Annotated in this window: 55 protein-coding genes (2 of these 55 only partly in view); 26 read left to right on the plus strand and 29 right to left on the minus strand. The window is 63.3% G+C overall.

What is annotated here, in order from left to right; all coding sequences use genetic code 11:
• A protein-coding gene (locus ACK4FH_RS03870) for a ferritin-like domain-containing protein (RefSeq protein WP_409811287.1) crosses the window boundary here: on the plus strand, positions 1-782 show its 3' portion. Its footprint begins 352 nt before the window's first position; 782 of the gene's 1,134 nt are visible here — the last part of the coding sequence; its start codon lies beyond the left edge, outside the window; the stop codon is at positions 780-782.
• A 158-nt stretch (positions 783-940) separates the two neighbouring features.
• Here ACK4FH_RS03870 and ACK4FH_RS03875 read toward each other — a convergent pair whose 3' ends face one another.
• Entirely contained in the window at positions 941-2,212 is a 1,272-nt protein-coding gene (locus ACK4FH_RS03875) for a cytochrome P450 (RefSeq protein ID WP_409811288.1), read from the minus strand.
• 342 nt (positions 2,213-2,554) lie between these two features.
• Between ACK4FH_RS03875 and ACK4FH_RS03880 the strand changes: the two genes are divergently transcribed.
• The 5 genes from ACK4FH_RS03880 (at position 2,555) to ACK4FH_RS03900 (ending at position 5,810) form a co-directional block, all read left to right on the plus strand.
• Positions 2,555-3,679 carry a ferritin-like domain-containing protein gene (locus ACK4FH_RS03880; RefSeq protein WP_409811289.1) on the plus strand — a complete coding sequence of 375 codons (1,125 nt, stop codon included), beginning with the start codon at positions 2,555-2,557 and terminating at the stop codon, positions 3,677-3,679.
• Between the two features lie 108 nt (positions 3,680-3,787).
• The gene (locus tag ACK4FH_RS03885; protein WP_409811290.1) at positions 3,788-4,678 is read left to right on the plus strand and encodes a phosphotransferase family protein; all 891 of its coding nucleotides are present in this window, start codon (positions 3,788-3,790) and stop codon (positions 4,676-4,678) included.
• 8 nt (positions 4,679-4,686) lie between these two features.
• The gene (locus ACK4FH_RS03890; protein ID WP_409811291.1) at positions 4,687-5,175 is read left to right on the plus strand and encodes an MmcB family DNA repair protein; all 489 of its coding nucleotides are present in this window, start codon (positions 4,687-4,689) and stop codon (positions 5,173-5,175) included.
• A gap of 40 nt (positions 5,176-5,215) precedes the next feature.
• Positions 5,216-5,494 carry a type II toxin-antitoxin system RelE/ParE family toxin gene (locus tag ACK4FH_RS03895; RefSeq protein ID WP_409811292.1) on the plus strand — a complete coding sequence of 93 codons (279 nt, stop codon included), beginning with the start codon at positions 5,216-5,218 and terminating at the stop codon, positions 5,492-5,494.
• Between the two features lie 19 nt (positions 5,495-5,513).
• Positions 5,514-5,810, plus strand: coding sequence for a HigA family addiction module antitoxin (locus ACK4FH_RS03900; RefSeq protein WP_409811293.1), 297 nt, complete (start codon positions 5,514-5,516; stop codon positions 5,808-5,810).
• 6 nt (positions 5,811-5,816) lie between these two features.
• Here the strand turns inward: ACK4FH_RS03900 and ACK4FH_RS03905 are convergent, their stop codons facing one another.
• The 4 genes from ACK4FH_RS03905 to ACK4FH_RS03920 all read right to left on the minus strand — a co-directional run bounded on the left by ACK4FH_RS03905 (position 5,817) and on the right by ACK4FH_RS03920 (position 9,664).
• Complete coding sequence (locus ACK4FH_RS03905) at positions 5,817-6,389, minus strand: ActR/PrrA/RegA family redox response regulator transcription factor (RefSeq protein WP_409811294.1); 573 nt, start codon at positions 6,387-6,389, stop codon at positions 5,817-5,819.
• Positions 6,390-6,456: 67 nt separating this feature from the next.
• A complete protein-coding gene (locus ACK4FH_RS03910) occupies positions 6,457-7,851 on the minus strand; it encodes an ActS/PrrB/RegB family redox-sensitive histidine kinase (protein ID WP_409811295.1) in 1,395 nt (464 codons plus the stop codon).
• Positions 7,852-7,941: 90 nt separating this feature from the next.
• Positions 7,942-9,018 (minus strand): MBL fold metallo-hydrolase, encoded by a 1,077-nt coding sequence (locus tag ACK4FH_RS03915; RefSeq protein ID WP_409811296.1) that lies wholly within the window; start codon positions 9,016-9,018, stop codon positions 7,942-7,944.
• Positions 9,019-9,088: 70 nt separating this feature from the next.
• A complete protein-coding gene (locus ACK4FH_RS03920; RefSeq protein WP_409811297.1) occupies positions 9,089-9,664 on the minus strand; it encodes an ankyrin repeat domain-containing protein in 576 nt (191 codons plus the stop codon).
• A 165-nt stretch (positions 9,665-9,829) separates the two neighbouring features.
• On the opposite strand from ACK4FH_RS03920, the gene ACK4FH_RS03925 reads away from it, so the two are divergent.
• The 3 genes from ACK4FH_RS03925 (at position 9,830) to ACK4FH_RS03935 (ending at position 13,876) form a co-directional block, all read left to right on the plus strand.
• Positions 9,830-10,444, plus strand: a complete 615-nt coding sequence (locus ACK4FH_RS03925; protein WP_409811298.1) for an SCO family protein — start codon at positions 9,830-9,832, stop codon at positions 10,442-10,444.
• Positions 10,445-10,700: 256 nt separating this feature from the next.
• The gene (leuA, locus tag ACK4FH_RS03930) at positions 10,701-12,392 is read left to right on the plus strand and encodes a 2-isopropylmalate synthase (protein WP_409811299.1); all 1,692 of its coding nucleotides are present in this window, start codon (positions 10,701-10,703) and stop codon (positions 12,390-12,392) included.
• Between the two features lie 245 nt (positions 12,393-12,637).
• Positions 12,638-13,876, plus strand: a complete 1,239-nt coding sequence (locus ACK4FH_RS03935) for a polyhydroxyalkanoate depolymerase (protein WP_409811300.1) — start codon at positions 12,638-12,640, stop codon at positions 13,874-13,876.
• 6 nt (positions 13,877-13,882) lie between these two features.
• Here ACK4FH_RS03935 and ACK4FH_RS03940 read toward each other — a convergent pair whose 3' ends face one another.
• Complete coding sequence (locus ACK4FH_RS03940) at positions 13,883-14,341, minus strand: VOC family protein (RefSeq protein WP_409811301.1); 459 nt, start codon at positions 14,339-14,341, stop codon at positions 13,883-13,885.
• A gap of 90 nt (positions 14,342-14,431) precedes the next feature.
• On the opposite strand from ACK4FH_RS03940, the gene ACK4FH_RS03945 reads away from it, so the two are divergent.
• Together ACK4FH_RS03945 and ACK4FH_RS03950 are read left to right on the plus strand one after the other, a co-directional pair.
• Positions 14,432-15,247, plus strand: coding sequence for a M48 family metallopeptidase (locus ACK4FH_RS03945; protein WP_409811302.1), 816 nt, complete (start codon positions 14,432-14,434; stop codon positions 15,245-15,247).
• Positions 15,244-16,425 (plus strand): multidrug effflux MFS transporter, encoded by a 1,182-nt coding sequence (locus ACK4FH_RS03950; protein WP_409811303.1) that lies wholly within the window; start codon positions 15,244-15,246, stop codon positions 16,423-16,425. The genes ACK4FH_RS03945 and ACK4FH_RS03950 overlap by 4 nt, the downstream gene beginning before the upstream one ends.
• 4 nt (positions 16,426-16,429) lie before the next feature.
• On the opposite strand, the gene ACK4FH_RS03955 is transcribed toward ACK4FH_RS03950, so the two are convergent.
• From ACK4FH_RS03955 to mutM, 11 genes are all read right to left on the minus strand, one after another.
• Entirely contained in the window at positions 16,430-18,742 is a 2,313-nt protein-coding gene (locus tag ACK4FH_RS03955; RefSeq protein ID WP_409811304.1) for a PBP1A family penicillin-binding protein, read from the minus strand.
• A gap of 132 nt (positions 18,743-18,874) precedes the next feature.
• A complete protein-coding gene (gene gyrB, locus ACK4FH_RS03960) occupies positions 18,875-21,316 on the minus strand; it encodes a DNA topoisomerase (ATP-hydrolyzing) subunit B (RefSeq protein ID WP_409811305.1) in 2,442 nt (813 codons plus the stop codon).
• 41 nt (positions 21,317-21,357) lie between these two features.
• The gene (locus ACK4FH_RS03965; protein WP_409811306.1) at positions 21,358-21,951 is read right to left on the minus strand and encodes an ATP-dependent Clp protease proteolytic subunit; all 594 of its coding nucleotides are present in this window, start codon (positions 21,949-21,951) and stop codon (positions 21,358-21,360) included.
• Positions 21,948-23,174: a DNA replication/repair protein RecF gene (gene recF / locus ACK4FH_RS03970; protein ID WP_409815137.1), complete on the minus strand. Its 1,227-nt coding sequence runs from the start codon at positions 23,172-23,174 to the stop codon at positions 21,948-21,950. Before recF ends, ACK4FH_RS03965 begins: the two co-directional genes overlap by 4 nt.
• A gap of 33 nt (positions 23,175-23,207) precedes the next feature.
• On the minus strand, positions 23,208-24,326 hold the full coding sequence (gene dnaN / locus ACK4FH_RS03975) for a DNA polymerase III subunit beta (protein ID WP_409811307.1): 1,119 nt from the start codon (positions 24,324-24,326) through the stop codon (positions 23,208-23,210).
• A 401-nt stretch (positions 24,327-24,727) separates the two neighbouring features.
• Entirely contained in the window at positions 24,728-26,152 is a 1,425-nt protein-coding gene (gene dnaA, locus ACK4FH_RS03980) for a chromosomal replication initiator protein DnaA (protein WP_409815140.1), read from the minus strand.
• A 214-nt stretch (positions 26,153-26,366) separates the two neighbouring features.
• Complete coding sequence (locus tag ACK4FH_RS03985; protein ID WP_409811308.1) at positions 26,367-26,843, minus strand: rhodanese-like domain-containing protein; 477 nt, start codon at positions 26,841-26,843, stop codon at positions 26,367-26,369.
• A gap of 540 nt (positions 26,844-27,383) precedes the next feature.
• A complete protein-coding gene (gene rpsT / locus ACK4FH_RS03990) occupies positions 27,384-27,647 on the minus strand; it encodes a 30S ribosomal protein S20 (protein ID WP_409811309.1) in 264 nt (87 codons plus the stop codon).
• A 214-nt stretch (positions 27,648-27,861) separates the two neighbouring features.
• Positions 27,862-28,638, minus strand: a complete 777-nt coding sequence (locus tag ACK4FH_RS03995) for an enoyl-CoA hydratase (protein WP_409811310.1) — start codon at positions 28,636-28,638, stop codon at positions 27,862-27,864.
• Between the two features lie 27 nt (positions 28,639-28,665).
• On the minus strand, positions 28,666-29,058 hold the full coding sequence (locus ACK4FH_RS04000) for a hypothetical protein (protein ID WP_409811311.1): 393 nt from the start codon (positions 29,056-29,058) through the stop codon (positions 28,666-28,668).
• A 25-nt stretch (positions 29,059-29,083) separates the two neighbouring features.
• Positions 29,084-29,965: a bifunctional DNA-formamidopyrimidine glycosylase/DNA-(apurinic or apyrimidinic site) lyase gene (gene mutM, locus ACK4FH_RS04005; RefSeq protein ID WP_409811312.1), complete on the minus strand. Its 882-nt coding sequence runs from the start codon at positions 29,963-29,965 to the stop codon at positions 29,084-29,086.
• Between the two features lie 117 nt (positions 29,966-30,082).
• Between mutM and ubiE the strand changes: the two genes are divergently transcribed.
• From ubiE to cysK, 6 genes are all read left to right on the plus strand, one after another.
• Positions 30,083-30,883, plus strand: a complete 801-nt coding sequence (gene ubiE, locus ACK4FH_RS04010; protein WP_409811313.1) for a bifunctional demethylmenaquinone methyltransferase/2-methoxy-6-polyprenyl-1,4-benzoquinol methylase UbiE — start codon at positions 30,083-30,085, stop codon at positions 30,881-30,883.
• Position 30,884: 1 nt separating this feature from the next.
• The gene (gene ubiB, locus ACK4FH_RS04015) at positions 30,885-32,489 is read left to right on the plus strand and encodes a 2-polyprenylphenol 6-hydroxylase (RefSeq protein ID WP_409811314.1); all 1,605 of its coding nucleotides are present in this window, start codon (positions 30,885-30,887) and stop codon (positions 32,487-32,489) included.
• A gap of 129 nt (positions 32,490-32,618) precedes the next feature.
• Positions 32,619-33,863 (plus strand): bifunctional phosphopantothenoylcysteine decarboxylase/phosphopantothenate--cysteine ligase CoaBC, encoded by a 1,245-nt coding sequence (gene coaBC / locus ACK4FH_RS04020; RefSeq protein WP_409811315.1) that lies wholly within the window; start codon positions 32,619-32,621, stop codon positions 33,861-33,863.
• Positions 33,860-34,324: a dUTP diphosphatase gene (dut, locus tag ACK4FH_RS04025; RefSeq protein WP_409811316.1), complete on the plus strand. Its 465-nt coding sequence runs from the start codon at positions 33,860-33,862 to the stop codon at positions 34,322-34,324. Before coaBC ends, dut begins: the two co-directional genes overlap by 4 nt.
• A 4-nt stretch (positions 34,325-34,328) precedes the next feature.
• On the plus strand, positions 34,329-34,778 hold the full coding sequence (locus ACK4FH_RS04030) for an RrF2 family transcriptional regulator (protein ID WP_409811317.1): 450 nt from the start codon (positions 34,329-34,331) through the stop codon (positions 34,776-34,778).
• A 60-nt stretch (positions 34,779-34,838) separates the two neighbouring features.
• Positions 34,839-35,798 carry a cysteine synthase A gene (gene cysK, locus ACK4FH_RS04035; protein ID WP_409811318.1) on the plus strand — a complete coding sequence of 320 codons (960 nt, stop codon included), beginning with the start codon at positions 34,839-34,841 and terminating at the stop codon, positions 35,796-35,798.
• 1 nt (position 35,799) lies between these two features.
• On the opposite strand, the gene ACK4FH_RS04040 is transcribed toward cysK, so the two are convergent.
• Positions 35,800-36,291: a winged helix-turn-helix transcriptional regulator gene (locus ACK4FH_RS04040; RefSeq protein ID WP_409811319.1), complete on the minus strand. Its 492-nt coding sequence runs from the start codon at positions 36,289-36,291 to the stop codon at positions 35,800-35,802.
• Between the two features lie 113 nt (positions 36,292-36,404).
• Between ACK4FH_RS04040 and ACK4FH_RS04045 the strand changes: the two genes are divergently transcribed.
• Genes ACK4FH_RS04045 through ACK4FH_RS04060 form a run of 4 tightly spaced genes read left to right on the plus strand, consistent with a single transcriptional unit; the run spans position 36,405 to position 39,415 of the window.
• Positions 36,405-37,133 (plus strand): SDR family oxidoreductase, encoded by a 729-nt coding sequence (locus ACK4FH_RS04045; RefSeq protein ID WP_409811320.1) that lies wholly within the window; start codon positions 36,405-36,407, stop codon positions 37,131-37,133.
• A 23-nt stretch (positions 37,134-37,156) separates the two neighbouring features.
• Positions 37,157-37,759, plus strand: coding sequence for a 2-hydroxychromene-2-carboxylate isomerase (locus tag ACK4FH_RS04050; RefSeq protein WP_409811321.1), 603 nt, complete (start codon positions 37,157-37,159; stop codon positions 37,757-37,759).
• A 20-nt stretch (positions 37,760-37,779) separates the two neighbouring features.
• The gene (locus ACK4FH_RS04055) at positions 37,780-38,583 is read left to right on the plus strand and encodes a thioesterase family protein (protein WP_409811322.1); all 804 of its coding nucleotides are present in this window, start codon (positions 37,780-37,782) and stop codon (positions 38,581-38,583) included.
• Between the two features lie 28 nt (positions 38,584-38,611).
• On the plus strand, positions 38,612-39,415 hold the full coding sequence (locus tag ACK4FH_RS04060; RefSeq protein WP_409815143.1) for a HesA/MoeB/ThiF family protein: 804 nt from the start codon (positions 38,612-38,614) through the stop codon (positions 39,413-39,415).
• A 104-nt stretch (positions 39,416-39,519) separates the two neighbouring features.
• On the opposite strand, the gene ACK4FH_RS04065 is transcribed toward ACK4FH_RS04060, so the two are convergent.
• On the minus strand, positions 39,520-40,512 hold the full coding sequence (locus ACK4FH_RS04065) for a 2-hydroxyacid dehydrogenase (protein ID WP_409811323.1): 993 nt from the start codon (positions 40,510-40,512) through the stop codon (positions 39,520-39,522).
• Between the two features lie 165 nt (positions 40,513-40,677).
• Between ACK4FH_RS04065 and ACK4FH_RS04070 the strand changes: the two genes are divergently transcribed.
• On the plus strand, positions 40,678-41,274 hold the full coding sequence (locus ACK4FH_RS04070; protein ID WP_409811324.1) for an SH3 domain-containing protein: 597 nt from the start codon (positions 40,678-40,680) through the stop codon (positions 41,272-41,274).
• Between the two features lies 1 nt (position 41,275).
• Here ACK4FH_RS04070 and irrA read toward each other — a convergent pair whose 3' ends face one another.
• On the minus strand, positions 41,276-41,695 hold the full coding sequence (gene irrA, locus ACK4FH_RS04075; RefSeq protein WP_409811325.1) for an iron response transcriptional regulator IrrA: 420 nt from the start codon (positions 41,693-41,695) through the stop codon (positions 41,276-41,278).
• Positions 41,696-42,016: 321 nt separating this feature from the next.
• Between irrA and fabA the strand changes: the two genes are divergently transcribed.
• The 3 genes from fabA to fabI all read left to right on the plus strand — a co-directional run bounded on the left by fabA (position 42,017) and on the right by fabI (position 44,821).
• The gene (gene fabA, locus ACK4FH_RS04080; protein WP_409811326.1) at positions 42,017-42,538 is read left to right on the plus strand and encodes a 3-hydroxyacyl-[acyl-carrier-protein] dehydratase FabA; all 522 of its coding nucleotides are present in this window, start codon (positions 42,017-42,019) and stop codon (positions 42,536-42,538) included.
• Between the two features lie 110 nt (positions 42,539-42,648).
• Positions 42,649-43,875 carry a beta-ketoacyl-ACP synthase I gene (gene fabB / locus ACK4FH_RS04085; RefSeq protein ID WP_409811327.1) on the plus strand — a complete coding sequence of 409 codons (1,227 nt, stop codon included), beginning with the start codon at positions 42,649-42,651 and terminating at the stop codon, positions 43,873-43,875.
• Between the two features lie 76 nt (positions 43,876-43,951).
• Positions 43,952-44,821: an enoyl-ACP reductase FabI gene (gene fabI, locus ACK4FH_RS04090; protein WP_409811328.1), complete on the plus strand. Its 870-nt coding sequence runs from the start codon at positions 43,952-43,954 to the stop codon at positions 44,819-44,821.
• A gap of 6 nt (positions 44,822-44,827) precedes the next feature.
• Here fabI and ACK4FH_RS04095 read toward each other — a convergent pair whose 3' ends face one another.
• Positions 44,828-45,409, minus strand: coding sequence for a TetR/AcrR family transcriptional regulator (locus tag ACK4FH_RS04095; RefSeq protein ID WP_409811329.1), 582 nt, complete (start codon positions 45,407-45,409; stop codon positions 44,828-44,830).
• 114 nt (positions 45,410-45,523) lie between these two features.
• Between ACK4FH_RS04095 and ACK4FH_RS04100 the strand changes: the two genes are divergently transcribed.
• Positions 45,524-45,937 (plus strand): VOC family protein, encoded by a 414-nt coding sequence (locus ACK4FH_RS04100; RefSeq protein ID WP_409811330.1) that lies wholly within the window; start codon positions 45,524-45,526, stop codon positions 45,935-45,937.
• On the opposite strand, the gene ACK4FH_RS04105 is transcribed toward ACK4FH_RS04100, so the two are convergent.
• From ACK4FH_RS04105 to nusA, 8 genes are all read right to left on the minus strand, one after another.
• Positions 45,934-46,563 (minus strand): DUF4893 domain-containing protein, encoded by a 630-nt coding sequence (locus ACK4FH_RS04105; protein ID WP_409811331.1) that lies wholly within the window; start codon positions 46,561-46,563, stop codon positions 45,934-45,936. The genes ACK4FH_RS04100 and ACK4FH_RS04105 overlap by 4 nt on opposite strands.
• Positions 46,564-46,646: 83 nt before the next feature.
• Entirely contained in the window at positions 46,647-48,836 is a 2,190-nt protein-coding gene (gene pnp, locus ACK4FH_RS04110) for a polyribonucleotide nucleotidyltransferase (RefSeq protein ID WP_409811332.1), read from the minus strand.
• Between the two features lie 317 nt (positions 48,837-49,153).
• Positions 49,154-49,423: a 30S ribosomal protein S15 gene (gene rpsO / locus ACK4FH_RS04115; RefSeq protein ID WP_409811333.1), complete on the minus strand. Its 270-nt coding sequence runs from the start codon at positions 49,421-49,423 to the stop codon at positions 49,154-49,156.
• Between the two features lie 9 nt (positions 49,424-49,432).
• On the minus strand, positions 49,433-50,356 hold the full coding sequence (gene truB / locus ACK4FH_RS04120) for a tRNA pseudouridine(55) synthase TruB (protein WP_409811334.1): 924 nt from the start codon (positions 50,354-50,356) through the stop codon (positions 49,433-49,435).
• A gap of 5 nt (positions 50,357-50,361) precedes the next feature.
• The gene (rbfA, locus tag ACK4FH_RS04125; protein WP_409811335.1) at positions 50,362-50,787 is read right to left on the minus strand and encodes a 30S ribosome-binding factor RbfA; all 426 of its coding nucleotides are present in this window, start codon (positions 50,785-50,787) and stop codon (positions 50,362-50,364) included.
• Positions 50,788-50,882: 95 nt separating this feature from the next.
• A complete protein-coding gene (gene infB, locus ACK4FH_RS04130) occupies positions 50,883-53,480 on the minus strand; it encodes a translation initiation factor IF-2 (RefSeq protein WP_409811336.1) in 2,598 nt (865 codons plus the stop codon).
• Positions 53,477-54,145 carry an RNA-binding protein gene (locus ACK4FH_RS04135; RefSeq protein WP_409811337.1) on the minus strand — a complete coding sequence of 223 codons (669 nt, stop codon included), beginning with the start codon at positions 54,143-54,145 and terminating at the stop codon, positions 53,477-53,479. The genes infB and ACK4FH_RS04135 overlap by 4 nt, the downstream gene beginning before the upstream one ends.
• Positions 54,132-55,505, minus strand: partial view of a transcription termination factor NusA gene (gene nusA / locus ACK4FH_RS04140; protein ID WP_409811338.1) — the 3' portion only. Its footprint extends 246 nt past the window's final position; 1,374 of the gene's 1,620 nt are visible here — the last part of the coding sequence; the start codon falls outside the window, past its right edge — the gene reads right to left on this strand; its stop codon occupies positions 54,132-54,134. The genes ACK4FH_RS04135 and nusA overlap by 14 nt, the downstream gene beginning before the upstream one ends.

The following is a 55,505-nucleotide window of genomic DNA, read 5'->3' on the forward strand; positions in this document are numbered from 1 at the left end:
CGGCCTCGCTCTGCCACATTCTCCGCGACCCGGGCGCCCAGGAATATGCGGCGAACCAGACCCGCGAAGAGGCCCGCCATGTGACGGCCTTTGCGAAGTACGTGCAGGCGCGCTGGGGCAAACCGCTCCCGGTCGGCACGACGCTGGGCGGCCTGCTGACCAACATCGTCGGCGCGCCGGAAGTCTACAAGAAGATCGTGGGCATGCAGATGCTGGTCGAAGGCCTCGCCATGGGCGCCTTCGCGACGCTTTATGCGAAGTCGAACGACCCGCTCCTCGTCAAGCTGACGCAGCTCGTGATGACGGACGAAGCCTTCCACCACAAGTTCGGCAAGATCTGGGCCGACCGCACGATCCCGAACCTCTCGGAAGAAGAGCAGAACATCATCGAAGACTGGGCGGCCGAGTGCTTCCAGACGCTGCTGTTCAACCTCGTGAACCCCGAGCAGAAGCAGGTAATCTACGGCGAGTTCGGCCTCGACTGGCAGCAGGTCCAGCTCGAGATGCTGGAAGCCTTCGGCGACGACGACCGCCGCGAAGCGATGAAGGAAGGCACGAACATCTTCCGCGTGCTCATCAAGACGCTGCTCAAGGCCGGCATCATCACCGACCGCACCAAGGCCTTCTATGCGACCTATGTCGACATGGAAGAGCTGAGGAGCGAAGGCGACCGCATGGTCGGCGACGATATTGCCGAGGACGGCATCCGCTATCTGCAGAAGATCAATTTCGGCACCAATGTAGACGCTCTGAAGAACGTCACGGTGTCGGCCGCGGAGTAAGTTGCGCAAGCGTAGACGAGTGCTGTTCCCTCACACTCGTTCCCCCTCGATCAAACTGGGCGGCTTCTAAGGAAGCCGCCCTTTCTGTTTGGGAAATTAAAAGAAAAGCCGGGCGCGGATTTCTCCGGCCCGGCTTTTATTTCAGCAAGCGGACTTTATCAGTGCTTGCGCTTCGGCAGCTCGACCATCATCTGCTCGTAGCCCTTGACGAAAGCGGAGTGGACGCGGGTCGGCTCGGCGAGAACGCGGATCGGCTCGTCCGGCCAACGCTTCAGGATTTCTTCCCAGACGATGCGGAGCTGCATCTCGGCAAGACGGTTGCCCACGCAGCGGTGGATGCCGAAGCCGAAGGAAAGGTGCTGACGGGCGCGATCGCGGTCGATCACGAGCTGGTTCGGATTGGAGATCACATCCTCGTCGCGGTTGCCCGAGACGTACCACATGGCAACCTTGTCGCCTTTCCTGATCTTCTTGCCGCCAAGCTCGATATCCTGCAGCGCGGTGCGGCGCATATGGGCGAGCGGTGTCTGCCAGCGGATGATTTCCGCCACCATGTTCGGGATCAGCGACGGGTTCGCCTGCAGCTTGCGATACTGCTCGGGGAACTTGTTGAGCGCATAGAGACCGCCGGTGATGGAATTGCGCGTCGTGTCGTTGCCGCCGACGATGAGGAGGATCAGGTTTCCGAGATACTCCATCTTGTCCATGTTGCGGGTCGACTCGCCATGCGCAAGCATCGAGATGAGATCGTTGCCGGGCTCGCGCGCATTCACGCGCTCGTTCCAGAGGCCGATGAAGTAATCGGCGCATTCCAGAAGCTCGGCGCGGCGCTGTTCTTCGGATTCGATGACGCCGGAATCTTCAGACGCGGTCGCAACGTCGGACCAGCGCGTCAGCTTGCGGCGCTCCTCGAAGGGGAAGTCGAACAGCGTGGCGAGCATCTGCGTCGTCAGCTCGATCGAGATGCGATCCACCCAGTCGACCGGCTGCTGCGTATCCATTTCGTCGAGCAGCTTGCCGGCACGTTCCCGGATCGTGCTTTCGAGCTTGGCGAGGTTTGCAGGGGCGACGATCGGGCTCACCACCTTGCGCTGGTCGTCATGCTTGGGCGGGTCCATCGCAATGAACATCGGCAGCTTGAAGTCCTCGTCCTGGTCGCGCAGCGTGATGCCGCCTTCCGAGGAGAAGACCTGGTGGTTCGTGTCTACCGCCATGATGTCGTTGTACTTCGTCACCGACCAATAGGGACCGAACTCCTCATTCGAGGCGCAGTAATGAACCGGCGCTTCCTTACGGAGACGTTCGAAATAGGGCCACATCGTATCGGTCTTGAAGAGTTCGGCGCGGCCGACATCGATTTCCTCAAGCGGCATCGAATAGGCCTGCTCGCGCGCTTCGTCGATTTCATATTTGACGGCTGCGTCACTCATGGGGTTCCTCCGGTTTCTGGCGGCTTGCCTTCGTTGTTCTCATTATTCCGTTACGTCAATCATAGCGGAATTTGCGGACCAGTCATACGCAAAATGGCAGGCGTGTCACTTTAAATTCCATCAAGCCTAGCACCCAAAATCCAGCAGCAAAATGACGGAAGCGTCATTTTCATCGAAAACCCTCTTTCCCCGCCGCGAAAACCGGCCTGCGCAAAATGACGCAGGCGTCACTTTTACATTGCTTGTGCAGCGCACAAATACCCACACTCCAACTAAGGAAATTGGCCGCAAGCCGGATGGAGAGCGGCCAGGCCAGTGCCGTCCAGCGACATGGAGATTGAGATGACGCAGACCCGCCAGATCACCAAGGACAATGCCTATGACGCCGTCTCGCCGGATGACTTCCAGGCGATGATGAACACGGAGCGCTATAACCGCCGCTCCTCCGCCTTCGACAAGATCATCTCGGCGACGCATGACCATTTCTGGGATCCGCTCGACAAGAAATATATCGACTACAGCGAGCCCTTCGATCTCGAGCATGAAATGGCGATCGACCCGCAGCTCGTGCCGGAACTGAAACTGCCCTGCTTCGAGAAACTGTCCGAAAAGGAAAAGGTACGCTTCGTGAACGAGACGGCGCGCTGGATGATGTCGGCGATCCTGCATGGCGAGCAGGGCGCGCTCAATCTCTCCGCCTCGCTCTGCCACATCCTGCTCGATCCGGGCGCACAGGAATATGCGGCAAACCAGGCGCGCGAAGAAGCCCGCCATGTGACGGCCTTCGCAAAATATGTGCAGGTGCGCTTCGGCAAGCCGCTTCCCTGCGGTGAGACGCTGGCAAACCTTCTCTCAGAGATGGTCAATGCCAAGGAGGTCTACAAGAAGATCGTCGGCATGCAGCTTCTCGTCGAAGGCCTTGCCATGGGCACCTTCGCCACCTTCTTCAACACGGCGCGCGATCCGCTGCTCGTGAAGCTCTGCCAGCTTGCGATGACGGATGAAGCCTTCCACCACAAGTTCGGCAAGATCTGGGCCGACCGCACGATCCCGAAGCTTGCGCCGGAAGAGCGCGACATCATCGAGGACTGGGCCGCGAATGTTTTCCAGACGCTGCTCTTCAACCTCGTGAACCCCGAACAGAAGAAGCTCATCTATGCCGATTTCGGCCTCGACTGGCGCGAAGTGCAGGCCGAGATGCTGGAAGCGGTGACGGATGAAGACCGGCGCGAAGGCATGAAGGATGCGGCCAATGTCTTCCGCGTTCTCGTCAAGACGCTGCTCAAGGCCGGCATCATCACCGACCGCACCAAGGGCTTCTATGCGACATATGTGGACATGGAAGAGCTGAAGAACGAGGACGACCGCATGGTCGGCGACGATATCGCCGAACAGGGCATCAACTTCCTGAAGACGGTCAATTTCGCCAAGCGCCGCAATCCGATGCAGAGCGCGGCGGCGGAATAGGTTTCCCGACGGGTCCTCTCCAGAGGGAATGACTTGGGGCGGCTTCCGCCGGAGCCGCCCTCCTTTTTTGCGACTGCTTTTCCCATGCGGCTGATAAAGTGCGGCGCCATGACCGACACTCACGCCGCCATTTCCGCCGAGATTCCCGATCTGCCGCAAGGCCCCTGGCCAGTTCTTGGCGAAGGCGTGTGGGGCACGATGCATGACCTTGGCGACGGCAGCGTTCTCAAACTCGTGCGCCGCAATGGCGGGCTCGGCACGGGCGAGAGCAAGCATTACCGCGAAGTGACGGCGCTCGGATTTTTGCAGCAGATCGAGGGCGTCCGCCTGCCCCGGCTTGTCGCTGCAGGACGATTTTCCAATCCATACGGATTTTCAGGGCCGCCGCTTGCGGGATGGCTCCGCCTTGAAAAGCTCGACGGGCAGCCAGTCGACGAAGGTGGCATCTATGCGCTGCGCGGCGAGGAGCGCGAAAGGCTCGGCGAGGAGATCGGCGCGGCGCTGGCGCATTTCCATCGCGCAGGCGAGGCATTGGCTGCAGAAGCGGTAAAGCTCGGTAGTCCGGCGCTCAGAAGCATTTCGGAAGCGATGACACGGATCAATGACCCGTCTCTTCGCGTGCGGCTTGAAAACCTCAAGGAAATGATCGCGGGCGAAGACGCGCAGCACGTCTTTCTGCATGGCGATGTGAATTTTTCCAACTTGCTCGCGGCACGCGGGCAGCGCCCGGCACTGGTCGACTTCGCGGAAGCGGGTGTGGGCTTCGCCGAGGAAGACTTCCGGCATTTCGACAATCCGGGGCCGCTGCGCGATGCGATTTTCCGCTCCTATGCGGCGGTGTCGGGCCGGCAGATCGACGAGATGCGCTTCCGCATGGGCATTGCCGTCAATGCGGCGGTGTCGCTTGCGCTCGGCAGCAATGCAGGACATCCGCGCGAGGGCATGCGCCGCGTCAGTTTTCTGGACGAGGCCTTGCGGCGCGCCGGCATCGAGGACTAGCGTCTCTCATGGCAAAGGACGATCTTCCGGACCTCCCCGAAATGGAGATGGACGAGTTCCGCCTCTTCGACGGACGTCAGTCGGCGACAGCGGCAGGCGTGCAGCGCGGCGTCTGCCGGCTGCTCGCGCAGATGGGCTATGCGCCGGTGACGGAACTCACGCTGGCGACCGGGCGGCGCGTCGATATTCTGGCTCTCGGCCCGAGGAACGAAATTGCCGTCATCGAAATCAAGTCGAGCCTCACCGACTACCGGACGGATGCGAAGTGGGAGGAATATCTCGACTTCTGCGACCGCTTCTATTTCGCCGTGCCGCCGGAATTTCCGCGCGAGATCATTCCCGAAGATGTGGGCCTCGTCGTTGCGGACCGCTATGGCGCCGAAATTCTCCGCGAGGGCCCGGTGACGCCGCTGCCGGCGGCCCGGCGGAAGAAACTGACGCTTCATGCCGCACGCATCTCGGCGCGGCGGGTACACCGGTTTCTGGAGCCGGAGTGATATGTTGACGTTATACGTATAACGTACTATTTTCCTTCTCGTGATAGGCAGTTTTGCAAGCAAGGACACGGAGCGCCTCTGGAACCGGCAACCGGTTGCACGGTTCCGCGCATTTGAACGCATTGCCCTGCGCAAGCTGGCGCAGCTCGATGCCGCTAAATCCATTGACGACCTGAAATTTCCGCCCGGCAACAGACTGGAGTCGTTGAAAGGCAATCGAAAGGGACAGATGTCCCTTCGCATCAACGACCAATGGCGAATCTGCTTTGTCTGGAAGGACGGACGGCCCGAAAGCGTTGAAATTGTTGACTATCACTGATGTCGCGAGGCAGATGAAGATGGCGAAGATAGACCCCATTCATCCCGGTGAAGTGCTTGCCGAGGATTTCATGAAGCCCCTGGGCCTGAGCGCCAATGCGCTCGCGCGGAAGCTCGGTGTGCCCGCAAACCGGATCAGCGCGATTGTTGGCGGACGGCGGGACATTTCGCCCGACACCGCGCTCCGTCTCGAACGGGCATTCGGTTCGTCAGCCGAGTTCTGGCTCAATCTGCAGGCGCGATTTGACCTGGAAACGGCGCGCGACCAGATCGACAAGAAAGAACTCTCATCGATCAAGGCCATTCAGGCAGCCTAGGAGAATTCACTTCGGCGCGCGCTTGGCGAGGATGCGTTGCAGCGTGCGGCGATGCATATTGAGGCGGCGGGCCGTTTCCGAAACATTGCGGTCGCAAAGCTCGTAGACGCGCTGGATATGCTCCCAGCGCACACGATCCGCCGACATCGGATTCTCGGGCGGGTCCGCTTTGTCGCCGCCGGTTGCGAGAAGGGCCGCCTCGATCTGGTCGGCATCTGACGGTTTGGCGAGATAGTCGACCGCGCCGAGTTTCACCGCCGTCACCGCGGTCGCAATGTTGCCGTAGCCCGTCAGCACCACAATGCGCGCTTCCGGCCGCACCTCCTCAAGCGTCGCCACCACATCGAGCCCGTTGCCATCCTCAAGCCGCATGTCGACCACGGCAAAGCCCGGCTTTCTGGTGCGGGCAAGCTCCTTGCCTTCCTTCACCGTATTGGCGGTCATCACCTCGAAACCGCGACCCTCCATGGCGCGGGCAAGCCGGGTGAGAAAGGGAACGTCGTCATCCACCAGCAACAGGGTGCGGTCTTCCGGGATTACGGGGGCTTCGCCCTCGGGCGCTTGAGTCGTCTTTGTCACTTTCAGTCCAATCTCCGTCGGCGTTGCGCGATTTTAGGCCAAAGCGCGGCACAAAGCCAAGCGCGCCTCAGGAATGACCCGCCTGCGGAAAGGCGGGTTCGGCCTCGACGATGCGGCGCGGCCAGCGCACCGAGATTTCAGCACCGGGCTGGCGGTCCGCCCTGTTACCGATCTCGACGGTGGCACCCGTTCGCTCGAGCAAGGTCTTGCCAATGAAAAAGCCCAATCCCATGCCTTCGTGGTCGCCATCGCTCGGGGACCGAAGACGCTTGTCGCGCGGACGCGTCGTTACGTAGGGCTCGCCGAGCTTTTCGAGCACATCGGGCGCGAAGCCCGGTCCGTCATCAGTGATGGTCACGCTGACATGGTTCTTGCCGTAGCGGGCGATGACGGCCACTTCATTGCGCGCGAAGTCCGCCGCATTCTCGATGAAGTTGCCAAGACCGTAGAGCATTTCCGGGCGGCGCCAGATTTCCGGTTCGGACGCGTCCGGTTCGTCGGATATTGTCTCTATACGGAAGAATACATCCATGTCGCGGTGAGGCGAGACCACCTCGTCCAGCAGGCCGTGCAGCGGCAGGCGCAGATAGATAGCATCGGCGTCGACCGGCTCCCGGGACAGGCGAGAGAGAATGTCCTTGCACCGTTCGGCCTGACTGTTGAGCAGGGCGAGGTCTTCCTTCATTTCCTCCTCGCTCATTTTGCCGCGCATCAGCTCCTTCGAGACGAGCGAGATGGTGCCGAGCGGTGTGCCAAGTTCGTGGGCGGCGGCGGCGGCAAGACCGTCAAGCGCCGAAAGGCGCTGCGCGCGCGCGAGCACGAGCTGCGTCGCGGCGAGCGCCGCCGACATGCGACGCGATTCCTGCGAGACGCGCCAAGCATAGGCTGCCATGAAGCCGAGGCCGAGCAGCAAGGCGATCCAGTGGCCGGTGACATAAAGCGGCGGCAGGTCCGGTGTTTCTCCCGGCCGCCAGGGCAGCGGCATGTGGAACCAGGCAAGCAAGGTTACATAGGTGAAAGCCTGCGCAAGCAGGAGCCCGGTGGAGAGCAGAGAGAGTGTGGAAGCCGAGATGGCGACAGGCGCCATGAAAAGAAGCGCGAAGGGGTTTTGCATGCCGCCCGTGAGAAAGATCAGCACGGCAAGCTGCGCAAGGTCGATCGCCAGATAGATGGCCGCCTGCCAATCGGGCAGCCGCATGGAGGAGCGGTAGCGCAATGTGAGAAAGACATTGAGCCATGCGGACGCGGCAATCACGGCGAGGCAGGCGCCGAGCGGCAGCGGGAAACCGAGCACGAAATGCACGATCAGCACGGCGGCGAGCTGACCGGCGATCGCAAGCCAGCGCAGGATGACCAGCGTCTGCAGGCGCACCTGTCCGCTCGGGTCGCCTTGCATGACACGTCCGGCGAGAAAGTTCTGCCTCAGCCAGCGCATTGCCACGCGATCATCTATCGTGCTCATCGGCCGCTCCGTCCGGTTTCACGGCGCGGAGTTTAGTGCGTCAGACGCGATGCGTCATGTGTCAGAAGGGGAACAAGGCGGATCGCCCCATCAGGCATTGGACGGCCAGGCACCTGCAAGTGGCCTCGTCTCGCCGATCCGCATGATCCAGGTATCCTCGCTTGCATAGCCCATTTCATCGGCTGCCTTGAGGAAGCGCACCGGCGGCTCGAAGGGAGGCTCGATAGTAAGAAGGACGGTGCCCCAATGCATGCCAACGATGCGGCGCGCCTTGAGATCGAGCCCCATCTGTACCGCCTCCTCTGGCGTTGCGTGAGAGGCCTTCATCATTTCGCGGGGCTCGTAGGCACCGATCCCGAGAAGCGCGGTATCGAAAGGCCCGTAGGCCTCGCCGATTTCGCGGAAGACGGGGCCATAGCCCGAGTCACCGCCGAAAAAGACATGATGATGCTCGCTTTTGAGCGCGAAGCCTGCCCAGAGCGTCCGGTTGGTGTCGAAGCCGGAGCGCCGCGACCAATGCACCACCGGAAGGGCGGTGATGGAGACACCGCGCACTTCATGGCGCTCATGCCAGTCGAGTTCAATGACATTGGGAAAGCCGCGCTCACGGAAGAAGCGGCCGAGCCGGAGCGGAACAACGACCGTCATGCGGTTCTTGCCGGGTAGCCGGGCAAGGGCTCGTTCATCGAGATGGTCGTAATGATTGTGGCTCACGGCCAGAATGTCGATCTGGGGCAGCGCCGAAATCGGCACGCCGGATTTTACATAGCGGCGCGGGCCGAGGCCCGCGGGGCCAGCAAATGTCGTGAGATAGGGATCGGTCAGAACGGTGAGACCGCCGACACGCATGAGAAACGAGGCATGGCCGAGCCAGGTCAGATAGTCCTCGCTGCCATCGGCATGTGTCTGCAGGTCGCGCACGGCGGCAGCGCGCGGCACGACATGGCCCTCCGGCACCTCGACCTTGCGCGCGCCCATCTTGAGCATTTCGAGAAAGAAGGGGCCGGCATGGCGCATCCGGCCCTGACCGCGGCTTGGACAGCCCTTCGGATTGCGGAAGGTGCCGTCGGCCAGATGATGCCAGGGCTTGCCCGGCGCGACTTCTTCCTCGCGCGTTTCGGCGCCTGCCTCTGCCGTCCGTTTCGATGAGGCTCCGCGATCTGTCATTGCACCTTCGGCCAGAATGTCACTGTCATAGAGATAGGGTCTCGCGGCGCAGGAGCAAGAGGCGCTGGCGTCAGCCGCCGGCGGCGCGCAGCACGGTGGCGATTTCGCGGAAATGGGATTCTTCCGCAAGGTCAAGCGCAGAGCGGCCGGTCATGTCCGTCACATGGATATCGACTCCGTGACGGATGAGGGTTTCGACAATCGCTGCCTGGCGGGCACGGGTCGCAATGAAGAGCGGCAGATCGCGGTTCGCGCCGGCTCGGTTCGGATCGGCGCCTGCCTGCAGCAGCACTTCTGCAATATCTGCCCGGCCGGAAAGTGCGACGACGGTGAGCGGCGTCGAGCCGTCCGGCGCACGGCGGTTTGGGTCGGCGCCATATTCGAGCAGCAATTCGACCGTCGAACGGTGGCCGTTGGCGGCGGCAAGCAGCAGCATCGGGATCCGGTCGCGGCCCGTTTCGTTCGGCGAAACGCCCTTTATCAGCTCGGGCTTCAGCTTGTCGTTATTGCCTGTCCGTGCGGCATGGACCGTTTCGTTGTCGATGATGTAGTTCGTCGGACCGCCGGGCTGGAAGGCGGATGCGGGCACCGACAGGCAGAGCGACAGAAAGAGGGCCGCGAAGACCGCGCCTGCGGGACGTGTCATTTTGCCGCCGGAACGGGTTCTCAGGTGCCGAAACATTGTTCACAACGCTCGTTTGACGCTAGACAGATACCGAAAGGGCCCGAAATGGCCCAACCCGGCTCAGTATAGACCATTGCGCCGCCTGCGCACCCTTTTGAGGGTGTGCCGCGCGGCAGGAGGACAGGGATGACGCGAAACGGCAAAATCGCCCTTGCGGCAGGCATCCTCTTTGCCATCATCGCAGGACTTGCGCTTTCCGAACTCGTGATCGGCAATGCGGAAAACCGCAATCCCGGCGGGTCGTCGGCGGGTGCACCAAGCGTTGGCGGGCCGTTTACCCTCGTCAACCATCGTGGCGAGACTGTGACCGAGCAGGATTTCAGGGGCCGCTACATGCTGCTCTATTTCGGCTTCACTTTCTGCCCGGATATCTGCCCGACGGAACTCGGCGTCATGTCCGCGGCGGTCAATGCGCTGGGCGAAAAGGGCGAGCAGGTCACACCCGTGCTCATCACCATCGACCCCGAGCGCGACACGCCGGAAGTGCTGGCGCGCTATGTGGCTCTGTTCCACCCGCGCCTCACCGGGCTGACGGGCACACCCGAACAGATCGATGCTGCCGCCAAGGCCTGGCATGTCTATTACGGCAAGGTCGAAGATGAGAGTGTCAGCGAGGCCTACACGATGGACCATTCCTCCATCGTTTTCCTGATGGGGCCGGGTGGGGAATACCTCAAGCTCTTCCGGCCGCAGACGCCGCCCGACGAAATGGCACGCGAGATCGCCAAGCATCTGGGCTGAGGCAAAAGGTCAGGGTTGCTGCGCTTTTCTGTGCCTTGACGCCTTTCCGGGCCCGGATTATGGTCGCCGCCATGGAATGTAACCGGCATATCGCTCCGGCCTTCGGCCTTGACCTCGCGCTTCTTCGGCGCGCGCTTCTCTGCGCCTGAGCGCAGAAAACATTCCCCTTCCGACATTTTCCGACTAATCCTTGCGCCGCGTCAGCGCCACTGACCCGCGATGCGTGCGCCGCGCCGTTCAAGAAGCGAGAAAGCCCATGTTGAAGAACCCGTCCGACAAATACCGGCCCTTTCCGCCGGTGCCCCTGACCGACCGGCAATGGCCCAACAATGCCATCACCAAGCCGCCGATCTGGATGAGCACCGATCTCCGGGACGGAAATCAGGCGCTATTCGAACCGATGAATGCGGAGCGGAAGCTGCGCATGTTCGAGATGCTGGTGAAGATCGGCTTCAAGGAAATCGAGGCCGGTTTTCCTTCGGCCTCCGACACGGATTTCGGCTTCATCCGCAAGCTCGTCGAAGGCGGCTTTGTGCCCGACGATGTGAAGGTGGAAGTGCTGACACAGGCACGGCCCGAACTCATCTCGCGCACGATGGAATCGCTGCAGGGCGCGAAGAACGCCATCGTCCATGTCTACAATGCGACAGCGCCGAATTTCCGTGAAGTCGTTTTCCAGCAGGGCAAGCAGGGCGTAAAGGCGATAGCAACCGAAAGCGCGCACCAGATCAAGGAAATCGCCGCGAAGATGCCGGAGACGAACTGGACCTTCCAGTACAGTCCGGAAGTCTTTTCCGGCACCGAACTCGATTTCGCCAAGGAAGTCGTGGATGCGGTGACGCAGGTCTGGGACGCAAACCCGGAACGCAAGGTCGTCATCAACCTGCCTGCGACGGTGGAAATGGCGACCCCGAACATATATGCCGACCAGATCGAATGGATGCATCGCAACCTCGAGCGGCGCGACGGCATCATTCTGTCCGTACACCCGCATAATGACCGTGGCACGGCGGTTGCCGCCGCCGAACTTGCCGTCATGGCCGGTGCCGATCGTGTGGAAGGCTGTCTCTTCGGCAATGGCGAGCGCACGGGCAATGTCGATCTCGTAACGCTGGCGCTCAATCTCTACAGCCAAGGCATTCATCCGGGTCTCGATTTCTCGCAGATCAACGAGATTGCGCGCACCGCGGAATATTGCACGCAGCTGCCGATCCATCCGCGCCATCCTTATGTGGGCGATCTCGTCTTCACGGCGTTTTCGGGTTCGCATCAGGATGCGATCAAGAAGGGCTTTGCGGCCTACAAGCCGGGCGACATCTGGCAGGTGCCCTATCTGCCGCTCGATCCGAAGGATCTCGGCCGCACCTATGAATCGATCATTCGCGTGAACAGCCAGTCCGGTAAGGGCGGCGTGTCGTACCTCCTCGAAACGGAGTATGACCTTCGGCTGCCGCGCCGGTTGCAGGTCGAGTTCAGTCAGGCCGTTCAGAAGGTAACCGACGACAGCGGCAAGGAAGTGCGCGCCGCCGACATCTGGGCGATTTTCGAGAAGGAATATCTGACCCGGAAGGAACCCATCGAATACGTCTCCCACACGCTGTTCGACGAGGGCGGCAAGCAGGGCGTGAAAATCCGTGTGCGGCGCTTCGGCAAGGAAGAGCAGCTCGAGGGCTTCGGCAATGGCCCGATCGATGCGGCGATGGCGGCGCTGAAACTCGGCATCGAACTGCGCCACTATGAAGAGCACTCCATCGGCTCGGGCACGGACGCTAAGGCGGTTGCCTTCATGGAAGTGGCCGACCCCGAACATGCCGGCGACATGTTCGGCGTCGGCATCGATGCGAACATCATCACCGCCTCCTACAAGGCGATGATTTCGGCAGCGAACCGTGCGGCCTCGCGGCGGCCGCAAGAGGAGTGGACGCGGCTCTGCGGCGGCGGGCAGTAATCCCCGCAAATAGGGGCTTTTGCCGCGAGACTGCTGCGGTTTTGTCATGAAAGCCGGCACCCCGGCTGAAGGAAGGCCCTGCCCGATTGCGGGCGGGGCCTTTTCTTTCCGTAATGCGAATGCAAAAATCCTCTTGGAGGCGCCCCTCTGCAAGCCTACATTAATTGTTGCGCTGCAACATTGAGGCGCGGGGGAGGATCGGGCAGCGGCGAGACGCCGGGCGCCCATCCGAATCGAGGTAGAGCGTGCTGTATCATATTTATGAACTGAACCATGCGGCCGTGGCGCCGTTCCGCGCGGCCGCCGAAGTGAGCCTCTGGGCGCTTCGCCATCCGCTCAACCCCTTTGCCGAAAGTTTCGCGCACAAGACGCTGGCGGCGGCAATCGACGTTTTCGAGACGACGACGCGGCGCTACGGCAAACCGGAATTCGGCCTGCATGAGACGGAAGTGAACGGCAAGCCGGTGCCTGTGACCGAACGGACCGTCTGGCAGCGGCCTTTCTGCAAGCTCATCCATTTCGAGCGCGAGCCCTCTGCGATGAAGGGTGTGGCGCCGCAGCAGAAGCTTCTGATCGTCGCGCCGCTTTCCGGCCATTTCGCGACGCTGCTTCGCGGCACGGTGGAAGCGATGCTACCCTTCCATGAAGTCTATATCACTGACTGGGAAGACGCCCGCAAAGTTCCGTTCACGGAAGGTTCCTTCGATCTCGACGACTACATCGACTATGTGATCGATATGTGCCACATGCTCGGGCCGGACGTGCATCTGCTCGCCGTCTGCCAGCCCTCGGTGCCGGTCTTTGCAGCGGTGGCCGTGATGCACGACAATGACGATCCTTGCGTCCCGCTCAGCATGACGCTGATGGGCGGGCCGATCGATACGCGCGAAAGCCCGACGGAAGTGAACCGGCTCGCGACCGAGCGCGGCACCGAATGGTATGAGCGCAATGTCATTACCACCGTTCCCTGGCCGCATCCGGGTGTGATGCGCCGCGTCTATCCGGGCTTCGTGCAGCTTTCGGGTTTCATGGCGATGAATATCGACCGCCACATGGACGCGCACTGGAACTATTTCGACCACATGGTCGAGGGCGATGGCGACTCGGCGGAAAAGCATCGCGAGTTCTATGACGAGTATCTCTCCGTCATGGACATGACGCAGGAATTCTATCTGCAGACGGTGGACGAGGTTTTCGTGAAGCACTCGCTGCCGAAGGGCGAGTTCATGCATCGCGGCAAGCCGGTGCGCCCGGCCGCCATCACAAAGACCGCGCTGATGACGGTCGAGGGCGAAAAGGACGATATTTCGGGCGTCGGCCAGACCAGGGCCGCGCACAAGCTCTGCACCAGCCTGCCGGACCGGATGAAGACCCATTGGGAGCAGCCGGGCGTCGGCCATTACGGCGTTTTCAACGGCTCGCGCTGGAAAAATGAAATCGCGCCGCGCGTGCGCGACTTCATGGCGATGCATGCAAAGCGGTAGGCAGGTCTACTTCGCGAAGATCTGCGCCTCGTCCTGAAACGACTTGAACTCGAGCGCATTGCCCGAGGGATCGCGGAAGAACATGGTGGCCTGCTCGCCGGGAAGCCCCTTGAAGCGGATATGGGGTTCGATCTCGAAGGCGACACCCGCCGCGCGGAGCCTTTCGGCCAGTTCGTGCCATTCATCCCAGCCAAGGATGAGGCCGAAATGGGGAACCGGCACATGGTCGCCATCGACCTCGTTCTTCACGGCATCCCGCCCGGTTTCAGCCCCTGCACCTGCGGCACCGGCGCACTGGCCCGCGGGGTCGAGATGGGCGACGATCTGATGACCGTAGAGATCGAAGTCGACCCAGTGTTCGTCCGAGCGCCCTTCGGGGCAGCCGAGCAGGCGGCCGTAAAAATCTCTGGCACTTGACAGATCGTGGACCGCGAAAGCGAAATGGAATCGTGGCATTCTTGACATGATTCGAACCTATCTCTTTTGCCTTCGGACAGGAAAGACCAGACCGTTGTCATCACCCGCCGGAACGCGGGATTTGGGCTCGACCGCATTATGAACAAACCAGTGAAGCCTGCTTCGCTCCATCTCGACTATATCCATATCGACGGAAGGGCCGTGCCGGTGACGGTTCGCCACAACCCGAGGGCGAAGCGCATGATCGTGCGCGTAGACCTCGCCGCCGGCTCCGTTCAGGTGACGGCGCCTTCGCGGGGCAGCGTTGGCAAGGCGCTGCTCTTTGCCCGCGAGCAACGCGACTGGATTGCCGAACGTCTCGACCGGGTACCGCCGCCGGTACCCTTCCGCAACGGCGCGCATATTCCCTATCGCGGCAAGGAACATGTGGTCCGCTATATCGGCGCGAGGCGCGAGGACGCGATGGAGCGCGGCCCCGTCTGGCGGGTGCGCAGCATCGACACGGGCGGGCTCCCGGAAATCCGCGTGACCGGCCATCCCGATTTCGTGCAGCGGCGCGTGACCGACTGGCTGAAGGGAAAGGCTCGGGACGAACTCAACGAACGCGCGCTTTTCTATGCCGAGCAGTTCGACGTGCGGCCTTCGCGCATCACGGTGCGCGACACGACCACGCGCTGGGGTTCGTGTTCGCCGTCGCGCGCGCTCTCCTTTTCATGGCGGCTCATTCTCGCGCCCTCCTATGTGCTCGAATATGTGGCGGCCCATGAAGTGGCGCATATCAGGCACATGAATCACGCGCCGCGCTTCTGGGCGCTGGTGGAAGAGGCGATACCGAATTACGAGCCTGCAAAACGCTGGCTCGAACTCAACGGCCCGGGCCTGCATCGCTTCGGCGCCGACCCGGTTGGAATTTTCGCAGGCGGAGCCCGCGGAAATTACTATCCGGCCCGATGAGGCTTTCGCCCGGCACGGCGGCTTTCACCGTGTTTCTGGCCGGGCTGACGGCGGTGGGGCCGCTGTCGACCGACATGTATCTGCCGTCGCTCCCGGCGATTGCCGAAACCTTCGGCGCATCGACAGGTGCAACGCAGCTTACCCTCAGTGTGCATCTGATCGGCTTTGCCGGATCGCAGCTTTTCTACGGGCCGCTGGCCGACCGCTATGGCCGCCGCCCGGTGCTGCTCGGCGGCTTCGTGCTCTACATTATCGGCTGTTTCGTTTCGCTCTTCGTTGCCACCATCGACCAGCTGATCGCGGCACGGCTGCTGCAGGCGGTAGGTGGCGGCGCATCCGTGGTGCTGGCGCGGGCGATCGTGCGCGATCTCTATGAAGGGCCGGAGGCGGGGCAGATGCTCGCCAAGATGGCGGCGATCATGGGGCTTGTGCCGGCGGCGGCGCCCATGCTTGGGGGCGTGATCGAGGATCTTTACGGCTGGAAAGCGAATTTCATCGCGATGGGCGCTTTCGGCGCCGTGCTTGCCGCAATTGTGATGACGAGCCTCGACGAGACGCTGCCCGCGGCGCGGCGGCAAAGCGCGGCGCCTGCCGCGATCCTTGCCAATTACCGGCGCCTCATCGTCGACCGGCGCTTCCTCAAATATCTCGCCATTGCGAGCGCGGCCTTTTGCGGGCTGTTTGCCTTCATCTCCGGTTCGTCCTTCGTGCTGCAGAGGGAGTTCGGGCTTTCGCCGGTCGTCTATGGGCTTTGCTTTGGCGTGATGGCGGGCGGCTATGTGGCGGGCTCGCTGACCGGCGCGCGGCTTGTCAGGCGGCTCGGGATCAATGCCACCCTGCGCTTCGGCGGGTTCTGCGCGGCGCTTGGCGGATTGCTGATGCTGACCGCACATTCGGTCGCGCCTTCCGCGCTCTCCATCGTCATGCCGATCGTGATCTTCGGTTTCGCCGTCGGGCTTTCCATGCCGCAGGCGATGGCGGGCGCGCTGACGCCCTTTCCCGAAATGGCGGGAACTGCCTCGTCGCTGCTCGGCTTTCTGCAATCGATTGCGGGCGCGCTTGCCGGCATCTATGTCGGACTTGGCGTCGATCAGGGCCCGATGCCTATGGTGGGCACGATCGCGGCGATGGGTGTGATTACATTTGCCGTGACCCAGATCGGACGGCGGCGGGCATGAGGCGCTAGCGCCGGCCACCCGGCTGGAGGAGCGGACGATCACCGCTGCCGCCACCGCCCATGCCGAAGAGACGCTCGAAGAAGCCCGGCTGTTCCCACTCATAGCTGTCGGGTGCGGACGAGATGGCGCCGGGAGCTGGCTGGCCGAGCGCCTCGCGCGCGGCGACTTCGACAGGCACCACATCCGGCAATTGCGCGATGGGCACGCCTTCCTGAGTGCGCGTCATGAAGGCATTCCAGATACGAGCAGGCAATGTGCCGCCGGTGACTTCCTTCATCGGCTTGCCATCATCATTGCCGACCCAGACGCCAACCACGAGATCGGCCGAGTAACCGACGAACCAGGCATCGCGGAAATCCTGGCTGGTGCCCGTCTTACCGCCGACAGGACGGCCGGGAAGCGTGGAGTTGCGGCCCGTGCCATAGATCATCACGGCTTTCAGCATGTCGTTCATATAGGCGACGGAACGCTGATCGGCGATGCGGCCGATACCCGAGCCCTGACGGCGATAAAGTTCCTCACCATTTTCGGCGCGCACTTCCTCGATACCGTGCGGGATGACGCCATAGCCGCCATTGGCGAAAGCGGCATATGCGGCAGTGAGCTCGAGCAGATTGACGCTGCCGGTGCCGAGCGCAAGCGAAAGGTTCGCCGGCAGATCGTCCTGCAGGCCGAGGCGGCGCGCGGTCGAGACGACATTTCGGATGCCGACTTCATGAGCGAGCTGCACGGCGACGGTGTTTGTAGATTTGGCGAGCGCGGTGCGCAGCGTCATCTCGCCTTCGAAGCGGCCGGAATAGTTCGCGGGCGACCAGCCACCATAGGTGACGGGGCGGTCGACACGCGATGTATCCGGCGTTAAGCCGCGCTCCATCGCGGTTAGATAGACGATCGGCTTGAAGGCGGAGCCGGGCTGGCGCTTTGCCTGCACCGCGCGATTGAACTGGCTTTGCGCATAGGACTTACCGCCGACCATCGCACGCACGGCGCCGTCAGGCGTCAAGGCGACGAGGGCGGCCTGGCTTACATCGAGAGCAGCGCCTTCGCTCGCGAGCATTTCGGAGATGACGCGCTCGGCTTCGCGCTGCAGATCGGGGTCGATGGTCGCCATGACATGGACATCGGTATCGGGGCGGCCGGCATAGTCGGGCAGTGCATCGGCGATCCAGTCGACGAAATAGTTGATCGAACCGCGCGTGGCATAGCCCTGAAGATTGGCAGGTGCGGTGCTGCCGAGATGCGCGTCTTCCGGCGCGATGTAACCGGCGGCGACCATGTTCTGCAGCACGATGCGTGCGCGCTCGCGGGCGAGGTCGATGTCGTTGGTCGGCGAGTAGCGCGAGGGCGCCTTGAGGAGACCGGCCAGCATCGCGGCTTCTGGCAATGTCAGCGCGCGGGCGGGCTTGCGGAAATAGCGTTCCGATGCGGCTTCAAGCCCATAGGCGCCGCCGCCAAAGTAAACACGGTTTAGATAGAGGGTGAGAATCTCGTCCTTGCTGAAGCGCAGCTCCAGCCAGACGGCGAGCACCATTTCCTCGATCTTGCGCGAGAGCGTGCGCTCGGGCTTGAGGAAGATGTTCTTTGCAAGCTGCTGGGTGATGGTCGAGCCGCCCTGCACATAGGCGCCGGCGCGCCAGTTGACGACGACGGCACGGGCAAGGCCGATCGGATCGACACCGAAATGCCAGTAGAAGCGGCGGTCCTCCGTCGCGAGCACGGCTTGCGGCACATGGGGCGGCAGCTCCGCGACGGTGGTGAAGCCGCCGGTGAGATCGCCGCGATGGCTCAGCACCTCGCCATCAGTCGCGATGATGGAAATGGACGGCGTGTGGCGCGTATTGTAGAGGCCGGACGTGTCGGGCAGGTTCAGTCCGTACCAGAAGAGCATGGCGCCAAAGGCGATCATGGCCCAGAGGCAGAGCACGACGACACCATAGAGAATGTTGCCGAGAAGGCCGCGCGAACCACGGCGCGCAGAGGCACCTGGCCTGTCGGCGGCGCTCAGCCGCGGGCTTGCGGGTTTGCGCGCCGGCGATTTCTTCGCAGCCGGTTTTTTGGGCGATGCAGCGGGCCGGGGCGCAGATTTTTTGGGCGCGGATTTCTTGCGAGCGCCTTCACGGGTGAAGGTTGGCTCGATGCGGCGATAGCCGCGATCTTCCCACTCATCGTCGTCCCACCGGCTCATGCTGCCGCCGAATTCTTCCTGCTGTTCCGCCAGAATATCCGAATTTGCCCCGACAGCGAGACGCACCGGCCCGAGACCGGAGCGGCGGACAAGCTGCCAGTCCGCTTCGTTCCAGTCCTCGTCGCGGTCCAACCGATTTATCCGGGCCTTCCGGGACGACATGACACAGGCTGCCTCTCGCGCCGGCTTTCCCCTCTTGGAGAGCCTGTGCCGAAGCTAGACAGGGCTGGTTAACGCGCTGTTAACGCTTCCGCCCCGTTCCCGTCAAATATCGAGATTCGCGACCGAGAGCGCGTTCTCGCGGATGAAGTCGCGGCGCGGCTCCACGACATCGCCCATGAGCTTCACGAAAAGGTCGTCGGCCTCGTCAAGCTCGCGGATCTTCACCTGCAGAAGCGAGCGGGCGTCGCGGTCGAGCGTGGTTTCCCAGAGCTGGCCGGGGTTCATCTCGCCAAGGCCCTTGTAGCGCTGGACGGTGTTGCCCTTGGAGCCTGCTGCCAGCACCGCTTCGAGAAGCTGAGAGGGCGAGCGGATCGCATGGGCGTCGTCCTTGCGGCGAAGGGTCGCGGCCTTCACATAGACTTCCTGGAGATGGGCGGTGTAGCTGTCGAGGCGGCGGGCATCGGCGCTCGCAATCAGCGGACCGTCGATCAGCACTTCCTCGCGGACGCCACGCACCTCGCGCGCGAAACGCAGGCCGCCGTCTTCCGTTGCCTCACCCGTCCAGCCACGTTCGGTTTCCTCCGAGAGCAGATCGAGACGGCGCGCGATATAGGCCGCCGCCGTTGCCGCCTGTTCGGGCTCGGCGAGCGCCTTCGGGTTGAGCGCACCGGCGATTGCCGCCTGCTCGACCACGAAATGCGGATACTTGCCGGGAATACCGTCGAGCACATTGCGGATCGACCGCGCCTTGGCAACAATGTCCTGGAGGTCGGGTCCGGCGCGCTGCGAACCGTCATGCAGCGTCAGAACCATGTCCTCGATGCCGGTTGCGATGAGGAAGTCGGCCAGCGCCTTCTCGTTCTTCAGATAGGTTTCCGACGAGCCGCGGCGCACCTTGTAGAGCGGCGGCTGCGCGATATAGAGATGGCCGCGCTCGATCACTTCCGGCATCTGGCGATAGAAGAAGGTGAGGAGCAGCGTGCGGATATGGGCGCCGTCGACATCGGCGTCGGTCATGATGATTATCTTGTGGTAGCGGAGCTTCTCGATGTTGAAATCGTCGCGGCCGATGCCCGTGCCGAGCGCGGTGATGAGTGTGCCGATTTCATTCGACGAGAGCATCTTGTCGAAGCGGGCGCGTTCGACATTGAGGATCTTGCCGCGAAGCGGCAGCACCGCCTGATTGGAGCGGTCGCGCGCCTGCTTGGCGGAGCCGCCGGCCGAGTCGCCCTCGACGATGAAGAGTTCGGATTTCGCGGGATCGCGCTCCTGGCAGTCGGCGAGCTTGCCGGGCAGGCTCGACACATCAAGCGCGCCCTTGCGGCGCGTCAGTTCGCGCGCCTTGCGGGCAGCTTCGCGCGCAGCGGCGGCTTCCACCACCTTGGTCACGATCTGGCGCGCCTCGGCAGGATGCTCCTCGAGCCAGGTCGAGAGCGCATCGTTGACGAGGCTTTCGACCACGGGACGGACCTCCGAGGAGACAAGCTTGTCCTTCGTCTGCGACGAGAATTTCGGATCGGGCACTTTCACCGAGAGGACGCAGGTGAGACCTTCGCGCGCATCGTCGCCCGTCAGGCTCACCTTTTCCTTTTTGGCAATGCCGCTCTCATTCGCGTAACTGTTGATGACGCGGGTGAGCGCGCCGCGAAAACCGGCGAGATGGGTGCCACCGTCGCGCTGGGGAATGTTGTTCGTGAAGCAGAGCATATTCTCGTGGTAGCTGTCGTTCCACCACATGGCGACTTCGACGGTGATGCCGTCGCGCTCCGCACCGATGGCGATGGGCTTCGAGATGAGCGGCGTCTTGGTGCGGTCGAGAAAGCGGACAAAGGCTTCGAGACCGCCCTCATACATGAGGTTCACTTCCTTCGGCTCGACACCTCGATGATCGGTGAGATTGATCTTCACGCCTGAGTTGAGAAAGGCGAGTTCGCGCAGGCGGTGTTCGAGCGTGGAGAAGCTGAACTCCGTCTGGGTGAAGGTTCCGGCGGAGGGATGGAATGTGATTTCCGTGCCGGTGACCGGCTTGCCATCCTTCATGGGCGCATCGCCCGTGACGGCGAGCGGCGCGTCGGGCACGCCATGCTGGAAGCGGATGAAGTGCTCCTTGCCGGCGCGCCAGATGCGCATTTCAAGCCAGTCGGACAGCGCATTCACGACCGAGACGCCGACGCCATGCAGACCGCCAGACACCTTGTAGGAATTCTGGTCGAACTTACCGCCCGCATGGAGCTGGGTCATGATGACTTCGGCTGCGGACACGCCCTCGCCTTTGTGGATCTCCACCGGGATACCGCGGCCATTGTCCATGACGGTGACGGAGCCGTCGGCATTGAGACGCACGTTCACCGCGTCGCAATAGCCGACCAGCGCCTCGTCGATCGAATTGTCGACGACTTCATAGACCATGTGGTGGAGGCCGGAGCCGTCATCCGTATCGCCGATATACATACCGGGGCGCTTGCGTACCGCATCGAGGCCCTTCAGGACCTTGATCGATTCCGCACCATATTCTTCCGGTGTTCCGTCGGCGGGATTGGACATCTTGCTTTCCTTAGTTTCTCGAAGCGCGTCTAAAGTCTCGGTCAGACGATTTCGGCGGCGGTGCGGATTATCTTTCCGACCACGCCATATTCTTTCGCCTCTTCGGCGCTCATCCAGTAGTCGCGGTTCGTGTCCTTCACGATGCGCTCCAGCGGCTGGCCGGTGGCTTCTGCGAAAATCTTGTTGAGGCGCTCGCGCATGCGCAGCACTTCGCGCGCCTGGATGTCGATTTCCGTGGCCGAGCCGCGCACGCCGCCGCGCGGTTCATGGAGCAGGAAGCGCGTATTCGGCAGCGTGTAGCGGTCTTCGAGATTGGCGGCGACATAGATAAGCGCGCCCGCACTTGCGACCCAGCCAGTGCCGAGCACACGGACACGCGGTTTGATGAACTTGATCATGTCGTGAATCATGTCGCCCGATTCGACATGGCCGCCCGGTGAGGAAACTATCACGGTGATCGGATCGTCGTTCTCGCCCGCCATGGCAAGAAGGCGCTCGCAAACCTGGCGCGCAAGACGGTCGTTAACCTCGCCGGTGACGAGCACGGTGCGCGACTTGAAGAGGCCCTGCTCCACAAGCGGCGTGAAGGCAGCCTTCGCGGCATCGATATCCGGCGTGTCGTTGTCGTTTCTCATTCCACATTTCCTTCGGTTGCGGGTGCAGCGCCTTTGACGGCGCCGCGGTCGACATGCAGGTTCTGCGCACGCGACCCCAGAGAGGCAAAGAGGGACGGGTCCGCACCCGTCATGAAAGCCTGAAGATCGAGGCCGATGATTTCATCGAACAGCGCGGCGCGCCGCTCGCCATCGAGATGGGCGGCAATCTCGTCGAGCAGCAGGATGGGCGGGCGGCCCATCGCGGCCATGAGGCGTGCATTGGCAAGCACGATGCCGATGAGCAATGCCTTCTGCTCGCCGGTCGAGCATTGGCGCGCCTCGCGGTCCTTGCCCATGTGGCGGACGAGAAGATCGCTGCGATGCGGCCCGTCCAGCGCGCGGCCGGCGCCTGCATCGCGCGCGCGCATGTCCTTCAGCAGATGGCGGAAACGATCCTCGACATCGACAGCAGGTTCCGTTTCGAGGGCCGCTTCGAGCATGCCTTCGATTGCGACTTCGGCGCGGGGAAAGGCGCCTTCGCTTGCGGCGGCAAGCGCACCGCGCAGCCGCGCCAGCATTTCGCGGCGGGCAGCCGCTATAGCAACGCCATGTCCGGCCATCTGTTCCTCGAGGCCCGAAAGCCAGGCGTCGTCGAAGACCTGATCGGAGAGCAGCTTGTTGCGTTCGCGCAGCGCCCGGTCATAGGCATTGGCGCGGGTGCCATGCACGGGGTCGAAGCCCATGACGAGCCGATCGAGGAAGCGGCGGCGCTCGCTCGCGCCCTCGACGAAAAGACGGTCCATCGCGGGTGTAAGCCAGACGAGCGAGACGAGTTCGGCAAGCGCGGAAGGTCCGGCCTGCTCGCCGCCGATGCGCACGGCGCGGCTGCGCGAACCGATATCGGCGCCCGCTTCAAGCCCGGTGCCGATGCGGACGGGGCCTCCATCCGTTTCGAGCGTGGCGGCGACCGCCCAGCCGCCCGCGCCGCCATCGCGCGCAAGCTCGGCATAGGCCGCGCCGCGCAAACCTCGCCCCGGCGAGAGCAGCGAGACGGCCTCGAGAAGATTGGTCTTGCCGGCGCCGTTCTCGCCCGTCAGCACGACGGGGCGGCCATCGAGATGAAGTTCGGCGCGGGCATAGGAACGGAAATCGGTGAGCACGAGGCGGCTGAGCCTGAGGCCGGGCGCGGCAACGCCCATGCCGGACAGGTCCGGCGAGGATGCCGGCCGGCCGATGGCGCGCAATTCACCCGTGTAATGCACTCCCAATCCTCAAGCCTTCCGCCTGTTGCCCGCTCAGACCCGCATCGGCATGAGCACGTAGACGGCGAGGCTGTCCTCGCTATCGCGCACCAGCGTGGGGGAGCCGGAATCGGCGAAAGCGAAGCTCGCCTCGGCGCCGTCGAGCTGCCCCGTGATGTCGAGCAGGTAGCGGGCATTGAAACCGATTTCGAGCGGCGTGCTCGAATAGGAAACGGAAAGTTCTTCCGTGGCGCTGCCCGAATCCGGGTTGGTGACCGAAAGCGTCAGCTTGCCGTCCTCGATATTGAGCTTCACGGCGCGCGACTTTTCCGTCGAGATGGTGGAGACGCGATCGACCGCTTCGGCAAAACGCTTGCCATCGACCTGCATCAGCTTGTCATTGCCGGCAGGAATGACGCGGCCATAATCGGGGAAGGTGCCGTCGATCAGTTTCGATGTCAGCACGATGCCGTCGAACTCGAATCGGATCTTGGTTTCCGAAACGCCGACCGAAAGCGCGCCGCTGCCGCCTTCGAGCAGCTTCTGCAATTCGAGCACGGTCTTGCGAGGCACGATGACGCCCGGCATGCCGGAGGCACCTTCGGGCAGATCGTGATCGACCTGGGCGAGACGGTGCCCGTCTGTCGCGACGGCGCGCAACGCCTTCTGCTTGCCGCCTTCGACCGCATGGAAATAGATGCCGTTCAGATAGTATCGCGTCTCTTCGGTGGAGATCGCAAAGCGCGTCTTGTCGATCAGGCGGCGCATGGCTTCGGCGGGAAGCTCGAAGCGGTGCGGCAGCGAGCCTGCGGCCATGGCAGGGAAATCTTCCTGCGGCAGCGACTGCAACGCGAAGCGCGAGCGGCCGGCGGTGAGCTGCAGGCGGCCTTCATCGGCGCCGGTGGACAGTTCCACCTGCGCGCCATCGGGCAGCTTGCGCACGATGTCGTAAAGCGTATGCGCCGAAGCCGTGGTTGCGCCGGGCTGTGCCACATCGGCGTCGATCGCCTCCACGATCTCGATGTCGAGATCGGTGGCGGTGAGGCTCAGCTGGCCGTTCTCGGCCTTGATGAGCACATTCGACAGGATCGGTATGGTGTTGCGGCGTTCAACGACCGACTGCACATGATTGAGAGACTTGAGCAGCGCGCCCCGTTCGATCGTGATCTTCATGGTCTCTCTTCAGTCCCCCATCCGGGCTTGCTTGATCTACCCTGCGGCGCAGGCGCCAGATGCCCGCAGCCGGCGATTTCGGCCGGACTGCCCTTCCCTTGTCCAAGGGTGTCGGAGGGGGATCGCGCGGCCCGGAGCGGGAGCGCCAATTCCTCGAAACCACTGCGAACAGGGGGTCGGACGACAACCCGGACGAAGCCCCGTGCCACCGGCCGGGCGCTCCTGCCGGGCAGGCTCCGGCGATTGCCGGAATGCCGCAGAAATTCGCAGGAACAAGTATAGCAGATCGGCCGCGTCATGCACGTTTTTCGGCGCCTTGCGGGACAAGGCAACACGCCGTCAGGCGGGAATTAACCCACTGATTCGAAAGGGCTTTTCAAAGGCCCCTGCAGGCGGGCCCGTCAGCCCGCGCCGTGACCGCCTTCGAGCATCCGGCGCAGCAGATCGACATCCTCCTCGATGCCGGAATCGACCTGGCAAAGCTCGTCGATCTTGCGCACGGCATGGATCACCGTGGTGTGGTCGCGGCCACCGAACTTGCGGCCGATCTCGGGCAGCGAGCGGGTGGTGAGCTGCTTCGACAGGTACATGGCGACCTGACGGGGCCGGGCAACGGCGCGGGCGCGCCGGGCGGACAGCATATCGGCGAGGCGGACGTTGTAATACTCGGCCACGCGGCGCTGGATTTCCTCGATGGTGATCTTGCGGTCGTTGGAGCGCAGCAGATCGCGCAGCACTTCCTGCGCCATGTCGAGGGTGATCGGGCGGCCAACCAGAGAGGCGTAAGCCACGACACGTTTCAGCGCGCCTTCCAGCTCGCGCACATTCGAGACGATGCGATGCGCGAGGAATTCGAGAACGCCGGGCGGAATGGCGACCGGGCCATTGCGGCTCATCATCTCGTCGGCCTTGGCCTGAAGGATGCCGAGGCGAAGCTCGTAATCCGTCGGGTGGATGTCGGCGGCGAGACCCCAGCCGAGGCGCGAGCGGATGCGCTCCTCGATACCGTCGAGATCAGACGGCGAGCGGTCTGCCGAGATGATGACCTGACGGTTGTGGTCGATCAAGGCATTGAAGGTGTGGAAGAATTCTTCCTGCGTCGAATCCTTGCCTGAGATGAACTGCACGTCGTCGATCATCAGCACGTCGACCGAACGGAACTGCTGCTTGAAGGCCATCGTGTCCTTGAAGCGCAGTGCGCGAACGAACTGGTACATGAACTTTTCGGCCGAGAGGTAAAGCACCTTGCGCTCGGGATGGCGCTTGCGGATTTCCCAGGCGATGGCGTGCATCAGATGCGTCTTGCCGAGACCGACGCCGCCATAAAGGAAAAGCGGATTGAAGGTGACGTCCGTCGCCTCCGCCACGCGGCGCGCAGCCGCATGGGCAAGCTCGTTCGACTTGCCGACCACGAAAGCATCGAAGGTGAAGCGCGGGTCGAGCGGCGCACCGACGCCGGCATCCTCAAAGCCCTGCGGCACGGCGGCGGAGAGCACAACCTCCTCGCGCGGGAGCGGCGAAACGGCCCGTTCCTCGCGGATGGCGGGCTCTTCCAGCTGCGGCCGCGCTTCAGTGCGGGGATCGGAATGAACGACGATATCGACACGGGCGAAGGAAGCATCTTCCTCCTCCCAGAGCTTTGCCAGACGGTCCGCATAATGCGAGACGATCCAGTTGCGGATGAAGCGCGTCGGCACGGAGAGCATCACGCGGCCCTCATCGACGCCGATCAGATCGACCTGCTTGAACCAGCTGTTGAACGTCGCTTCGCCCAGCTCGGCCTGAAGCCTTGCGCGCACACGCCGCCACTGGTCAGCCAGCGTCATGACGGACGCGGCGCGCACGCGCGAGCCCTCCGCGGAAGGAAGCGGCATGTCCGATACATTGCGCGGCTGCCTTTCTGCCGATGCTGGCCTCATCTGATCCTCGTCCAAACCCTCAGCCTCTTCAATTCTGACCGGAACCCGAAACGGCATCCCGGTTCGCCTCTAGTCCGGCTTGCGCCGCCTCAGCCCATCCAGACGTCTCGCCGCCCGCGCGTCAGGACTGCACCCAGGGAAGGTCCGCCGCCTTCCACCCACTATTCGTGCCCCGATGTTTCGACGCATCGAGATCGCCTTCGAAACCGCCCGCAATATTGAAGCAGCGGCTGAACCCCACGCCCGTCATCGCGATGGCCGCCGCGCGGCTGCGCGCGCCGGAGCGGCAAAGAAAGAACACAGGCGCATTCTTATGCGACTGGCCAAGAGCCGAGGACAAGCCCGCGGCAAAACCCGGATTGAGCGCCATGGTCGGGAAAAGCTGCCACTCCATCAGCACCGGCTCCTTGCCGGCGGCGGAAAGGTCCGGAACGCCGACAAAGGACCATTCGGCGCGGGTGCGTACATCGACGAGAACGGCATCGGGATTTTCGCGGAGGACGCGCCAGGTTTCGGCAGGCGTCACGTCGCCTGCGTAATTACCGGGATGCGCCCCGACAATTTCGGGCAGGCCGCCCTCCTCCGCTTTGTCCGACATGTTCACCCCGCCGCTCGCTTCCCAATGACCCCAACCCGGACCGGCGCTCCCCCGAACGCCGGACACAAGACATCCGCCCGCACAAGGGTAATAGCCAATTCACCCCGGCTCGTCACTGGCAATCTGTCTGGATACTTTGGTTTTTCTCGGGCGAGGAAGATGAAATACTGTATTCGCTAAATTTTTACTCGAAAATCACAGTAATCACCGGCCCCGCTGAGGTTGTTAAACATACCGGCTGGACCCCGGAAGGGCAAGCGGAAGAATCACTCCCGTCACAAAATTTTTGCGTCTGTGACACCTCGCGCGCACCCAAGATGATGTAGTGCATGCAACGCACACATACACCGCGACGCGCAAGTGCCCGCATGTGAAGTGTTTTGTTTCGCGCAACATTCATGCGCGTGTTCTGTAGTTGCGGCGCGTCACGAATTCGCTGCGCGCACGAAACGAAAAAGCCCGCGAAAAATTTCGCGGGCTTTCGTCAATCATGTGTCGAAGCAGGATATCGCCGGCTGTAGCGCGGCGAAGAAGTGCCCGTCAGGCAAGCGCCTTCACGCGAGCGGAGAAACGCGACACCTTGCGCGAGGCAGTGTTCTTGTGGATCACGCCCTTCTGCGCGGCGCGCATGATTTCCGGCTGCGCGGCGCGAAGCGCGGTCTCGGCAGCGGACTTGTCGCCGCTCGCGATCGCTTCTTCGACCTTGCGGCAGAAGGTGCGCATGCGGCTGCGGCGGTCGCGGTTCACTTCCGTGCGCGCTTCAATCTTGCGGATCGCCTTCTTTGCGGATTTCGTATTCGCCATCGAACTTCGGGCCCTTGTCGGCAGCTTGCGAACCCGTCCGGTTCCGTGCTGCGAAAACTGTCGGTTATAAAGAAAGGCGGCTCGCGCTCCCGCACAAGCCGACCCCTCGAAAGCCGGGTTTATACGCGCGGACCCCCCATTCGTCAACCGGACTCACAAAGGCCGGAAGCCGGGGCGAAAAGACCGGTTTTCCGCCCTTTTGCCGGCTCATTATTCAGCGATTGCGGAACTGCGGCTTCCGCTTTTCGACGAAGGCGGCCATGCCTTCGGTCTGATCGTCGGTCGCGAACATGGAATGGAAGAGCCGCCGCTCGAAGCGGACGCCCTCAGAAAGGGTGGTTTCGTAGGAGCGGTTGACGCTTTCCTTGGTCATCATGGCGATGGGGAGCGACATGTCCGCAATCGTCTGCGCGGTTTTCAGCGCATCGTCCAGGAGCTGGTCTGCAGGCACGACGCGGCTGACGAGGCCCGAACGCTCCGCCTCTTCTGCGTCCATCATGCGGCCGGTCAGGCACATTTCCATCGCCTTCGACTTGCCGACAAAGCGGGTGAGGCGCTGCGAGCCGCCCGCACCCGGCATGACGCCGAGCTTGATCTCGGGCTGGCCGAACTTTGCGGTGTCGGCGGCGATGATGAAGTCGCACATCATGGCAAGTTCGCAGCCGCCGCCCAGCGCATAGCCCGCGACCGCGGCGATCACCGGTTTGCGGCAGCGCGTGACGCGCTCCCAGTTCGCGGTGATGAAGTCTTCCTTGTAGACATCCATATAGGATTTCGGCTGCATTTCCTTGATGTCGGCGCCGGCGGCGAAGGCCTTTTGCGAGCCGGTGATGACGATGCAATGCACGGCGTCATCGGCCTCATAGGCATCGAGGGCTGCCGTCAATTCATCCATCAGGCCCTTGTTGAGCGCGTTGAGCGCATCGGGGCGGTTCAGCGTGACGACGCCAACCGCGCCTTTCTTCTCAACCAGAATGTTCTGGTAGGCCATGAGTGTCTCCCTGATATCGAGCAAATCTTATAATGGGGTAATCGAGAACCGCACTTCCGTCCGGCTGGCGGAAAGCGGCACGATCTGGATTTCGAGCTGCTCGCCTTCGCGGCGGAACAGCAGAAGTTCGCCGATGAGTTCATATTCCTCGGCACGCGTCCAGCCCAGCTGCGGCAGGGTTTCGGTGTAAAATGCGCGAACACCGGCAGGCGTTACGTCACCTTGCGCGACCGAGCGGATGATGCGGCCGGACGGCTTGTCGAAGACCATGCCGCCATCGCCGGTTTCGGCAAGGCCCTGCATGAGCGGCATATCTTCCACGGCATCGAGATAGCCGGATTGCGCGGCAGCGGGCGCCACCAGCGCCAGCGCAATCATGGCGGCGAAGGAGGCGGCGCGCATGCGGAGCCGGATGGCCATTTTCGAACCCTTTCGACGCCGGAGCCTATCTCTGGCAGGACGGACAATAGAATGTCGACCGCGCCGATTGCACGATCCGTCTGACGGTACCGCCACAACCGGGCTTTGAACAGGCTTCGCCTTCACGATCGTAAACGGCGAAGGAATGCTGGAAATAGCCAAGCTCGCCATCGGTATGGGCATAGTCGCGCAAGGTGGAGCCGCCAGCGGCGATTGCCTCCGTCAGCACATCGCGGATGGAGGCAGCGAGCCTTTCGGTGCGGGCGGGGCCTGCAACCGTCGCCGCGCTCCGTTTCGGCGAGATGCCCGAGCGCCACAGCGCCTCGCAGACATAGATATTGCCGAGCCCTGCAACATTGCGCTGGTCGAGCAGCGCGGTTTTGACCGGCGTGCGCCTTCCCTTGAAGCGCACGGCGAGCGTTGCCGCCGAAAATTCATTGCCAAGCGGCTCGGGGCCCAACCCTGCGAGATGGCGGCAGTCCTCGAGCCCCGCTTCCGGCACGAGATCCATGAAGCCGAAGCGGCGGTGATCGGCATAGACGATGCGGGTGCCGTCTTCCATGTCGAAGACGATGTGGTCATGGGTCTCGCCGCCCGGCATCCCGTGATGGAAAAGGCCGGGCGCGCGGGCGCCGTCAGCCCCGTGAATGGTGAAGCGGCCCGACATGCCGAGATGCATGATGAGAACCTCGGCGCCGGCGCCGCCGCCCGGCTCGAGATGGGCGAGGATATATTTTGCGCGGCGCGACAGATGCGAAATGCGGCGGCCCGAAAGCCTTGCGGCAAAACGCTCGGGTAGCGGAAAACGCAGATCCGGCCGCTTCTGCGTCAGGCGCGCGATGATGCGGCCTTCCATGGCGGGGGCGAGGCCGCGGCGCACAGTTTCGACTTCAGGCAGTTCGGGCATGGTTTCCGGCGATCGGGAAGGGACGGGATCAACCTAGCGCCCCATGCGGCTGCGCGCCATTTTTAGTGGACCGTTTCCCGCGGCGGCAGGCTGTTCCGCCTGCCTGGAAAACGGTCTATGGTCCGCCGCATGAGCGCAGATGCGAAAAACAGGGGCGATGACGCGCCCGCCAGGGAAACCCATTTCGGCTTCCGCACCGTGGCGGAAGAGGAAAAGGCGGGCCTCGTTCACGAGGTGTTCGAGCATGTCGCGGGCCGCTACGACCTGATGAACGATCTCATGTCGGGCGGGCTGCACCGGGCATGGAAACAGTCGATGATCGACTGGCTGAACCCGCCGCGAAATGCGCGGCCCTTCCATCTGATCGACGTGGCGGGCGGGACGGGCGACATCGCCTTCCGCTTTCTCGACCGCGCCGGCGAAAATGCGCAGGTGACGGTCTGCGACATCAACCGGCATATGCTCGGCGTCGGCCGCGGCCGCGCGGAAGCAAGGCAGTTCGAGGGGCGGATTGAATTCGCCTGCGGCGATGCGGAGACGCTTCCCTTTCCCGACCGTTCCTTCGATGCCTATACGATCGCCTTCGGCATTCGCAACGTGACGCATATCGACCGGGCGCTGAAAGATGCCTTCCGCGTGCTGAAGCCGGGCGGGAGATTTCTCTGCCTCGAGTTCAGCCGCGTGACGCTGCCCGGCGTCGACGACATCTACGACGCCTACTCCTTTGCCGCGATACCGCGTATGGGCGAATGGGTGACGGGGGATGGCGCGCCCTATCAATATCTCGTCGAGAGCATTCGCCGCTTTCCCGATCAGGACACATTCAAGCGCATGATCGAGGAGGCGGGCTTTGGCCGGGTGAACTATCGCAACCTCACGGGCGGGGTTGCCGCGCTTCATTCCGGCTGGCGCCTTTGAAATGCTGAGAGCGCTCCGATCCATCGCAAGACTTGTCCGCGCGGCGCGTGTGCTGGGGCGGCATGACGCGCTGTTCCCGCTCGAACTGCGCGAGGAAATGCCGGGTGTGCTGCTGGCGCTGATGCCGCTTGCGAAAATCCGCTTTCCCTGGGAAGCGCAGCCGGAAACTGCAGGCGACGCGGGCGAGCGGCTGGCAACGGCGCTGGCGGCGCTTGGCCCCGCCTATATCAAACTCGGGCAATTTCTTGCGACAAGGCCGGACATTATCGGCGATGAGCTGGCCGGCGATCTGCGCTCGCTGCAGGACAGGCTGCCGCCGTTCAGCATGGGCGAGGCGCGCGCGATCATCGAGGAGGGGCTTGGCAAGCCGATGGGCGATCTCTTCCGCGAGATCAGTTCGCCGATTGCCGCAGCCTCCATCGCGCAGGTGCACAAGGCACGCGTGAAACGTGCCAGCGAGACGGAAGAAGAACGCAATGTAGCAGTGAAGGTGCTTCGCCCCGGTATCGAGGAACGCTTTGCGCGCGATCTTGAAAGTTTCTTCTGGGTGGCCGAGCAGATCGAGCGGCACTACGCGCCGGCACGCAGGCTTCGCCCTGTCGAGGTGGTGCAGACGCTGGCGGAAAGCGTGCGGCTTGAAATGGATCTACGGCTCGAGGCGGCCGCCATGTCGGAGATGGCGGAGAACATCGCGAAGGACAAGGGCTTTCGCGTGCCGAAGATCGACTGGGAGCGCACGGCGCGGCGCGTGATGACGATGGAGTGGATCGAGGGCACACCTGCCTCCGACCGCGAGGCGCTTGCGGCGGCAGGGCACGACATGCACCGGCTCGGCACACAGGTCATCCAGTCCTTCCTGCTCCATGCCATGCGCGATGGCTTTTTCCATGCCGACATGCATCAGGGAAATCTTTTCGTCGATGCGGAGGGGAATCTCGTCGCTGTCGATTTCGGCATCATGGGGCGGATCGGCGCAAATGAGCGCCGCTTCATGGCGGAAATTCTCTACGGGCTCGTGATGCGGGACTATGTGCGCGTGGCGGAGGTTCACTTCGAGGCGGGCTATGTGCCTCACTCAAAGAACATCCATGCCTTTGCGCAAGCACTGCGCTCGGTCGCCGAACCGATTTTCGGGCGGCCGGCGCGCGAGGTCTCGATGGGCAAGCTCCTCGCGCAATTGTTCCAGGTAACGGAACAGTTCGACATGCGGACGCGGCCGGAGCTTCTGCTGCTGCAGAAGACCATGGTTGTGGTGGAAGGCGTCGCGCGGCATTTCGACCCCGATCATAATATCTGGGAGAGCGCGGAGCCGGTGCTGAAATCCTGGATGATGGAAAAGATGGGGCCGGAAGCCCGCATTGAGGAAGCGGCTGCGGGTGCCATGCAGCTTGGCCGGGTGATGGCGAACCTGCCGGACGTGCTCAACCGGGCGGAGCGCACCGCGCGGCTTCTTGCCGATAGCGTGGACGAGGAAGGGCTGCGCATTCATCCCGCTTCTGCAGAGGCAATTGCCCGGGCGCAGGAGGCACGATCCCCCTGGTGGCACCCGGCGCTCTGGGCCGCGATCGGTGCGGCGGGCGCTCTGATACTCACCAAGCTCTTCTGATTAAAGAGCTTTTTACCCTTAATTCCAGGAATGAACTGCACGACGATTTGATCTACAAATCACCGTCGTGAATAGTTATATTCACACAGAATTTGCGGCAGAACTTCCGCAGGCAGTCAGGAGACAGGCTTGAGCGACACACTCCTCAAGGGACGGCGCGTGCTGCTGATCATCGGCGGTGGCATTGCGGCCTACAAGTGCCTCGAACTCATCCGCCGCCTGCGCGAGCGGGGCGCCTCGGTGCGCGCGATCCTGACGGAAGCCGCGCAGCATTTCGTGACGCCGCTATCGGTTTCGAGCCTCACCGGCGACAAGGTCTATACCGATCTCCTCAGCCTGACCGACGAGGCGGAGATGGGCCATATCGAGCTGTCGCGCGATGCGGATCTCCTCGTCGTTGCGCCCGCAACCGCCGATCTCATGGCGAAGATGGCGCATGGGCTGGCTGGCGATCTTGCGAGCACGGCGCTCCTTGCGACCGACAAGAAGGTGCTGATCGCGCCCGCCATGAATGTGCGGATGTGGCTGCACCCCGCAACGCAGCGCAATTTCGAGGCGCTGCTTGGCGATGGCGCCGGTATCGTGGGCCCCAATGAAGGCGACATGGCCTGCGGCGAATATGGGCCGGGGCGGATGGCGGAGCCTGCGGAAATTCTGGCCGCCATCGAAAGCCATTTCGCGGAACTCGCCTATCCGGGCGGCGGGCCGCTGAAGGGCAAACGCATCCTCATCACCTCCGGGCCGACGCATGAACCGATCGACCCGGTGCGCTATCTCGCCAACCGCTCTTCCGGCAAGCAGGGCTATGCGATTGCGCAGGCCGTGGCGCGGCTCGGCGCGGAGACTGTTCTTGTCTCCGGCCCGACCAACCTGCCGAACCCGCCGGGCGTGAGTGTGACGCGCGTCGAGACGGCGCGCGAGATGCTGGCAGCCTGCGAGGCAGCGCTGCCAGCCGATATCGCGATTTGCGCGGCGGCCGTCGCCGACTGGCGCGTGGCGAGCGATGCGGAACAGAAGCTCAAGAAACAGCCCGGCGAACAGGCGCCCGCGCTGATGCTGGTCGAGAATCCGGATATTCTTGCAACCCTGTCGCAGCTGAAAGTGAACCGCCCTGCCCTCGTGATCGGCTTTGCCGCCGAGACGGAGAAGGTGATCGAACATGCCGTATCGAAGCGGCAGCGCAAGGGCTGCGACTGGATCGTTGCCAATGACGTATCGCCCGCGACGGGCGTGATGGGCGGCGATCTCAACACCGTCCATCTCATTTCCCGCGAGGGACAGGAGGACTGGCCGCTTTTGCCGAAGCAGGCCGTTGCCGAACGTCTCGCGCGGCGCATCGCCGATCATTTCTCGACGCCGAAGGCTGCCGAATGACACTGACGATCGATCTTCGTGTGCAGCGCCTGCCGCATGCACAAGGCCTGCCGCTTCCGCGCTATGAAACCGCCGGCGCAGCGGGCATGGACCTCATGGCCGCACTCGCCGAGGGCGAAACGATGATGCTTCAGCCCGGCGAGCGCGCGCTGGTGCCGACGGGACTTGCCATTGCGCTGCCGGAGGGCTTCGAGGCGCAGGTGCGCCCGCGCTCCGGCCTTGCCGCAAAAAACGGCGTCACCGTGCTCAACTCGCCTGGCACCATCGATTGCGACTATCGCGGCGAGGTGAAAGTCATCCTCATCAATCACGGAAGCGGCGCCTTTACCATCGAGCGCGGCACGCGCATTGCGCAGATGGTGGTGGCGCCGGTGACCCAGGCCGTGTGCCGCGAAGTGGAGACGCTGGACGAGACGGCGCGCGGCGCGGGCGGCTTCGGCTCGACGGGAACGAAGGGATAGCGCCATGCTCAGACTTTCCAAGAAAACCTGGCTTGCGCTCGAAGCCGTCGTCGATGTTGCGATCAATGCGCGGCCAGACCCCGTTCAGTCGAAGGAAATCACCAAGCGGCAGGGCATTCCGCAGCGCTATCTTGAACAGGTGATGCAGCAGCTCGTTCATGCCGGCATCCTGAAGGGCGTGCGCGGTCCGCGCGGCGGTTATACGCTGGCGCGGGAACGCAGGCGCATTCTTGTCGGCGACGTCGTGCGCGTCGTGGGCGCGATGGAAGCCTCCGACGAGCCGACCGCGGCCACGCCCTCCGAGCTTGGCGAGCGCGTGATCGCACCGCTCTGGCAGGAAGTTCAGAAGGAACTGATGGAGAAGCTCGACGCCATCACCATCGAGGATCTTTGCCGCAAGGCCGAGGAAGCCGGTGTCGGCAACTCGAAACCCACTGCAGACTTCATTATCTGAATTATCTGACGATGAGCGGCGCCATGATGCGCCGCCATGAGACAGGTCCGGGAGGCCAATATGAGCGAAAGCAAGAAGCCGGGGCGCGGGCGCGTCTATAACAGCATCACCGAGACGATCGGCGATACGCCGCTGGTGCGCCTCAATCGCATGGCGAAGGAAGCGGGTGCCGTTGCCGACATCCTGCTGAAGCTCGAATTCTTCAACCCGCTTTCGAGCGTGAAGGACCGCATCGGCGTGTCGATGATCGAGGCGCTGGAGCAACAGGGCAAGATCACCGAAAACACGGTCATCATCGAGCCGACATCGGGCAATACCGGCATTGCGCTCGCCTTTGTCTGCGCGGCGAAGGGCTATCGTCTCATTCTCTGCATGCCGGAGAGCATGTCGCTCGAAAGGCGCAAGATGCTGGCGCTGCTCGGCGCGGAACTCGAACTCACGCCGAAGGAAAAAGGCATGAAGGGTGCGATCGCGCGGGCGGAGGAATTGCTCGCGCAACATCCGAACGCCGTCATGCCGCAGCAGTTCGACAATCCGGCCAACCCGGAAATCCACCGCAAGACGACGGCGGAGGAAATCTGGAACGACACGGAAGGCAAGGTCGATGTGGTGATTTCGGGCGTCGGCACGGCGGGCACCTTTACCGGCGTCGGCTCGGTGCTGAAGGCGCGCAAGCCCGGCCTCAAGATGATTGCGGTGGAGCCCGAAGACAGCCCCGTGCTGTCCGGCGGACAGCCTGGCCCGCACATGATCCAGGGTATCGGCGCGGGTTTTGCGCCGGGCAATCTCGACAAGGCGCTGATCGACGAAGTCATCACCATCGGCAACGAGACGGCTTTCGACCATGCGCGCAAGGTGGCAAGGATGGAAGGCATCGCCTGCGGCATCTCGTCGGGTGCCGCAATTGCCGTGGCGCTGGAAGTGGGCGCGCGGCCCGAGATGAAGGGCAAGACGATTGTCGTGATCATCCCGTCCTTCGCCGAACGCTATCTCTCGACGGCCTTGTTCGACGGGATCTGATTTATTTGCCTTCCGCCTTCGCGGCGGGAGGCAATTCCCCGCCGCTTGCGCCCGGGCCAAGCTCGACCGTCATGTCGCGTGCGCCCATGGGCTCGCCGCATTCCGAACAGACCTGTACGGCGCGGGCGATCTTGCCGCATGACTTGTGGCGGCGGAGCACGGGCGGGCCATCCTTGCCCGCCATCCACTTGTCGCCCCAGTCGAGCAGGGCGAGCATCACCGGATAAAGCTCGAGGCCCTTTTCGGTGAGGCGGTATTCCTCGCGCCGCGGGCGCTCCTGATAGGGCACCCTGGCCAGTACGCCGGCATCGGTAAGTTTCTTCAGCCGGCCGGCGAGGACGTGGCGGGCGATGCCGAGGCGCTGCTCGAATTCCTCGAAGCGGCGCACCCGCAGGAAACATTCGCGCAGGACGAGCAGCGTCCAGCGGTCGCCGACAATGGACAGCGAGCGAGCCAGCGAACAAGGCTCCCGGTCGAGCTCTTCCCAGCGCATGATGTCTCCTTTGACGGCAGTATAGCTTGACAGGTTCCCTTTCGGAACCCATGTTTGCATTTCAGTTCTAAAATAGAACTGACTTTTCAGCCCCAGCCAGCGGAGGCCCGGCCATGAGCGACAGGAAAGCGGCGATCATCATCGGCGCGGGCGATGCGACGGGCGGCGCGGTAGCCAGACGCTTCGCCAGGGGCGGCTATGTGGCTTGCGTCACGCGGCGGAACGCGGAAAAGCTCGACCCCCTTCTCGCCGAGATAGCGGCGGAAGGCGGCGAGGCGCGGGGCTTCGGCTCGGATGCGCGGGACGAGGCGCAGGTGATCGATCTTTTCTCAACGGTGGAACGCGAAGTCGGCCCCGTCGAGGTGCTTGTCTTCAATATCGGGGCGAATGTGAATTTCCCGATCACGGAGATGACCGAGCGCGTCTATCGCAAGGTCTGGGAGATGGCGGCCTTTGCGGGCTTCCTCACCGGCCGCGAGGCGGCGCGCGTGATGACGCCGCGCGGGCGCGGCACGATCATCTTCACCGGTGCGACGGCGAGCCTTCGCGGCGGCCCCGGCTTTGCCGCATTCGCCGGGGCGAAGTTCGCACTTCGGGCGCTGGCGCAAAGCATGGCGCGGGAACTGGGGCCAAAGGGCATTCATGTCGCGCATCCGATCATCGATGGCGCGATCGACACGGCCTTCATCCGCGACAATTTTCCATCGCGCTATGCGCTGAAGGATCAGGACGGGATTCTCAACCCCGAACATATCGCCGAAGCCTATTGGCAGATACATGTGCAGCTGCGCGACGCCTGGACGCATGAGCTCGATCTCAGGCCATGGATGGAAACCTTCTGAACAGAATTGGGGAGACGAAAACAATGACGAAGAAAGTGGAATTCCTTTTCGATTTCGGCAGTCCGAACGCCTATCTGTCGTGGAAGGTGGTGCCGGAGATCGAGAAGCGCACGGCCACAAAGTTTCAATATGTGCCGGTGCTGCTGGGCGGCATCTTCAAGGCGACGAACAATGTCTCGCCCGTCATCGCCAATCAGGGTATCCGGAACAAGGGTGAATACCAGTTCCTCGAGATCGACCGCTTCGTGACGAAGCATGGGCTTTCGAAGTTCAAGTTCAATCCGCACTTCCCGGTGAACACGCTGCAGATCATGCGCGGCGCGATCGCGGCAGAAAAGGAAAACATATTGCCGAAATACCTGGATGCGGTGATGGCCGCGATGTGGGAAGACGGCAAGAAGATGGACGATCCGGACGTCATCAAGGTGGTGCTCGACGCGGCCGGTATCGACGGCGCGCATATTCTCGCGCGGATCGGCGAGGCGGATGTTAAGGCAAAGCTTGTCGCAAACACCGAAAATGCGGTGGAGCGCGGCGCCTTCGGCATTCCGACTTTCTATGTCGATGGCGACATCTATTTCGGCAAGGACCGTCTGCGCGACGTTGAAGAAGCGATCGCGGGCTGACAAATCGAGTGAGTGACAGGATGAACGCAGCGGCAATCGACACGAGTCCCGTCTTCCGCAACGAGGGCGGCATCTGGCAGGCGGCGCCGGAAGCGCAAGGACCCTTCGGCGGCATGCATGGCGGCGCGGTGGCGGCACTTTGCGTCGGCGAAATGGAGAAGATGGCGGCGGAACGGTCGCTCGGCGCACTTGTCTCCGCGCATCTCTATCTCTTGCGGCCGCTGCCGCTTAACGGCATTTCGAGCAAGGTGACGCCGGTGCGCGAAGGCGGGCGCGTTGCCGTTTTCGAGAACGAGCTTTGGGCAAGCGGCAAGCTGCAGGCGAAGGCAAGCGCCTGTTTCCAGCAGCCGCTTGCAATCAAGGGGCTGCCCGGCGCGCCGGAGAAGCCCGTCTTCGAGCCGGAGATGTTTCCCAAATGGGAGCGGCCCGAGTTTTTCAAGTCGACGGTGAAAGGGCCGGGCTTTCTCGACCTGTGCGATATACGCGATACGCGGCATGCAGACGGCACGCGGGCCAAATGGTTCCGCCTGAAGCGGCCTTTCCATGAAAGCCCGACGCCTTTTTCCGCCGTCATGGCGGTGGCCGATGTATCTACGCTTTTTACCGTGACGGATAGCGGCGAGCGGCCCGATGCAGGCGGGTGGCCGAATGCCGATCTCTCTCTCCACCTTGCCCGCGCGCCGAAAGGCGAATGGATCGGCACGGCGCAGCGCGGCTCATGGCATGGCGACGGGCGCGGGCTCACGGAAGCGGAAATCTTCGACGCCTATGGCTGGATCGGCCGCTCCTGCCAAAGCGCGGTGCTGCTGCCGCCGATGGCGTGAGACGGCGTTGCCATGCTATGACCTCGTCATGGCACTGAGCGACGACCAGCTTGAAAGATACGCACGGCATATCGTGCTGAAGGAGATCGGCGGGCCGGGGCAGCGAAAGCTCCTCGATGCGCGGGTACTCGTGATCGGCGCGGGCGGGCTCGGGAGCCCCTGCCTCATCTACCTCGCGGCAGCGGGCGTCGGCACGATCGGCATCATCGACAACGACACGGTGTCGCTTTCGAACCTGCAGCGGCAGATCGCGCATGGCACGGGCGATATCGGCCGCGCGAAAACGGAAAGCGCGGCGGAAGCCGCCCGGCGCATCAACCCCGATGTGAGAATCATTCAGCACAAGGAGCGCATGACGGGCACGAATGCGTTTTCCATCATTTCGCAATATGATGTGGTGGCGGATGGCTGCGACAATTTCGAGACGCGGTTTCTGGTGAACGACGCCTGCTATTTCGCTCGGGTGCCGCTCGTCTCCGCCGCTGTCGGCCAGTTCGAAGGGCAGGTTGCAACCTTCCGCGCCTTCGAACGCGATGCGGAAGGAAAGCCCAAACCCAATTACCGCGACTTCATCGGAGACACGCCGCCGCCGGGCTCGGTGCCGACCTGCGAGGAAGCAGGCGTGATCGGCGCTCTGACCGGCGTGATCGGCTCGCTGCAGGCGCTCGAAGTCATCAAGGAAATCACCGGCGCGGGGACGAGCCTTGCGGGCAAGCTCCTCATCTATGACGCGCTCGACACGCGCTTCCGGACCCTCACGCTCAAATGGGACCCGAAGAATCCGCTGACCGGGGAGAACCCCACGATCCGGGATTTGAGCAAATATAACTAGTCGCTTCCCACCCCCGTCACGGCCAGTCGGGCCGGCCAGGACGTTTTAGGTCAACCACCGGGGCGACGACCAAAGCATTCACCTTCCAACCATATGCAGCCACCTCACATGATCGCGGGGATCACGCGATCCGGCGGGCGGTGGCCGTCCATGAAGGTCTTGATGTTGACGATGACCTTGCCGCCCATTTCGACGCGGCCTTCGATCGTCGCTGAGCCCATATGGGGCAGCGAGATGACGTTGGGGAGTTTGATGAGGCGCGGATTGACGGAAGGCTCATGCTCGAAAACATCGAGGCCGGCGCCTGCGAGTTCGCCCGCTTCCAGCACACGGATGAGCGCGTTCTCGTCGATGATCTCGCCGCGCGCCGTGTTGACGATATAGGCCTCGGGCTTCAGCAGTTTCAGGCGGCGCGTATCGAGCAGGTGATATGTCTGCGGCGTGAGCGGGCAATTGACCGAAACGATGTCGACCTTCGCCAGCATGTCGTCGAGATTTTCCCAGAAGGTCGCGCCAAGCTCCTGCTCGATGACGGCGTTGGCGGGCTTCCGGTTGTGATAGTGGATTTCGAGGCCGAAGGGGCGCGCACGGGCGGCGACCGCCTGGCCGATGCGGCCCATGCCGATAATGCCGAGGCGCTTGCCGGTGAGGCGGCGGCCGAGCATCCAGGTGGGCGACCAGCCGGGCCACTGGCCTTCATGCTCGCGCAGATAGCGGGCACCTTCCGAGAGTCGGCGCGGCACGGCGAGGATGAGGCCCATCGTCATGTCGGCCGTATCGTCGGTGAGCACGCCCGGCGTGTTGGTGACGGTGATGCCGCGGCGGCGCGCGCTCTCGACATCGATATTATCGACGCCGGTACCGAACTGCGCGATGAGGCGGAGATTTTCTCCGGCCTGGGCGAGAAGTTTCGCGTCGATCCGGTCGGTCACGGTCGGCACCAGCACATCGGCCTGACGGAGCGCGTCGGCCAGTTCCTGTGCGGTGAAGGGGTGGTCGTCCGCATTGAGGCGGACGTCGAACAGCTCGCCCATGCGCGCCTCGATGAGCGCGGGCAGTTTTCGCGTGACGATGACGAGCGGCTTTTTTGCGGTCATAGAAAACTCCGGGCAAAGGGTCCGGGCCACGATGAGGAGGAACTGCGGCAGGATTCCGGCTTCTCGTCGCCTTTCTTAACAGGTTTATCCGTTTGTTTGCGCCAATTTCTGGCAAAATCGGGTGAGTCGCATGGGCCGGGGCATCAAGGCCCGGAAATGGAAGAAATGCGGGAGCGCGTGACACGGACGGGACAGATGCGGGGAGCGGTGCGGCGCGGGTTTGCCGCGGCGGCGGCGCTTGCCTTGTTCTGCCTGCTGCCGGGCGGTGGCGCGCAGGCGCAGGCAAATGCCGGTGCTGCCGCGGCCATGCCCGAACGGAGCCCTGGCTCCTCAACCGGCCTGCCGGTGCCGCGCTTCGTCAGCCTGAAATCCGTCAAGGCGAATGTGCGCCGGGGACCCGGCACGGATTTCCCGATCGACTGGGTCTATATGAAAAGCGGCGTGCCGCTGGAAGTGATCGCGGAATCGAACAATTGGCGGCGCATCCGCGACCATGAAGGCGATGGCGGCTGGATCTGGCACACAATGCTTGCCGGCGAACGCACCGCGATCGTCGATTCGACGGAGGAGGACGGGAGCCCGGTGGCGCTTCACGCGCGGCCGCAGGGCGATGCCGCCGTGGTCGCCTATGCGGAAAAAGGCTATGTGGCGCGGGTGAGAAGCTGCCGGGCCCAGTGGTGCCGGCTCGACATCAGGGGGCTCGAGAGCTGGATCCCCCAGGACCGTCTCTGGGGCATCTATCCCGGAGAGAGCTTCGACTAGATTACTTGCGGCCCTGCAGGCGCACGATCACATCGACGCGGGCGACATCCATGCCTTCGGGCGCGGGCGGCAGGCTGCCGATCACCACGTCATCTCCGGCAATATCCATCAGCGCGCCATCATTCTCGAAGAAAAAGTGATGGTGGTTGTCGATGTTGGTGTCGAAATAGGTGCGCGACGAATCCACCACCACCTCGCGCAGAAGGCCCGCGCCGGTGAACTGGTGCAGCGTGTTGTAGACGGTCGCAAGCGAAACGCTGACGCCGGCCTTCTGGGCCTCGTCATGAAGCGCCTCGGCGGTCACATGGCGGTCGCCGCCATCGAAGAGGAGGCGGCCAAGCGCCAGCCGCTGGCGCGTCGGGCGGAGCCCAGCCTCGCGGAGCCTTGAAAGCGTCTGTGCGTAGGGGCGTTCCTGCGTCACGAACCCGGTCCTCTTCTACTGAAGCCAAGGGAGGCAGGCCGGAGGCCGCGCCACCTTGCAGTTTGTAATCGTTACAAACAATAAATAGGGGGCGGGTCATAGGATTGTCAAGTGCGCAGGGGCCCGACAGGGCCTGCCGATCCGGCCCAAAATGCCCTTACATCAAGGGTTTGCGCCGGACCAAGGGTATGTTACGAAGCCATCAGCGCAGCGATTGGGTGAGGAACCGGGCGGGCGAAAGCCGGCCCAGAGACGGGGACGGCCTGCCGAGAACAGCCGGAACGAGCGGCGGCGATGCAGGCCCTTACAGAGCGGACGGCAATGGCGGAACGTAAATCGGCATTATCCCTGGAAGACCTGCTTGAGTGCAGCCATGGCCGGATGTTCGGGCCGGGCAATCCGCAGCTGCCGCTGCCGCCCATGCTGATGATCGACCGCATCATGCATATCAGCGATGAGGGCGGCGAATACGGCAAGGGCCAGATCATCGCCGAGTTCGACATAAAGCCGGACCTCTGGTTTTTTGCCTGCCATTTCGAAGGCGACCCGGTGATGCCGGGCTGCCTCGGCCTTGATGGCATGTGGCAGCTGCTCGGCTTCTTCCTCGGCTGGATCGGCGGACAGGGCAAGGGCCGCGCGCTTGGCGTGGGCGAAGTGAAATTCTCCGCCATGGTGACGCCTGCCGTGAAAAAGCTCGAATATGTCATCAATCTGAAGCGCGTCATCAATCGCAAGCTGGTACTCGGCATGGCCGATGGCATCATCAAGGCGGATGGCGAAGTGGCCTTCACGATCAGCGACATGAAAGTGGGCCTGTTCGGCGCGGGCGAGCAACCCGCCTGAGCGCGGCCACGGGGCATAGACGTTCACAACCGAAACGGGCGAGACGGGGCGACAAACAAGAACCGCCTTTCGGTCCAGTCCGCGAGAACCAAAGCGAAAGAGAGGCTGCCATGAGGCGAGTGGTCGTCACGGGGCTCGGTATCGTCTCCAGCATCGGCAACAATGCTCAGGAAGTGACGGCGAGTCTGCGCGAAGGCAAGTCCGGCATCGTCAAATCCGACGTCTATGCGGAGATGGGTTTCAGGAGCCAGGTGCATGGCAGCCTGAAGATCGATCTCGACGAGGCGGTGGACCGGCGCGCGCGGCGTTTTATGGGCGATGGCGCGGCCTATGCCTGGATCGCGATGAACCAGGCGATCGCCGATGCGGGCCTTGAAGAAGGCGATGTCAGCAATCCGCGCACCGGCCTCATCGTCGGTTCGGGCGGCGCCTCGACCAAGGCAATCGTGGCCGCCGCCGACATGGCGCGCACGGAACCCGTGAAAGGTCCGAAGAAGGTCGGCCCCTTCGCGGTGCCGAAGGCGATGTCCTCCACCTGCTCGGCCAATCTTTCGACCTGGTTCAAGACCAAGGGCGTCAACTATTCGATCAGCTCGGCCTGCTCCACCTCCGCGAACTGCATCGGCAATGCAGCGGAAATGATCCAGTGGGGCAAGCAGGACGTGATGTTCGCGGGCGGCGGCGAGGAACTCGACTGGACGCTCTCGGTGCTCTTCGATGCGATGGGCGCGATGTCCTCCAAGCGCAACGACACGCCGGAAAAGGCAAGCCGCGCCTATGACAAGGACCGCGACGGTTTCGTCATCACGGGCGGCGGCGGCATTCTGGTACTCGAGGAACTGGAACACGCGAAGGCGCGCGGCGCGAAGATCTATGCCGAGATCGTCGGCTATGGCGCAACGGCGGATGGCGCAGACATGGTAGCGCCTTCCGGCGAAGGCGCTGTGCGCTGCATGAAGATGGCGCTGCAGAATGTGAAGGCGCCGGTCGACTACATCAACCCGCATGCGACATCGACGCCTGTCGGCGACATTCCCGAGATCAAGGCGATCGAGGAAGTGTTCGGCGCAAAGATGCCGCCGATCAGCGCGACGAAATCGCTGTCGGGTCATGCGCAGGGTGCGGCGGGCGTCCATGAGGCGATCTATACGCTCCTCATGATGCAGGGCGGCTTCATTGCGGCGAGCGCCAATATCGACGAGATCGACCCGGCGGTCGCAAGCGCGAACATCATTCGCGAGCGCATCGACGGCGCGGACATCAATCTTGCGATTTCCAACAGCTTCGGTTTCGGCGGCACGAACGCAACGCTGGCACTGCAACGCTATAACGGGTAACGCCCTCACGGGCGCGGGGTCTCGGGGGAGACGCGAGGCCCGGCAAGGGCCTGATTATTCGGGGAACGACTGACCTATGCATGGTTCTGGCGACGAGAAAGCGGGCGAGCAGCCCCTGGTGCTGACAGGCCCTTTGATGAAGGGCAAGCGCGGCCTCATCATGGGCGTTGCGAACGATCACTCCATTGCCTGGGGCATTGCGCGCGCACTTGCCGCGCATGGGGCGGAACTTGCCTTCACCTATCAGGGCGAAAGCTTCGGCCGGCGCGTGAAGCCGCTGGCGGAATCGGCGGGCTCGAACCTGCTGCTTCCCTGCGACGTGACGGACAGCGCAAGCCTCGATGCCGCCTTCGCGACGCTTGAAAAGGAATGGGGCACGCTCGACTTCGTCGTCCATGCGATCGCGCACTCCGACAAGAACGAGCTCAAGGGCCGATATGTCGACACGACGCGGGAAAACTTCCTGCGGACGATGGATATTTCCTGCTTCTCCTTCACCGATGTCGCGCGGCGCGCGGCGAAGATGATGACGCGGGGCGGCTCGATGGTGACGCTCACCTATGGCGGCTCGACGCGCGTCATGCCGAATTACAATGTGATGGGCGTCGCCAAGGCAGCGCTCGAGGCGAGCGTGCGCTATCTCGCGGTCGATCTCGGCCGTCACGGCATTCGCGTGAACGCCATTTCGGCGGGGCCGATGCGCACGCTGGCGGGTTCCGCGGTGGGCGATGCCCGCTTCGTGTTCAAGTGGAACAAGACGCATGCGCCGATCAAGGAATCGATCGAGCTCGATCATGTCGGCGGCGCGGGGCTCTATCTCCTCTCCGATCTTTCGGCACGTGTTTCCGGCGAAGTGCATTTCGTCGATGGCGGCTACAATATTATCGGCCTGCCGCGCGCGAACGAGCTGAAAGAGCAGATGGAAAGCGGTGGCGGCGAGGGGTAATCCCTCTCACCGCTTCAACGCACTCAGCAGTTCCGTCAGCGCCTTTTCCATGCGGGCCTGAGCCTTGCCGCCCTTGTGGCCTGCCCACAAGACGCCTGCATTCATTGCGCCATTGAGGAGAACGGCGAGTTCTTCCGCACCGATATTGCGGATCGCACCTGCCTTCCGCGCGGCCTCAACGCCTTCCAGCAATTCGCCGAAGCCATGCGCCGCATCGAGCGCGGTCCATTTTTCGAAGCCGAGCACGGCGGGCGCTTCGACGATCAGGATGCGATTCGCTTCCGGTTTCGAGAAATGCGTCATCCAGGCGAGCGAGCCATCGAGCAGCGCCTCGAAGGGCCCCGCACTTTCGCCTGCCGCCTTGCCGATTTCGGCGACGGCTTCCTCATGGAGCGCAACGCAAACCGCCTCGAAGAGTGCCGCCTTGTCCGCGAAGTGGTGATATAGCGCGCCGCGCGTGACGCCCGCCTTTTCGAGAATTTCCTCGGTTGAAGTGGCGGCAAAGCCTTGCTTCGCGAAGAGCCGCCGCGCGACGGCGACGAGCTTTGCCCGCGTCTTGCGCGCCTTTTCCTCTCTCACGCCTGCCATGCTGCCCGCCTCGACGTTTGCGCCTGATGTTCCCGGTTGCCGTTGACATACTAACAGTCTGCGAACATATTAACAAATACCGACTGACTGTATGTTTAATGAGGAGGACGCAGGATGCACTTCATCGACCGCTATCCGATCATCGTGACGCCGAAACTCCATGAATGCGGGCGCTTCTGGGAGCGGCATCTGGGTTTCACGGCGGTCTTTTCCTCAAGCTGGTTCGTGCTGCTTTATGGCGAAGGCGAGACGGCGAGCCTTGCCTTCATGTCGCCGGACCACCCCTCTGCCCCGCCCGGCCCCGAGGTCTTTTCGCGCAAGGGCATGTGCCTCGAATTGCAGGTGGAGGACGCGAAAGCCGCCCATGAGGAAGCGCTCGCCAGGGGCCTTCCCGTCACCTACCCGCTTACCGACGAGGCTTTCGGCCAGCGCCGCTTCGGCTTTCACGATCCGTCCGGGCTCTGGGTCGATGTGGTGGAGCAGATCGAGCCGGCAGCAGGCTATTGGGAGAGATATATGGTCGCCTAGCGCCGCTTCATCTCGAGCACGTTGAAGGTCGATTCGAGTTCCGGCCAGGGGAAGACGATGCGGGCGCGGCCATCTTCAAGGAGAGCGGCGATGGCGGGTTCGTCCATCAGCTGCGGATCGGTGATGCCGCCTTCTGGGCCCGAATAGGCGCGGATGGGGCCGGAATGACCTTCATTGGGCGCGGCGAGAAGCACCCAGCTCTTCTCATCGCGCTCATAGAAGAAGCCCGACATGCGCTGCGAGCCGGTGAGCTTTTCGAAGAAGAGGCGGCCATCCCTTTCCACCACCTCGCAGCGGAACCAGCCATAAACCACGAAACCGGCGAAGGGCCCGCCTGCCTTGATGGTACGGCAGTTCCACTGGCCCTTCAGCTTTTCCGCATCGGCGGGTGCGAGCGTTCCCTCCATGATGCTGGTGAGTTCGTTATAGGCGCCGTGCTCCTCGCCCGCGACGCGGGACTCCATCATGCCTTTCGTCACCGCATCCTCGTAGCGGTCGAGCTTGCCGCGGTCGATCTCGGTTGCCTGTGTGCGCCAGTCGAGCGCGGCCTCTCTTTCTCCATGCCCATCGGCGAGGACAGGGAGACCGATGAGGGAAAGGGCGGCGGCGAGAACGGCAAGGCGCATGGGAGACTCCAAAAGAAAACGGGGCCAGCAAAAGCTGACCCCGAATCCTAGCCTTAATATGGCAAGCCGTCTCGCCTGCGAGATCAGTCGCGGTCGCGGCGCCGGCCACGGCCGCCACCGCCGCCTTCGCGCTTCTCGCGGGGCTGCTCTGCCGGCTCGTTCTCGTAGAAGATCTCTTCGCCCGTCTCCTGATTGACGTGCTTCATGGAGAGGCGGACCTTGCCGCGGTCGTCGAAGCCCAAGAGCTTCACCTTGACCTTGTCGCCTTCCTTGACGATGTCGGAGACCTGCTCGACGCGGGTCGGCGCCATCTGCGAGATATGCACCAGACCGTCGCGCGGGCCGAAGAAGTTCACGAAGGCGCCGAAGTCGACAGCCTTCACAACCGTACCTTCGTAGATCTTGCCGACTTCCGGCTCGGCGACGATGCCCTGAATCCAGGCGATCGCCTTGCGGATCGCTTCGGCGTCGGAGGACGCGACCTTGATCGTTCCGTCGTCGGAGATATCGATCTTGGCGCCGGTCTTTTCGACGATTTCACGGACGACTTTGCCGCCCGTGCCGATCACTTCGCGGATCTTGTCGGTCGGTACCTTGACGACTTCGATGCGCGGCGCGTACTCGCCCATTTCGGGGCGGGCCGTGTCGAGCGCCTTGGCCATCTCGCCGAGGATGTGCATGCGGCCGCCCTGCGCCTGCGCAAGGGCCTGCTTCATGATCGCTTCGTTGATGCCGGTGATCTTGATGTCCATCTGGAGAGAGGTCACGCCTTCGGCCGTGCCCGCCACCTTGAAGTCCATGTCGCCGAGGTGATCTTCGTCACCCAGGATGTCGGAGAGAACGGCGAAGCGATCGCCCTCGAGGATGAGGCCCATCGCAATGCCCGCCACTGCCCGCGTCAGCGGAACGCCGGCATCCATCATCGCGAGCGACGAGCCGCAGACCGTCGCCATCGAGGAGGAGCCGTTCGACTCGGTGATTTCCGAGACGAGACGGATCGTGTAGGGGAAGTCGCCCTTGGGTGGGAGCACGGCGCGGAGCGCGCGCCAAGCAAGCTTGCCGTGACCGACTTCGCGACGTCCTGTGAAACCGACGCGGCCCGTTTCGCCGACCGAGAAGGGCGGGAAGTTGTAATGCAGCAGGAAGTTCTCCTTGTAGGTGCCTTCCAGCGCGTCGATGAACTGTTCGTCATCGCCGGTGCCGAGGGTCGCCACCACAAGGGCCTGCGTCTCGCCGCGGGTGAAGAGCGCGGAGCCATGCGCGCGCGGCAGGATGCCGACTTCGGAAACGATCGGACGGACCGTTTCGAGGTCGCGTCCGTCGATGCGGTTCTTCGTGTCGAGGATCGAATTGCGGACGATGTCGCTCTCGATTTCCTTGAAGAAGCCGCCGACTTCATTTTCCGGCACTGCGTTCGGATCTTCAGGGTTGCAGAGCACGGCCTTCACCTTGTCCTTCGCCTTGGCGATGGCTTCGTGGCGGGCTGCCTTGTCCTTCAGCTGATAGGCAGTGCGGAGATCGCTTTCGGCAAGCTCGCGAACCTTCGCGACGACGGCGGAGTTGTCCTTGATGTCGACGGGGCGCGGTTCCTTCGCGCATTTCTCGGCCATGCGGATGATCATGTCGATCACCGGCTGGAATTCGCGGTGGCCGAACATGACGGCGCCGAGCATGACGTCTTCGGACAGTTCCTTGGCTTCCGATTCCACCATCATCACGGCATCGGCCGTGCCGGCGACGACGAGATCGAGCGCGCTTTCCGGCATTTCGTCGATCATCGGGTTGAGCTTGTACTCACCGCCGATATAGCCGACGCGGGCAGCGCCGATCGGCCCGAGGAAGGGGAGGCCCGAAATGGTGAGCGCGGCGGAGACCGCGATCATCGCGACGATATCGGGATCGTTCTCCATATCGTGGCTGAGAACGGTCGCAATCACCTGCGTTTCGTTCTTGAAGCCCTTGATGAAGAGGGGGCGGATCGGACGGTCAATCAGACGCGAGACGAGCGTTTCCTTTTCGCTCGGGCGGCCTTCGCGCTTGAAGAAGCCGCCGGGAATCTTGCCCGCGGCATAGGTCTTTTCCTGGTAGTTCACGGTCAGGGGAAAGAAATCGAGGCCCGGCTTCGGCTTGCGTTCGCCGACAACGGTGGCGAGCACCGTGGTTTCGCCATAGGTCGCCATGACGGCGCCATCGGCCTGGCGGGCGATCTTTCCCGTTTCGAGGATGAGCGGACGGCCGCCCCATTCGATTTCTTCGCGTGTAATTTCAAACATATCGGTTTCCTGTTCCGCGGCCCCGCTTTTCATGCGTTCTTCCACCATCATGCGGCGGCCGCTTTTCTGCCGCTTTTTCCGCGGCCGGACAAAAGGACGGATATCGCAATCGTGCCGAATACACCTGGGCCCCTGAAGGCCCGGAACCCGGCGCCGCGAGACGGGAGGCGGCGGGTCCGATTGCGAGAACCATCCGTAAACGGACGAGTGTCTCTATTCAGCAGTCCTGAAAGACGCACGCCCGCCTGCGAGATTCGAGATGAACCCCCCAGGCAGGCGCCGTGCAAAGCAGAACCGGTAGGGCACCAGGCACCCTGTTACCGCCTGATCCCCAGACGGGCGATCAGCTTTTCGTAACGCGCCTGATCCTTCTTCTTCACATAGTCGAGAAGGCTGCGGCGCAGGCTCACCATCTTCAGCAGGCCGCGGCGGGAATGATTGTCCTTGGCGTGGCCCTTGAAGTGTTCGGTGAGGTTGACGATACGCTCGGTCAAGATCGCGACCTGCACCTCGGGGGAGCCGGTGTCGCCGTCCTTGCCGGCAAATTCCTTGATGAGCTGAGCTTTGCGCTCCGGCGTAATCGACATCGGGTTCTCCTATAATTCGAGATTGAACACGCGCACGGGGCGAAGCTCGCCTTGCCCGTATTCGGTCAGCGCCACCGGGTTTCCCCGATGGGTGGCCAGTACCGATCCGGACAGGATGGGTGCGTCACGCCCGCGTAACAAAACTCCCTGACCCTTTTTCAATCGGGCCGCATCGTCTGCACTTACGGCCAGCGCCGGGATGTCGTCCAGCGCGGTCTCAAGCGGAAGCAGATGGGCCCCGAGGCCAGGAGCGGGCGCAATATGGCCCAAGGCGAGGAGTTTATCCAGTGGAATTGCGGCCTCTTCCCGGAAGGGGCCGTGGCGGGTGCGCCGGAGCGCCGAGACATGGCCGGCAGAGCCCAGCGCCAGGGCCAGATCGCGGGCAAGCGAGCGGACGTAAGTCCCCTTGCTGCAAGAGATTTCCAGCTCGGCATGGTCTGCGTCCGGCCGCGAAACGAGGCGGATTTCGTGGATGGTGACGGGCCGGGGCTTCATCTCCACCACCTCGCCCGCCCGGGCGCGGGCATAGGCCCGCTCGCCATCGACCTTGATCGCGGAAAAGGCGGGGGGCACCTGCTCGATCGGCCCCTGAAAGCGGGGCAGCATGGCCTCGATGTCGGCATCCGAAGGCCGGACGGGACTTGCCGCCACCACCTCGCCCTCGGCATCGTCCGTCGAGGTCTGCTCGCCGAAGCGGATGGTGAAGCGATAGGCCTTGGTCGCGTCGATCACGAAGGGGACGGTTTTTGTGGCCTCCCCCAGCGCGATGGGGAGAACCCCGGTCGCCAGCGGATCGAGCGTACCGGCATGGCCGGCCTTCTGCGCATTGAAGGCGCGGCGGACGCGGTTCACCACATCGGAAGAGGTTGGCCCCAAAGGCTTGTCGACAACGACCCAGCCCGAGACCGGATCGCCCTTCTTGCGCCGTGCCATTCCGCTCAGTCCTCCCGATCGGACTTGCCGAGGTCGCGGGCAACTTCAGGCGTGTGCAGCAGGCGGTCGATCACCTCGGCATTGTCGAAGGAGGTGTCGGGTTCGAAGGAGAGGTCCGGCATGAACTTGAAGGTGACTTCCTTCGAGAGCTGGCCGCGCAGATAGGCGCGGACGCGGGTCAGCGCTTCGGCGAGCGCCGCCGCATCGCCCTTGCCGAGCGGGGCGACGAAGCAGGTCGCGTGGCGCAGATCCGGGCTCACGCGCACTTCGGTCACGGTGAAGCTGCGGTCGACAAGCTCGGGGTCGCGGATCGTGCCACGGGCAACGATATCGGCAAGCGCCCGGCGCACGAGCTCGCCCGCACGCAACTGGCGCTGACTCGGCGCGCTGGCGCCACGTTTGGATTTTCCAGACCCGGATTTTCTCTGCATGGGGTTTTTCCGTTTACCCCCTCACCCGATCCGGGCCGTGCCCGGATCACCCTCTCCCCGAAGGGAGAGGGAAAAGACAGAAGGGGGCGGCAGCATCAATCGAGGCTGCGCTTCACCACCTCGACATCGAAACACTCGATGATGTCGCCCTTGCGCATGTCCTGATAGTTCTCGAAGGCCATGCCGCATTCCTGACCGGACTGCACTTCCTTCACTTCGTCCTTGAAGCGCTTCAGCGTCGAGAGCTTGCCTTCGTGGATCACGACGTCGTCGCGGATCAGGCGGACATGCGAACCGCGGCGCACCACGCCCTCGGTGACGCGGCAGCCCGCGACCTTGCCGGTCTTGGAAATGTTGAAGATTTCCAGGATCTCGGCATTGCCGAGGAAGGTTTCGCGCAGTTCCGGCGAAAGCATGCCGGACAGCGCCGCCTTGATGTCGTCCACGAGGTCGTAGATCACCGAGTAATAGCGGATTTCGACACCGTCCTGACGGGCAGCATCGCGCGCCTGCGAATTGGCGCGGACATTGAAGCCGATGATCGGCGCGCGCGAGGCGGTCGCCAACGTCACATCCGATTCCGTTACGCCGCCGACGCCGACATGAATGACGCGCGCGGTGACTTCGTCGGTGCCGAGCTTTTCGAGCGCCTGCACGATGGCTTCGGCCGAGCCCTGCACGTCCGCCTTGACGACGATGGGCAGCTCTTTCTTGTCCTGCTCCTTCAGCTGCGAGAGCATCTGATCGAGCGAGGTGCGGCTGCCGGTACCGACGCGCTTGTCGCGGCGAACACGCTGACGGTAGTCGGTGATCTCGCGGGCACGGCTTTCGTTTTCGACGACGCTCATCACGTCGCCTGCTTCCGGTGCGCCGCCAAGGCCGAGCACTTCAACCGGCTGCGAGGGGCCGGCAGACTGCACGTTCTCGCCGCGATCATTGATGAGCGCGCGGACACGGCCCCATTCGGTGCCGGCCACGATGATGTCGCCAACGCGCAGCGTGCCGCGCTCGATGAGCACAGTGCCGACGGGACCGCGTCCCTTGTCGAGCTTCGCTTCGACGATGATGCCTTCAGCGGAACGGTCGGGATTGGCGCGCAGCTCCAGCACTTCGGCCTGCAGCAGGATCGCTTCCTCGAGCTTGTCGAGACCCGTGCCGCTCTTTGCGGAAATTTCCACCGCCATGACATCGCCGCCGAAATCCTCGACCACGACTTCATGCTGCAGCAGTTCGTTCTTCACGCGGGTGGGCTCCGCGTCCGGCTTGTCCATCTTGTTGATGGCGACGATCATCGGAACGCCAGCAGCCTTCGCGTGGTTGATGGCTTCGATGGTCTGCGGCATGACGCCGTCATCGGCGGCAACGACAAGCACCACGATATCCGTCACCTTGGCGCCGCGGGCGCGCATGGAGGTGAAGGCGGCGTGGCCGGGCGTATCGAGGAAGGTGATGCGGTCACCAGAACCGAGCGTCACCTGATAGGCGCCGATATGCTGCGTAATGCCGCCCGCTTCGCCGGCGGCGACGTCGGTCTTGCGCAGCGCGTCGAGCAGCGAGGTCTTGCCGTGGTCGACGTGACCCATGACTGTGACGACCGGCGCGCGGGGCTGCTTAAGCTCCGCCGCATCGTCCTCGCCGACAAGGCCTTCTTCGACGTCTGATTCCGCAACGCGCTTGACCGTGTGGCCCATTTCTTCGGCGACAAGCTGTGCAGTGTCGCTGTCGATCACATCGGTGATCTTCAGCATGATGCCCTGCTTCATCAGAATCTTGATCACATCCACCGCGCGCTCCGCCATGCGGTTCGCGAGTTCCTGGATGGTGATGATTTCCGGGATGACGACATCGCGGATGATCTTCTGCGGCGCTTCCTGCACGCCCATATGCTTCTTGCGCTCGCGCTCCACGCGGCGGCGCATCGAGGCAAGCGAACGCTGGCGGCCGCTGTCGTCGTCGAACGCCTTGGTGATGGTGAGCTTGCCACGGCGGCGCTCTTCGGTGCGGCGCGCGGCGGGCTGCTTCGGCGCGGCATGGCCTGCGCTGCGCTTGGGCTTGTCTTCCTCGTCGCCTTCGTCGGCCGCGATTTCCTTCACGGCGGCGCGGGGCGCGGAGCGTTCCTCTTCGGTGCTGCGGCGCTGTGCGTCGCCGGCAGAGCGGACACGCGCTTCCTGCTCAGCGGCAAGGCGGGCGGCCTCTTCCTCGGCGCGGGCGGCAGCGGCCGCACGTTCGGCGTCGCGGCGCGCATCTTCCTCGGCGAAGCGTTTTGCCTCTTCTTCGGCGCGGCGGCGATCCTCGCCTTCGCGCTCACGCGCGCTGTCGAGCGCTTGGGCGCGGGCAGCCTTCTCCTCTTCGGTCAGCGTGCGCAGCACGATGCCGGAGCGGGCGCGGGGCGCCGACTTCTTCTCGGCAGCGGCGGGCGCGGCTTCGGCCTTCTTTTTCGGCTCGGGCGAAGCAGCGGCGGCCGGCGCTTCCTTCGGCGCGGGCGCGGGCTTTGCCTTTTCCTCGGCGGGCGCGGGTGCGGCTCCGTCCGTCTTCAGCGTGCGCTTCTTCTTCTTCTCGACGACGACCGATTTCGAGCGGCCATGCGAAAAATTCTGGCGCACATGGCCAGATTCCACCGTCCGCTTGAGGCTCAGGGTCTTCCCGCCCGCAGCTTTCGGTTTCGGTTCGCTCGTATCGGCCTGATCGGTCATTCCTGTCCTTCGTCAGCTTTCCCGGGAGGTGCTACCGCACGGGTCGTTTGCGGGCGGTCCATCCGCCCATAGCGCGCGAGCCTGGCAAGATCGGCCAAGACTTTTGCCTGCATGCGGCCCGGGATCAGGGCTGCATGTATCACATTTCCGCGGCCCAATGCCAAACCCAATTCGTCCGACCAGAGCGGGCTCAACACCGGGACATCGCCCAGAATTCCGTGCTCTTTCGCCACCCTGAGGCGCTGTTCGAGCTTGCGGCGGCCATCCTCGGCGCCGTCTCGCGCCTCGATAAGGGCGGCGACCCGGCCACGGCCGATCGCCGTCAAAACCTTTTCAAACCCGGTCTCCAGCGCACCGGCGCGGCGCGCAAGACCCACGGCATCGGCGGCACGCCGGGCGAGCAGCCGCTCGACAAGGCCAGGAAGCGCCGGATCGGCCTGGACCGGCGCCCGGGCGGCCTTGGCGAAATGTCCCTTTGCCACCGCCCGCTCGAGCATTTCCCGCGTTGCCGTGACCCAAAAGCCACGGCCGGGCAGCTTTTCGGCCAGATCCGGCACGACATTGCCGTCCGGATCGAGCACGAAGCGGATCAGCCCATCCTTGCCGCCGCTCTCGCCCGAGACGATGCAACGGCGCTCCGGGCCTCCGGCGTCAGGCTTCTTCACCAACCTCGTCCGCTTCCTCTCCGTCTTCCTCTTCCCCGGCCGAAGCGAGATCGGCCTCGGTGATCCAGCCCGCCTTGAGGCGCGCACGCATGATGAGGTCATTGGCCTCATCGGCCGTCAGGTCGAAGCCTTCGATGATGCCCTGCTGGTGCTTGCGCTCGCCATTCACGGTCTCGTTCCAGCCGAGCAGGTCGTCGGTGGCGCAGCCTGCGAGGTCCTCGACGGATTTCACATCGTTCTCGCCGAAAGCGACCAGCATCTTCGGCGTCACGCCCTCGATCTCGCTGACCTCATCGGCCACGCCAAGCTCGCGGCGCCTGGCATCATACTCGGCATTCTGGCGCTCGATGAATTCGAGGGCCCGGCTCTGGATTTCCTGTGCCGTGTCCTCGTCGAAACCTTCGATGCCGGCGATTTCGTCGAGGTCGACATAGGCCACTTCCTCGATCGAGGCGAAGCCTTCCGAGGCGAGAAGCTGGGCGATCATCTCGTCCACATCGAGCGCTTCGGCGAAGATCGCCGTGCGGCTGACGAATTCGGCCTGACGGCGCTCGCTTTCCTCGGCTTCGGTCAGGATGTCGATATCCCAGCCGGTGAGCTGCGAGGCGAGACGCACATTCTGGCCGCGGCGGCCGATGGCGAGCGAGAGCTGATCGTCGGGCACCACGACTTCGATGCGCTGCGTATCTTCATCGAGCACGACCTTTACGACTTCGGCAGGAGCCAGCGCATTGACGATGAAGGTGGCGGCGTCGGCTGACCACTGGATGATGTCGATCTTCTCGCCCTGCAGTTCATTCACCACCGCCTGAACGCGCGAACCCCTCATGCCGACACAGGCGCCGACGGGATCGATCGAACTGTCGTTCGAGATGACGGCGATCTTGGCGCGGCTGCCGGGATCGCGCGCAACGGCGCGAATCTCGATGATGCCGTCGTAGATTTCCGGCACTTCCTGGCCGAAGAGCTTTGCCATGAACTGGGGATGCGAGCGCGACAGGAAAATCTGCGGGCCGCGCTGTTCGCGGCGCACGTCATAGATATAGGCGCGGATGCGGTCGCCATTGCGGAAGGTTTCGCGCGGCAGAAGCTCGTCGCGGCGCACGATCGCCTCGCCACGGCCGAGATCGACGATCACATTGCCATATTCGACGCGCTTCACGATACCGTTCACGATCTCGCCGATGCGGTCCCTGTATTCGTCGTACTGGCGCTCGCGCTCGGCATCGCGCACCTTCTGCACGATGACCTGCTTGGCCGTCTGGGCGGCGATACGGCCGAAATCGACCGGCGGCAGTTCGTCTTCGATCAGGTCGCCGATCTGGGCGGCCGGATTGCGGCGCAGCGCCGACTTCAGGTC

Source organism: Parvibaculum sp. (assembly GCF_046297875.1).
Taxonomy (GTDB): Bacteria; Pseudomonadota; Alphaproteobacteria; order Parvibaculales; family Parvibaculaceae; genus Parvibaculum.

Coding starts and splice junctions, on each gene's coding strand:
- ACK4FH_RS03875 (WP_409811288.1), bottom strand. CDS start 2,212: ATGAGTGACGCAGCCGTCAAATATGAAATCGACGAAGCGCGCGAGCAG.
- ACK4FH_RS03880 (WP_409811289.1), top strand. CDS start 2,555: ATGACGCAGACCCGCCAGATCACCAAGGACAATGCCTATGACGCCGTC.
- ACK4FH_RS03885 (WP_409811290.1), top strand. CDS start 3,788: ATGACCGACACTCACGCCGCCATTTCCGCCGAGATTCCCGATCTGCCG.
- ACK4FH_RS03890 (WP_409811291.1), top strand. CDS start 4,687: ATGGCAAAGGACGATCTTCCGGACCTCCCCGAAATGGAGATGGACGAG.
- ACK4FH_RS03900 (WP_409811293.1), top strand. CDS start 5,514: ATGGCGAAGATAGACCCCATTCATCCCGGTGAAGTGCTTGCCGAGGAT.
- ACK4FH_RS03910 (WP_409811295.1), bottom strand. CDS start 7,851: ATGAGCACGATAGATGATCGCGTGGCAATGCGCTGGCTGAGGCAGAAC.
- ACK4FH_RS03915 (WP_409811296.1), bottom strand. CDS start 9,018: ATGACAGATCGCGGAGCCTCATCGAAACGGACGGCAGAGGCAGGCGCC.
- ACK4FH_RS03920 (WP_409811297.1), bottom strand. CDS start 9,664: ATGACACGTCCCGCAGGCGCGGTCTTCGCGGCCCTCTTTCTGTCGCTC.
- ACK4FH_RS03925 (WP_409811298.1), top strand. CDS start 9,830: ATGACGCGAAACGGCAAAATCGCCCTTGCGGCAGGCATCCTCTTTGCC.
- leuA (WP_409811299.1), top strand. CDS start 10,701: ATGTTGAAGAACCCGTCCGACAAATACCGGCCCTTTCCGCCGGTGCCC.
- ACK4FH_RS03940 (WP_409811301.1), bottom strand. CDS start 14,341: ATGTCAAGAATGCCACGATTCCATTTCGCTTTCGCGGTCCACGATCTG.
- ACK4FH_RS03945 (WP_409811302.1), top strand. CDS start 14,432: ATGAACAAACCAGTGAAGCCTGCTTCGCTCCATCTCGACTATATCCAT.
- ACK4FH_RS03950 (WP_409811303.1), top strand. CDS start 15,244: ATGAGGCTTTCGCCCGGCACGGCGGCTTTCACCGTGTTTCTGGCCGGG.
- gyrB (WP_409811305.1), bottom strand. CDS start 21,316: ATGTCCAATCCCGCCGACGGAACACCGGAAGAATATGGTGCGGAATCG.
- ACK4FH_RS03965 (WP_409811306.1), bottom strand. CDS start 21,951: ATGAGAAACGACAACGACACGCCGGATATCGATGCCGCGAAGGCTGCC.
- dnaN (WP_409811307.1), bottom strand. CDS start 24,326: ATGAAGATCACGATCGAACGGGGCGCGCTGCTCAAGTCTCTCAATCAT.
- dnaA (WP_409815140.1), bottom strand. CDS start 26,152: ATGACGCTGGCTGACCAGTGGCGGCGTGTGCGCGCAAGGCTTCAGGCC.
- ACK4FH_RS03985 (WP_409811308.1), bottom strand. CDS start 26,843: ATGTCGGACAAAGCGGAGGAGGGCGGCCTGCCCGAAATTGTCGGGGCG.
- rpsT (WP_409811309.1), bottom strand. CDS start 27,647: ATGGCGAATACGAAATCCGCAAAGAAGGCGATCCGCAAGATTGAAGCG.
- ACK4FH_RS03995 (WP_409811310.1), bottom strand. CDS start 28,638: ATGGCCTACCAGAACATTCTGGTTGAGAAGAAAGGCGCGGTTGGCGTC.
- ACK4FH_RS04000 (WP_409811311.1), bottom strand. CDS start 29,058: ATGGCCATCCGGCTCCGCATGCGCGCCGCCTCCTTCGCCGCCATGATT.
- mutM (WP_409811312.1), bottom strand. CDS start 29,965: ATGCCCGAACTGCCTGAAGTCGAAACTGTGCGCCGCGGCCTCGCCCCC.
- ubiE (WP_409811313.1), top strand. CDS start 30,083: ATGGTCCGCCGCATGAGCGCAGATGCGAAAAACAGGGGCGATGACGCG.
- ubiB (WP_409811314.1), top strand. CDS start 30,885: ATGCTGAGAGCGCTCCGATCCATCGCAAGACTTGTCCGCGCGGCGCGT.
- dut (WP_409811316.1), top strand. CDS start 33,860: ATGACACTGACGATCGATCTTCGTGTGCAGCGCCTGCCGCATGCACAA.
- ACK4FH_RS04030 (WP_409811317.1), top strand. CDS start 34,329: ATGCTCAGACTTTCCAAGAAAACCTGGCTTGCGCTCGAAGCCGTCGTC.
- cysK (WP_409811318.1), top strand. CDS start 34,839: ATGAGCGAAAGCAAGAAGCCGGGGCGCGGGCGCGTCTATAACAGCATC.
- ACK4FH_RS04040 (WP_409811319.1), bottom strand. CDS start 36,291: ATGCGCTGGGAAGAGCTCGACCGGGAGCCTTGTTCGCTGGCTCGCTCG.
- ACK4FH_RS04045 (WP_409811320.1), top strand. CDS start 36,405: ATGAGCGACAGGAAAGCGGCGATCATCATCGGCGCGGGCGATGCGACG.
- ACK4FH_RS04050 (WP_409811321.1), top strand. CDS start 37,157: ATGACGAAGAAAGTGGAATTCCTTTTCGATTTCGGCAGTCCGAACGCC.
- ACK4FH_RS04055 (WP_409811322.1), top strand. CDS start 37,780: ATGAACGCAGCGGCAATCGACACGAGTCCCGTCTTCCGCAACGAGGGC.
- ACK4FH_RS04060 (WP_409815143.1), top strand. CDS start 38,612: ATGGCACTGAGCGACGACCAGCTTGAAAGATACGCACGGCATATCGTG.
- ACK4FH_RS04065 (WP_409811323.1), bottom strand. CDS start 40,512: ATGACCGCAAAAAAGCCGCTCGTCATCGTCACGCGAAAACTGCCCGCG.
- ACK4FH_RS04070 (WP_409811324.1), top strand. CDS start 40,678: ATGCGGGAGCGCGTGACACGGACGGGACAGATGCGGGGAGCGGTGCGG.
- fabA (WP_409811326.1), top strand. CDS start 42,017: ATGGCGGAACGTAAATCGGCATTATCCCTGGAAGACCTGCTTGAGTGC.
- fabB (WP_409811327.1), top strand. CDS start 42,649: ATGAGGCGAGTGGTCGTCACGGGGCTCGGTATCGTCTCCAGCATCGGC.
- fabI (WP_409811328.1), top strand. CDS start 43,952: ATGCATGGTTCTGGCGACGAGAAAGCGGGCGAGCAGCCCCTGGTGCTG.
- ACK4FH_RS04095 (WP_409811329.1), bottom strand. CDS start 45,409: ATGGCAGGCGTGAGAGAGGAAAAGGCGCGCAAGACGCGGGCAAAGCTC.
- ACK4FH_RS04100 (WP_409811330.1), top strand. CDS start 45,524: ATGCACTTCATCGACCGCTATCCGATCATCGTGACGCCGAAACTCCAT.
- ACK4FH_RS04105 (WP_409811331.1), bottom strand. CDS start 46,563: ATGCGCCTTGCCGTTCTCGCCGCCGCCCTTTCCCTCATCGGTCTCCCT.
- pnp (WP_409811332.1), bottom strand. CDS start 48,836: ATGTTTGAAATTACACGCGAAGAAATCGAATGGGGCGGCCGTCCGCTC.
- rpsO (WP_409811333.1), bottom strand. CDS start 49,423: ATGTCGATTACGCCGGAGCGCAAAGCTCAGCTCATCAAGGAATTTGCC.
- truB (WP_409811334.1), bottom strand. CDS start 50,356: ATGGCACGGCGCAAGAAGGGCGATCCGGTCTCGGGCTGGGTCGTTGTC.
- rbfA (WP_409811335.1), bottom strand. CDS start 50,787: ATGCAGAGAAAATCCGGGTCTGGAAAATCCAAACGTGGCGCCAGCGCG.
- infB (WP_409811336.1), bottom strand. CDS start 53,480: ATGACCGATCAGGCCGATACGAGCGAACCGAAACCGAAAGCTGCGGGC.